Source organism: Aeribacillus sp. JST-2 (assembly GCF_056032925.1).
Genome location: NZ_JBVVUU010000005.1, coordinates 115014 through 167750, shown reverse-complemented (window position 1 = coordinate 167750; position 52737 = coordinate 115014). Strand labels below are relative to the sequence as shown.

The window sequence follows — 52737 nt, the reverse complement described above, 5'->3', positions numbered from 1 at the left end:
CTAATCAAGGAATCGGGTTCATGTCTCCTTTTTTGTTCGGATGTAAATTTATGTTAGTGAATTTGCTCATCTACAGTAAACAAAAAAGATTTTGTCTGGCAAGCTAAAAAATTTTACAGGAGGAGTTTATCCCTCCTTTTGTTTTTTATTAGGTTCTATTCCGATAGTTGGCGAATTTAGGAAGTAGCGAAGTTAAAGCGAATATGGAGAATTTTTTTGCGGGTCTGACGATTTAAGAAGCCGTTTTTTATGCGATTTTTTATGATATTTTATAAAATTTAAATGAACATCATTTTTTCGCTAATTGAAAGGATGTTACGGATGGACATTGTCCGAAAATACCCAAACTCGTTTTTAACGAAAACAAACGGTTTTTTGCAAGGATATTCATACAGCTTAAATCCTTATGTGGGCTGCTCATACGGCTGCCAATATTGTTATGTTCAAAAGCTTCCAGTTGCGATGTTTAAGAAAAAAGAGTGGGGAAAATGGGTTGAAATTAAGGAGGAAAAGCCAAACCAGTTCCTAGGCGAATTGAAGCGAGCCAAAAAAAAAGGCAAAGTGACCATTTTCATGTCATCTTCAACGGATCCATACCAGCCGCTGGAAGCAACAGAATTGAGAACAAGAAGGCTGCTGGAAGTGATGACAGAAATCCCTCCGGACTTTTTATTCATTCAGACGAGAAGCCCTCTTGTCATCAGAGATATAGACCTTTTTCAAAAATTGGGGGATCGGGTGCTTGTCAGCATGACCATTGAAACAGACAGGGAGGACGTTCGCAAAGCTTTTTCTCCGAAGGCGCCGCCCGTTCAAGGCCGAATCGCTTCTTTAAAAAAGCTTTATGAGAAAAACATTCCGACACAAGCAGCGGTTTCGCCTGTATTGCCTTTTTCCCCTCAATTCCCGATGACGTTAAAGGAAGCGACCAACCGTGTTTGTCTCGATGACTTGTTTCTTGGTGATGGTGCGGGAGGAAGGCGTTCAAAAATGCTGGGGCTGTCTTCAAAGTTTTCGCTAATAGGGGAAGAGGATTGGTTTCAACCAGAAACTTTGAAACATGTTAAAAATCAGTTTCGAACCGTTTTTCGAAACGATCAAATATACATCAGCAGGGAGGGTTTCCTCCCTTCTATCGGAGGAATAAAAGGATGATTGATTCCCACATTCATTTGCATCAATATGATCAAAGAACGATTGGAGACAACATTCAAAAATGGCGTGAAGAAGGAATTGATCATGTGGTCGCTGTGTCGACAGATTTAAGAACAACTTATATAACACTTGAACTGAAGCAAAAATACGGGGATTTCATTTTCGCTTGCGCCGGATTCCATCCTGAACAAGAGCCTCCTCAAGAATCGGAATTGATCGAGCTTTTTTCTATAATCAGAGAAAACCAAGATATTTGTGCAATCGGAGAAGTAGGTCTGCCTTATTATGAAAGGAAAAGATTATTGGAAAAATATTCAGAAGAAACGTTTATCGAAATTCTTTGTGAATTTTTAAAATTGTCATCTGATCTGTCGCTTCCCGTTGCATTACATGCTGTCTATGGGGAGGCGGAAAAAGTGCTTCATCTTTTAAGAAAATATCAAGTGAAAAAAGCACATTTTCACTGGTTGAAGGCGCCGTTTTCAACTGTCCGCCAAATTATAGAGAACGGCTATTATGTTTCCGTTACGCCGGAAGTATGCTACCGGCTGCGCGATCAGAAACTTGCTGAACAAATCCCTTTGAACCGGCTGCTTTTGGAAACAGACGGACCTTGGCCTTACAAAGGGCCATTCGAAAATATTAAAACCACTCCAATATTCATAAAGGAAATTGGCAGTCAAATGGCGAAATTAAAAAGAAGGCCGTGGAGTGAAGTGATGAAAGTGACCGCAGACAATGCGAAAAAACTATATTATGATAATGGGGGAAGAACATGAAGTTTGTGACAGCAGAAATTCATGATAGAAAGTTTATCGGGTTAGTTTATGAAAATGAGTATGTCATCGACATCCAAAAAGCGGAGCAAAAGCTTTATGACTCGCAAATCTCGCCATCATCGCTGCAATCATGCATTGAGATGGGAGAAAAGTTCGTCCGCCATGCGGAAGCGCTGTCGGAATGGATTGCGAAGGAACAAGAAAGAGATACGTTTGTTTACCCTCTTTCGTCCATCAAGCTGAAGGCGCCGATTCCAAGACCGAATAAAAACATTTTTTGCGTCGGTAAAAACTACCGTGATCATGCGGTGGAATTGGGTTCAGAGGCTGATATTCCGACCGACTTAATCATTTTTTCGAAAGCGCCGACGACTGTTATCGGCCATGAAGAAGATATTGATCCGCATCTGGATGTTACAAATGAGCTTGATTATGAAGGGGAACTGGCCGTTGTCATCGGAAAAAAAGGGAAAAAAATAAGCGAGGAAGAGGCTTTCGACTATGTTTTTGGTTACACGATTATCAATGATGTGACGGCAAGGGACTTGCAAACGCGCCACAAACAATATTTGCTCGGGAAAAGCTTGGACACTTCTTGTCCAATGGGGCCTTATATCGTACATAAATCAGCCGTTTCCAATCCTGAAGCCATCACAATTGAAACGAAAGTCAACGGGGAAACACGGCAAAAAGCGAGCACAAGCCAAATGATTTTTCCGATTGAGCGAATTATTTCCGTTATTTCCCAAGGAACGACTCTTGAACCGGGGGATATTATTGCAACGGGAACACCTGCTGGGGTAGGAAAAGGGTTCAACCCTCCGAAATTGCTCAAGCCCGGAGATGTTGTTGAGATTTCCATTGAAGGCATCGGAACGTTAAGGAATAAAGTAAGGGAAGCGGATTAATAAAATAGGAAAAAGATGTTAAGGTTTTGTCGATTTCGTGAAATCATTCTGTTTTGAAGTAATATCGCTATGTTTTTGAACCTTCATTTGATAAGATGAATGTGAATTCATAATCAGGAGAAGAGAAAACATTTAGGAGGAACATTCATGACGCATTTGCATATTACATCATGGGTCATCTTGCTCATTTTGTTTTTCATTGCTTTCGCAAAGCCTTCTAAAGGGCTGCAGATGGCAGTTCGCCTCTTTTATTTAATCGTGCTGGCAACGGGGCTCGATCTCATTTTTCGCTTCAAAGTTTTCGGCATAGCACATTACACGGGCGAATATATAGCGAAAATCGTCCTGGCGATCGTGCTGATCGGGCTAATGGAAATGGTCTTGAATAAGAGAAAGAAAAACGAACCGTACAAAGGCATCTGGATCGGTTTTTGGGTTGTGTTGATTCTCGTCATTCTTTTAGGGTTCCGGCTCCCGATCGGATTTTAAAAAACAGCTGTCCATCAGGGCAGCTGTTTTTGACTCAATTGGAACTATTAATCTTTTCCCCTGCTTCATATTTACCGGCTGTGCACAAACAATGATTTACGAAACAGAGCTTGCTACGCATCTTTCCCCGGTACTTAATAAAAATTCAAACCGGTCTTGATCGATCTTTCCCCGCTCAAACAGATGCTGTACGGTGCAAATCGAGGTGGTATGATCGAATATAAATACAGAGGCGCCTTTTATCGGTTTATTTTGCTGCCGGTATAATAATTGATTGTGGCCGAAAACAATATCATAGACCGAGAAGCCGAATACATTTAATTGTTGAACAAATATAAAAAAGCTGTCATCCCCTAGTTCCTCTATAAAGCATTCAAAAGAATACGGAAGCGCTTTGGGAAAACGAATTTTATCTCCTGCCTGTAAATTTAGCGGCACCTCTTCCAATCGATATCCTAGTGCAGAAAAATCCACCCAGTATGCATTTTTAAAGATTTCCAATTTTTGGTCTATCACTTCATCTGGAAAAATGAATTCACCATCTTCGTCATCAATTAAAACCGGTTTTTTTTGAAAATTTTTTACCGTAGCCGTCCGGTAGGATCTTTTCTGAGCTTCTAAAAGACGAAGTTTTTGTTCGGAAATCAATTTTCAACACCCCAACTTGTTTTTATTGAATGTTTTAGACAAAATTTTTTCTTTTTATTCAAAAGATCGGCGGGTAACATTGCACATTTTTCGCATACAATAGCTACATCAGATGTTGGGAGGGGATCTTATGTGTGGAATTGCCGGCTGGGTAAATTTTCAACAATCACTATTCCAAAAAACAGAAATAATGGAAGACATGATTGACACTTTAAGCAAAAGAGGGCCTGATGATACAAATATTTGGGGAAAAAGCCACGTGTTGTTCGGTCATAAAAGGCTTGTTGTCATTGATCCGGAAGGCGGAAGACAGCCGATGACAAAAATGAAGGAAGATAAGGCTTACACGATTTGTTATAACGGAGAACTTTACAATACTGAGGACATTCGCAAAGAATTATTGAAGAAAGGGTATACGTTTCGCGGTCATTCGGATACGGAAGTTCTTTTGACATCATACATGGAGTGGAAAGAGGAATGCGTCCATCATTTAAACGGGATCTACGCCTTTGCCGTTTGGGATTCAAACGAAGAAAAATTATTTTTAGCCCGTGACCGTCTTGGAGTCAAACCGCTCTTTTATTATGAGAAGGACGGTGATTTTCTGTTTGCTTCCGAAATAAAAGCACTTTTAGCCAATCCGGCAATTGATGCTTTGATCGATGAGGAAGGTCTGCAAGAAATTTTTGCATTAGGGCCGTCGACATCGCCCGGTTCAGGCGTTTTTAAAGGCATCAAAGAGCTCAGGCCAGCCCATGCCCTAAGTTTTCACCGAGAAGGCCTAAAAATATGGCGGTATTGGAATGTTGAAAGCAAACCGCATGAAGATTCGTTTGAAGAAACGGTCGAAAAAGTGCGTGTATTATTAACGGACGCCGTCACAAGACAGCTTGTAAGCGATGTCCCGTTATGCACGTTTTTATCAGGAGGATTGGATTCAAGCGCTATTGCGGCAATCGCTTCCAAGGCTTTTCAACAGGAAGGAAAGGGGCGGCTTCATACTTATTCGATTGATTACGAAGGAAATTCCGAATATTTTCAAAAAAATGACTTTCAACCAAATACCGATGCTTATTGGATTCATATAATGACGGATGCTTTTCAAACCGTTCATCATGAATGCATCATGTCTCAGGATGACCTTGTTGCTTATTTAGAGGAAGCGGTCGAAGTGCGTGACCTTCCGGGGATGGCCGATGTTGATTCTTCTTTGCTCTGGTTTTGCCGGCAAATCAAAAAAGATTTTGTCGTCAGTTTATCAGGAGAGTGTGCGGATGAAATTTTCGGCGGTTATCCGTGGTTTTACCGCCCTGACGAATTAGCGAGGGAAGGATTCCCATGGATCCGCTCATTGGAAGAACGCGTCAAGCTGTTAAATGATGCTTGGCGGGACAGATTAAATTTGCAACAATATGCGTTAGAACAATACGAAAAAACGGTTTCGGAAATGCCGCCGCTTGATGGTGAGGGGGAGACGGAGAAAAAACACCGTCAGCTTTTCTATTTAAACATGATTTGGTTCATGGCAACATTGCTTGATCGAAAAGACCGGATGAGCATGGGGGCATCGCTTGAAGTGCGCGTTCCGTTTGCAGACCACAGGCTTGTCGAGTACGTTTGGAATATTCCGTGGAAATGGAAACGATATGGTAATCGGGAAAAAGGCCTTTTGCGGAAAAGTTTAGAAGATATTTTGCCTGAGGAAGTGGTTTACAGGAAAAAAAGCCCTTATCCGAAAACACATCATCCGCAATATACGAAACTTGTGAAAGAAGGTTTGGAACAAGTCCTCGAAAGGAAAGACACGGTTTTATACGAACTGTTCGACAAACAGGCTCTGGTAGATTTAGTAGAAACATATGGCGCATCCTTTAAGCGGCCATGGTTCGGCCAGCTCATGACAGGTCCGCAGCTGTTGGCCTATCTTTGGCAGATCGATATGTGGTTTGAAAAATATCGCATTAATTTGATTTGATCATCTGTAAAACGTAAAACGAGGCATGCATGTGTGTTGCCATGCCTCGAATTTTCGTAAATGAAGACAGAACAAACAAGTTCGGGATGCTGGAAGCTGCGTGTTATAATGTGATTATAACGGAAATCAAATGAAAGGCCATGTAGAACAGAATATAAAAACATGAGGTGGTCATGTGGGAACAGTGGACAGGTACGGGTTGAAAAAAAGCGGATTTTTATAAAATCATTAACATTTTCAAAAATATTCTTCCAATGTCCGGAAAATTATTTTGTTTGGCTCAAGCGTCCGATATTGATCTTGCAGTTAAATTCCGTAAAGATGATGGTATATTATTTTTAATCCAAGCAGATCTTTCTGAAGCGAATCTAATTTACAAATGTGATATGATAAATTATGGAAAAATACATAGATCAAGAAGGAAGCGCTATTTTTTTAACGAACGAAAAAGGAGAGGCTTTCGTGAATATAAATAAAGTTATGGATAAATGGATTGATTTTTGAAAGAGCGCTGCAGAAACTGCTGGAAAGTGTGGAGCGCGATGCCAGCGGGGATGATCTTGTGCGGGACGGGGTGATTCAAAGATTTGAATTTACTTTTCGTAGAAATTAATGAAGGTTTATTTAGAATTTAACGGGGTCTTGCAAGCTACGAGTCCAAGAAGCGCTATTCGCGAGGCGTTTCAGGAAGGTCTCATCGGAAATGGCGACAAATGGATTTAAATGCTTGAGGATCGCAACCGAATATCACATATATATGATGAGGAAATTGCAAGCGCAATATATGATAAAAACATACGCAACACTGCTTGCCGATTTTGCGGAGGAGATGAAGAGCCGGATTTATAATGAAAAGGAATGATTGAACCATGGTCATAAGGAGGATTTTGCCTAGTGAAAAAAGGATTTGGATTTATTTTTGCTTTTTTATTGATTTCTTTTTTTTCAGTGGCCGTACATGCTGAAAACTTGCAGGATGATGCCATTTATCATGTAGCGGTTGACCGTTTTTACAATGGAACGACAGCCAATGACGGTGAAAATCAAAATGGCAATCTTGAACATTTTTTGGGCGGAGATTTGCAAGGAGTGTCGCAAAAGCTTGATTATATAAAAGGAATGGGTTTTACGGTCGTTTCGTTATCGCCGATCTTTCAAAATGAGGCCAACGGCTACCACGGAAGATGGGTGAAAGACTTTAAAAAAGTGGACGAGCATTTTGGAACAATGCAAGATTTAAAAATGCTGATAAAAGAAGCGCATAAGCGGGATTTAAAGGTCATGATCGATTTTGTTTTTGAAACAGGGCCGAATCATCCTTGGCTTTCCGACCCGGCAAAAAAGAATTGGTTTATAAAAGAGAGTACAATGTTCGACACATCACAACCTGATGTTCAAACATTTTTGCTGGATGTCGCAAAATGGTGGATAAAGGAAGCAGATATTGACGGTTTTCGGCTTATCAATGCTGAGCAAGCCCAGCCTGATTTTTGGAAGACGTTTTGTCAAGAAGTGAAAACAATGAAGGAAAATTTCTTTATTGTGGCGGATATTGGCGATGCAGATCCAAATACATATCAACAAACCGGTTTTGATGCCGTGATGAACGAATCATTTGCACTTAGAACCCAGCAGGCATTTTCCAAAAAGGATGCATCCCTTTCACAACTGCCCAATTTCACTTCCGCAAAAGTGCCTGTTGTTTCATTTATCGATGACGAGGATATTGTCCGCTTGACCCGAAAAGCTGCTGATAACAAGGAATATCCTCCTACAAGATTAAGGCTGGCGCTCCTGTATTTATATGCGACGCCGACTATTCCTTTTGTTAATTACGGGACAGAAATTGCCTTAAATGGGGGAAAAGGTGCAGAAAATGATTTGATGATGGATTTCCGAACAAGCACGGAATTAGTCGAATATATCACAAGTTTGGCAGAAATTCGCAAGCTGTTATCTCCGATAAGGGAAAGCGAATTCCGTGTGCTATATGACAAAAACGGAATGCTTGTTTACACATTGACGAATGACCATCAAACCGCTGTTGTGGCTATCAACAATACTTCCAAAACGCAAAAAGCAATGATCGGTTTTCAAGATTTGCCTGAAAATCAAGAACTGCGAGGCTTTTTAAAAGGCGGAAGCATTCCGAGCGAAGAAGAGGGCTACCCCATTATTTTGGAGCGGGAAACGGCTGAAATTTTTAAGCTTGATGAAAAACGGGGGGCAAGCATGCCTTTCATTGCAATGATCATCAGCATTCCTATATTATTTATCATTTTTTTATATGCGGCCAATAAAAGAGGGAAAAGAAAGCAGCCATCGTAATAGGTAGTTTACGGGCTTGCGCGGATTGGCGTAAAAAGGGAGATGCTCTATGCGGACGCCCCATTTTTTTTAGAGCGCCAATCCTTCTTTCTTCCTAAACGATAAAGGCTATGTTTTCTCATTATTTTTCCTAATCTGTAAATATGCCGATCCTTTTCCTCAATGTGCTGTTCTTCATCCTATTACGGGATGAAACAAATGATTGATTCTTCTCGCATTTCCACGATTTCACCTGCAAATTTTGCTTTTTAGAAATACATAATTTTTTCCAGATGATATGATTCTAATGCAATCATTCATGATTTTGAGAACGAAGAAAAATGGTTAGTAGCAAAATCCAAATGGCTTTTAGGGAAAAAAAGACAAGCGTTTGTTTTTTTCATTTATTTAATGAAGATTCTTTATAAGGAATTTTCTGTATATTCCATAGGCAAGTGGAATTTATTGTTTTTTAGCTGATTTTATATTATAAATGGTTAAGATTAATGTTAAAAGCCTGCAGATTAAGACAATGATGGGCATAGATTGAACCCTGTTTTTAAACAGTTTGTATACGCCGTATCCTATTAAAAAAATTGAATATACTTAATAGATTGCTTGTTCTCAAAAACGTTCCCCCAATATATATAATTAAAAAATGAAGTAGTTTTCTAAATTTTTTAAAAATAAGAAATTCTTCCATAAAATTATCATATTTCAATCAGAAAAGCAATTATGAAATTCATTCCCTTAAAAAAAGAATAATCATTTCGATCAACACAAATATGAAAGCGTTTTATTTGGCGATTTTTAATAATGAAACATTCGCAGTTGTTGTAGAGCCATCGGATCATATTGGAGAAGCAGAACGTATATAGAAACCAAATCTTACACGTTGTTTGATTTTTATCAAATTAACAAAAAATTGCGTTTCCTAAGTGATCTTCCTAAACCAAAAAAAGACTAAGTGCTAAATAATTACGAGTACTTTAGGCTGATATAGAAAGGAATTTTCATTATGCTCTCTCGTTTAAGCAAATGGAACACATTGAGAAACCAATTGTTGGCAGTGTACTTATTTGTAATGGTCATCGTGTTGCTGATTGTAGGCGTCCTGACGCTTAATCAAGTATCTACATTGATCCAAAATAATGCAAAACAGCAAATCCAGCAGGTTGCGCTAGAATCTAGCGGAAGATTTGAATCACTATATGAACAAATTAATATGAATTCAAAACTCGTAATTACGAATAATGATGTCCAAAATCTATTAACAATGGCAAATGAAGGGAAACAAGTATCATTTGGTGAAATGCAAAGATTAATGCGCATAGTAAACACGATTCAAGCGAATACAGATGGAATTTTTTCATTTGAAATTTACACAAAAAAAGAAAATCGGATCATACCGTTAGAAGATGCAAGTTTAAGAACACGGATTAATAACAAATGGATTAAATTAGCCGACGAAGCGAAAGGGGAGCTTGTATGGATAGGCAAAGACCCAAAGGATTCCAATTATTTTCTGGCCATTAGAAGAATGAATTTGATGCAGCGTTCTTATTCGAACGGCGGCTATTTGCTCATTAGAATTTATCAGGATTATTTTGAATTTCCGGAAAAAGAAAGCCCGAACCATACAAATCAATTTTCCATTCTTTTAGATAAACAATTGCAACCGATTATCACAGATTTTGGTGGAAATGTTCAGTCTATTCTAAATAAAAATAAATCTATTGTTCATTTTGCTGATAAGGATTGGCTGGTAACGAAGCAATCATCCACAATCACTGGTTGGACAGTTGTTATATTAAGTCCTGTCAGCGCTCTTACCAAAGGAATTACCGTTATACGAACGGGCATCGTTGTATCAGGGGTAATTGGATTCGTGATTTTCTTTGTTTGTTCATTATTTCTATCAACTGTAATTACAAAACCAATCGTCAATCTAACAGAAACGATGCAACGAGCCAGCAAAGGTTCACTAACAATGAACCCAGAAATCTTTTCCACGAAAGAAATCAAAGAATTAAATAGCACGTATAATAAACTAGTCAAGGAAACGAATCATTTGATAAAAATGGTATATGAAAAAGAATTGATCCGAAGCCGCAGTGAATTAAAGGCTCTGCAAGCGCAAATTAATCCGCATTTTCTATTTAATACATTGGATGCACTCTATTGGTCGCTAATGGAAAAAAATGAAGAGGAATTATCGGAACTTGTCTTAGCAATGTCAGACTTGTTTAGATACACGATTACAAAACATACTGATGATGAATGGGTGTTTATTAAAGATGAAATTAAACATATTGAAGATTATTTGGAAATTATGAAAATGCGGTTTGGCGACCGTTTGAACTGGCAAGTATCGCTCCCAAAAGAGTGGGAGAATGTCAAGATTCCTAAACTATTAATTCAACCACTGGTTGAAAACGCTGTTCTGCATGGTGCGGGGAATAAAATTGGTGAATGCACCATTTCCGTTTCCATTCAGTTGGCACAAGATCCAAAATATTTGCAAGTAATTGTGGAAGATGATGGTTCGGGGATTGATCAAGATAAGTTAAAATCAATTATTGACTCAATGGAAAAGGGCGGATTAATCTCTGACAATGGAGAAGGAATGGCCATTTCTAATGTCAATAAAAGACTGCAGCTCTTTTATCAGGAGAAATGGAGAAAAGGTCTCACGATTAAAAGCAAGTTGCATAAAGGAACATATATTTCATTTGAAATACCAATTGACAGGGGGAAAGTGGATGTATGAAAAAACAATTTTAATTGTCGATGATGAACCGAGAACAACCCACGGGATTAAAAAGACTTTGGAGGCTTGGGCAAACGGAAAGCTTCAAATTCTTACAGCTGAAAACGGAGAAGAAGCTATCAATGTCATTCAACAACAAAAGATCGACATTTTGATGACAGATATTCGAATGCCTGAAATTTCAGGGATTCAATTATTAAAAGCGATAAAAAAGAAAAATCATTTCCCAGTGGTTATTTTCATCTCTGCTTATCCAGAATTTGAGTATGCACAAGAAGCCCTTCGATTAGGTGTGGTGAACTATTTGCTCAAACCGATAAGCAAAGGAAAGGTAATTGAAGCCGTCAAAGAAGCTGTTACTCTGGCGGAGAAACAGGAGAGAGCGGAGATTATTGAAAGAATTGTTGACGATAAACTGATCGATGCTAATAAAAAAAGTCAATATACCCGGGAACCTGTTCGAGAGGCTATGTATTATATAGATAGCCATTTGCATAAAGAGTTAACATTAAAGGAAGTTGCAGACTATGTTCACTTGAATCCAAGCTATTTTAGCGTACTTTTCAAGGAACAAGTAAAGCTTACATTCAGTGAATACCTGACCAGAAGAAGAATTCAACATGCAAAAGAATTGCTCATTTCTACAAAATTGCCAATTGGAATTATAGCAGAAAAATCAGGCTACAAAACGACTAAGTATTTTATAAAGATATTTAAGAGATTAGAGGGAATGACGCCGAGCGCTTATCGTAAAAAGCAAAAATGAAAGGGTTTTCTAAAAAAAGGAGAATTTTTTCTAATCATTGTTGCCTTTCACCCACTTAGTTTATCAGATAAACTTATTATAAAATTATTAAGAGATTGAACTAAGGAGGTACTTTCATTGTTGAATAAGAAAGCGATTTCAACATTCATGACGATTGCATTGATTTTCGTTGTATTGTTGGCAGGATGTTCTTCATCATCGAGTTCGTCCAATAAGGATTCAGGTGAAGGCAAAACGGTCATCAAATTTATGCATCTGTGGCCGGAGGGCAGTTCAAATGCACAGTATAAAATTGTTGACAGCATCATTAAAGATTATGAGAAAGAACACTCTAATGTAAAAATAGAAACAGAAATTTTAGGGCCTGACCAATATCGGGATAAGATAAAAGTTCTGGCAGCTTCCAATGAATTGCCGGATGTTGGCATGACTTGGTCGGAAGGTTTTTTAAAACCGTATGTTGAAGGGAATATGTTTGCTCCGTTGGATGATGTGATTGAACGCAGCGGCCTTAAAGATTCTTTTATACCGGGTGTAAAAGAAGCATATGCGGTGGATGGCAAAACTTATGCATTACCGCTTGAAATGAATGTTTCATATGTGTTTTACAATAAAGAAATATTCAAAAAATATCATCTTGATGTACCAAATACATATGAAGATTTCAAAAAGATTGTCAAAACGCTTGTCGATCATAACGTTGTTCCTGTCACAGTCGGCAATAAAGAAGGCTGGCCTGGATCGTTATGGTGGATGTACCTCGTTGACCGTATCGGCGGCCCTGATGTTTTAACGAATGCTGTCGATCGCAAAGCCAGTTTTGAAGATCCGGCATTAGTGAAAGCAGCTGAAGAAATTCAAAAACTCGTTGATATGGGAGCGTTTGTCAAAGGCAATACAGGTTTATCCAATGATGAAGCAAAAGGTTACTTTATGAACGAGCAAGCGGCAATGTTTTTAACAGCAACTTGGGAATTGCCAAACTATACAACAAGTCCTGATGTTTCTCAAGAATTTAAAGATAAGGTAGGTTATTTCAAATTCCCTGTTTATGAAGGCGGAAAAAGTGACACAAGCAGTTACGTCGGCGGTCCGGGTGTAGGTTTATTTGTTGCTGAAGAATCTCCAGTTAAGGAGCAAGCGAAAGATTTTGTCAGCTATTTTGTGAAAAAATGGGGAGAAAAATCAGTTACGGAAGCTGGTGTTATTCCGGGAACAAAAGTTGATCCGTCAGGCAAGGATCTTCACCAGATGTACGTTGACGTTCTGAACGATTTAAACAATGCATCAAATGTAACCACGTATGTCGATGTTCAAATGAGCCCAAGTGTTTCAGATCTGCACCATAACATGATTACGGCTTTGTTTGGAAAACAAGTCACCCCGGAAAAATTCTGCCGCAAACAGGAACAGGCGCTGAAAGAGGAAGAAAAATAAATATTTATCGGGAAGGGTATATGGCTCATATGCCCTTCTTAATTATAAGGAAGGAGCATAAGTCATGAAAAACATGATGTCTAACAAGGTTGTCATAGCTTTTTATGTACTTCCTTCATTGATCCTTATCACGTTCCTCATTTTTATTCCAATTGTCATGACAGGGTACTATGGGTTGATGGAATGGGACGGCATTGGCAAAATGAAGTTTATCGGGTTGGAAAATTATATTCGGTTAATTCATGATGATTTGTTTTGGTCCAGCACTTACCACTCCTTTTTGTTGGGAATCTTTTCTACTGTTTGCTTAGTCTTTTATTTGATTATATCACTTATATTAGCCAGCAAAATAAAAGGTGCCGATTTACTGCGGAAAATTTACTTAATCCCAATGTTATTATCCTCTGTTGCGATTGCGCAACTTTGGTTGAAAATATTTGATCCAACGAATGGTATGATGAACAAGTTTCTTACAATATTTGGAGTTGACAATCCGCCTGCGTGGTTATCAGAACCTAAGATTGTGTTGTACGCCATATTTGTTCCAATTGTTTGGCAATATGCCGGTTTTTATATCATTATTTACTATGCAGCATTAAAAAATGTTCCCGAGGAGCTCATAGAAGCAGCTAGAATCGATGGTGCCAATCCGTTGCAAATTGCTTATAAAATAAAATGGCCTCTTATCTCCGGGGTATTCAAAGTGACAATAGTGCTGGCACTCGTAGGTTCATTAAAATATTTTGATTTAATTTATGTTATGACTGGCGGTGGTCCAAACGGGGCTAGTGAAGTGATGGCTTCCTATATGTACAATGAAGCATTCAAAAAGTATCATTTTGGATATGGAAGCGCCATTGGATTTGCCCTGTTGGTCATTTGCCTTGTTATGACGTGGTTCATCCGTAGGCTGACAGCATCTAATGACAATGTACATTATTAAAGGGAGGGAAAAAGATGAGTAAAGTTGAAACGGAAAAACATTCAACAGTCAATCTGCTATCCTTACGCCAAACCAACCATTCTTTTGCGAAACGGATAGGATTTGGCCTCTTATATCTAATATTAAGTATAATAGCGATTTTCCAGATATATCCATTAATATGGTTGTTTTTTTTCTCGCTGAAAACGAATCAAGAAGTTTTTGGAATGTCCCCATTTGCTTTGCCAAAAGATCCTCAATGGGGGAACTATCTGAAAGTTTGGACTCAAGGAAATATTAACGTTTACTTTTTTAATAGTGTTTGGTACACGCTGACAGCTGTTTTGCTTACAGTGATTTTAGCTAGCTTTGTAACTTTCGCAATTACACGTATGCATTGGAAACTGAACAAGCTTATTCTTGGATTATTCATGATCGGACTAATGATTCCTATTCATTCAACATTAATCCCATTATTTGGATTTTTCAAAAAGTTGAATTTAGTGGATAATCCCATATCCATTATTTTGACCTATACCGCCTTTAACTTGCCGCTCACGATCATGATTTTACTGGGATTTTATCAGACGCTTCCGCGTGAGATTGAAGAGGCAGCTGTTATGGATGGATGTTCCATTAACCGCATATTTTTTCAAATTACGCTTCCGATGACAACGCCAGTTTTAGCCACAACGATTATCATTAATATGATATACAATTGGAATGAATTTGTGTTTGTCAACACATTTATAAGTTCTGAAAAATGGAAAACGTTAACAGTTGGCATTAATAATTTTGTCGGCCAGTATTTGACGGATTGGGGTTCGATTGGCGCAAGCTTAATGATTAGTATCATTCCAATTTTAATCGCCTTTTTGCTTTTAAGCAATCGAATTGTTGAAGGAATTGCGGCTGGTTCCATAAAGGGATAAAAATTATTTAGGGGGAAAGTAAAAATGGTAGCTGCAGGTATTATTCATCACGTTAATACGTCCCATAAAGTTATCGCTATTACATTCGATGATGGACCTAATCCTCTTTATACTCCGAAAGTGTTAGAGATTTTTAGAGGAGTGTCCGGAAAAGCAACGTTTTTTATGATTGGTCAAAAAATGATTGAACACCCCGAAATTGTAAAAGCAGTTTCGAATGAGTTGCACGAAATAGGAAATCATACATATTCACACATTAAGTTAACTCAGTTAAGCACTACTGATTGTCTAAATGAAATGAGACGTACTGATCAAATTATTAAGGATTTGACTGGAATGAAGCCAACTGCCTTCCGCCCACCATATTTTGATTATAATGATAAAATTGTTTCTTTAACTGAACGTTTGGGTTATAAAATCATCGGTGCGCTCAATACGGATGCGTTGGATTGGGAACAGCCAGGAGTCGATTATATATTATCAAAAACACGCCAGCATATAAAAAATGGCAGCATCCTTATTTTTCATGATGGATACGGAGATCGTTCGCAAACGATAGAAGCTGTTAGAAAACTTGTCATTGAGTTGAAAACGGAAGGTTATCGACTCATTACTGTGAGCGAGTTATTAAGCCTGGCTGATCGTTGATAAATGCATTTCTTTCTAGATCATATCAGACAACCGCTTATTTAATGGGTTTTCAAATTGGCATTAAGGAGTTCATGCCTTCATTAACGAGGACAAAGGCTTTGGTGTAATGCGGGATTATTTTTTTCATAATGGTAGGGTTTCGTATGCACAATTTTTTCATCTATAAAACAATGAAGGCGATAGATGAGCTAACGTATGCATTAAAAAGTGCTGTACAAAACAGGTTCTTTTTCTCTTGCTCAAATTATTAATCTACATTATTGATTCATAAAACAGGATCACTTCTTTATACCTTGCAAAGAAGTGATCCTGTATTTTCCGGCATTTTAATTTTGATGAAGAAATTTCACGCAAACAGGATCAGGAACGGAAATTTCGGATGGCAAGCGTGTCAATTTGCCTGTTTCAGGATTGCGTTCAAATAAGACGGCGTTGCTTGATTCTTGGTTTGTGGTGATGACAAATTTTTCTGTCGGATCGAGGACAAAGTCTCTTGGCCAATGGCCGCCAGTGCTTGTCCATTCAACAAACTCAAGCTTCCCTCCGTCATTTTCCACCTTGAAAACAGCGATGCTGTCATGGCCGCGGTTAGCTGCATAAACGAACTTGCCGTCGGAAGAAATATGAATGGCGCTGCCTTGGCTGTTTGCTGTAAAATCTTCCGGAATGGTTGGGATGTATTGCAGCTCTTGAAAGCTTCCTTCTTCAGCATTATAAGAAAGAACGATCACTTCATTGCTTAATTCTGTCATCACGTAAGCGAATTTTCCGTTCGGATGAAAGACGATGTGGCGCGGGCCGCTTCCTGGTTTTACAGAAAGGCTGCTCACCTTCTTTAAAACTCCTTGATCGAATGAATAGGTAATAATCTGGTCAATTCCTAAATCAACAGCTACCACATATTTTTCATCTGGTGTAAACCCCGAATAGTGGGCGTGCGATTTTTCTTGCCTTTCAGGATGAGGGCCTGAACCTGTATGTTTGGCTTCGCTTGCCGCTGGATTTGCGCTTTTGTCTTCATTTAATAAGTAAGATTCGATTGTTCCGCGATGGTAATTGGCGGTGACGACGAGATTGTTAGCTTGATTGACGCTGACATGGCATGGAGACGGTCCTTCCGTCACTTGGCGGTTGATGCTTTGCAGATCGCCTGTTTGTCGGTCAATCGAAAATACAGCAAGACCCCCTGAATTTCCGTCTTTTACAACCGAATACAAATTTTGATTGTCGGCGGAGATGGCGACATATGTCGGATTGTCAAGTTCTGCCGCAGCTTGCGCCTCACCAAGCTGTTTGTTTTCAAGATCCAATGTAAATTTGTAAATGCCTTTGCTTTTGCCTTTCGTATATGTACCGATATAACCGATGATTGGATTTGCCACGAAACATGCTCCTTTCAAATATGCTTTTCCAAAATTATATCATAGAAATCCCTCTCTTTTTCCCTTTTAAAATGAATGGAAATTATACAAAAATTTACAAAAAATTTAAACTCCCTAAATATTTCGACATTAAAATGGTAACAGTTTAAAATTTTTAAGGAGGGAGTTTTGTTTGAAAAAAAGAAAGAGACGCTCTATGCTGGCAGGAGTCTCCGCTGTTTTGCTTGTTCTTGTTTCCGTGTTAACACCGATACATACGTATGCAACAGCAACAGTTGCAGGAGACTCCGAGCAGCAGATGGAGGAACAAGCGAAATCAACGGATAAACCAAATCAAGAACAACCGCTTCATCAAAAGGACAGCGAGCCAAATGTTGAAGAAAACAACTCTCAGCAAAACGACGTTCAACAGGATAAAAGGGATGAAGGACAGCTTGATGCAGCAAATGAAGAAGTGAAAGAACCTGCAAAGGAAGGGGAAAATCCAACTTCCCCGGCTAATGAAAGCGAACAAAAGCAGCAAGAAAATGCTGATACAGTTCCTGAAACTTCTAAACAAGAACCGGAAGCCAATTCATTAACTAACCCCCAGCTTGAACAACAATCGGTTCAGCCATTGGAAATCATCCATCAGCCGCCGGCAGCCATCCAAAAAGGCCAGCCGCTTAAAATTGATGCGGAAGGAAAAGATGTTGCGGAGTTGACACTGTTTTATCGTACAGCACCGGGTATGCTTGTGAAAAGCATGAAAATGGAGAAAATAAATGATACAACCTTTACGGCAACTGTACCAGAAAGCGATTTATGGTCTTATGCTTTTACTTATTGGTTTGAAGGGAAAAATGAGACAGAAACGGCAAGACTTCCAAAAAATCCGTCTGAAACCTTTTCAGTAGCCATTCAACAAAATGAGGAACCGGATTATCAAAAAATCCCGAAAATCTTAATCACCGAACTTGCTCCTGATACGTCAAATGTCGGAAGTGCTGACGGATATGAATTTATTGAGCTTTACAACAATTCCAACAAGCCGATTGAATTGCGAAATTATGAACTGCATTATCAATATCCGGGCACAACAAAAGCCGATCAAGTTTTTCAATTTTCGGGCAATCATGTGATAGCTCCGCAAAAAACTTTCATTCTCTGGGTGAAAAACAGTTTTAATCAATCTTTAGGATTGGATGATTTTAATCAATTTTACGAAACGGATTTGAAAGAAAATGAAGTCCAAGCCTTGTCATTTGATGGAATGGCCAACAGCGGAGTCCGGGCATTAGCTGTTTATTCCAAGGACGGTTCATTAGTATCTGCAGCAGCATATAATGACGGAGCAGATGATGTAGAAAGAGATAAAGGAATTATTTACCAATTTACGGAAGGGACGGCAATGAAAAAAATTGGCTTAAGTGAAAAAGCCAATCCGGGTGCATTGATCGAAGGGCAAGTGCCGAAGACACCTGTCATCATTGAAGAACCTGATGACAAGGAAGCTCCTGTCATTACGCATCAGCCGATTTCAGAATGGAAAAGCGAAGAACCATTAACCGTAAAAGCTTCAGTTACAGATAATAAACAAGTCCGTTATGTCACATTATTTTATAAATTGACGGAAAATGAAGCATACAAATCGGTTCAAATGGCTGAAAACGGAAATCAAAATGAATATGCGGCGGCGATTCCCAGTGCAGACATGTGGGGAAGCGAACTCCTCTATTACATAGAGGCATCAGATGGAACAAACACGGTTAAAACCGAGGAATACCATGTTCAACTTAAAGCTCCCAATGTTGATTATCAAAAAGTGCCAAAACTTCTCATCACTGAAGTAGTTCCGGACAGCGCCAATATAAACGGATTGGACGGTTATGAATTTATTGAAATTTATAATAATACTAATCAAACCATTGACTTTAAAGATTATAAGATTCGCTATCGCTATCCACAGGAAGGAGCAGAATCCGATCTCATTTGGGGACCTCCTAATGATGATCAATCACTGCAAATTCCTTCAGGTGGGACGCTTGTATTTTGGATTATCAATCAAGGGAATGCCTCGTTGGCAGTTGAAGATTTTAACAAACATTACGGTGTTTCGTTAGAAGAGAACAAAAACATTGTGAAAATTTATAATAACGGGATGGCCAACAGCAGTGCGAGATCATTGGTAATTGCCACAAACAGCGGAAAAGAAATTTCTGTTGCTCATTACAACGATCAAGTAAATGTTGATGATACAAAAGCGGACAAAGGGATTTTATACAAATATCCTGCAGATGGAAGCAATATAATGCAAAAAATTAGTGCCGGCGTGGAGGCGGCAACACCCGGATCGGTAATAGACGGACAGACTCCGAAAGGGAAAGTAACGGTTCCGGCCGATTCAATGGCGCCAACTATTGAAAATTTAACAAATGCTGAAAAAGCCATGGAAACGGATAATATTTTCATCAAAGCGGAAGTAAAAGATAATATCGAAATCAAAACCGTTTCTTTATACTATCGGACAAAACCGCAAGAACCATTTAAGAAAGTGAATTTAGAAGAGAACTATAATTCGAGATTATATGAACATACGATTTATTCGCCTGAATTAATTGGGAAAAATATAGTTGAGTATTATTTTGTCGCTGGCGATGGGACGAATATCCAAGAGTCTCCTCATTTTACGGTTCAAATTGAAAGTGCAAATAAGAAGCAGGGCTTGCGGTTAAACGTAGAAAACGGGCAAATTGTTTCTAAAGAAACCGTTGTGAAGGCAACAGGCGATCTTACACCTGAGGAGCTTTCCTTATACATTGACGGAACAAAACAAACAAACACATTCCGTACAATTGAATCCGACGTTTATTTTGCCTTTGATGTTCGGAAAACGAATCTTTATTTTCAAAACGGTGTGACGATCGGTAATGACATTTTGCGGATTTTCGATGACACCATTAATCAATATACAACAATTACGGTTCCGGTTTCGCCGGAAAGGCTGAAAATCGGGGAAGATTTATCAATTGCGATCAGGGCAGGCACAAAGGTCAGTCCGTTTGATGAAACATCTGAAGAAAATCGAGATGATTTTTATGTGAAAAATGTGCGCTTAGTTTTATCTGACGGCACGACGCTATACAGCAGCGAGCATCAAGATCCCGAACAGGAGATTTCCGTCGGCGACAGTGCCGGATTAAGCCCGGTTGTCGAATTTACGTTCGATATTCCGGATGAAAAATTTACATCCCTCGGCTACTTGTGGAACAGCGTAAATGAAGAAGACGGCGAGCATGAAGTGAAAGCAGTAGATCAAAAAGGGAATGAAGTGAAATCGACCGTTATTGTCGATAACTCAAAGCCAATCATCAAACCAACGATTGAAGAAGGAAAAAAATATAAAGGATCTTTCGTGATTGATGCTGAAATCCAAGATAAATGGAGTAAAATTAGGTCGATCACGGCCAAATTAGATGATCAATATATCGATCTTCCATTTGCCGCTTCATCAGCACAGCTCGCACCCGGCAAACATCAACTTGTCATTACAGCTATTGATGAGGCAGGCAATGAAGGAAAAAGCGAAGTCACTTTCTATACAGTGGATGAACATCCGCTCTTACCTGATTTTTCCGATACAGATGAGGACGCTTTAAATGCTAAATTGTCCGTGAGAGTGATGGATCCGACAAAGGACGATCTTGATGTATCTTTCTTCCAAGCTTTTCAGTATAAAGCATCAGATGAAGAACATGTAGATATTTTGCAAAATGCCTCTGATACAGAACCGCCTGCAGGATTTCAAGTTGAAGGCGAAAAAGTTCTTTCGAAAGATGAACGCGGGAAGTTGGAAAATGCAGATGGCGAGGCGCTTGCCACAACATCGACTGAGCAGTTTCCGTATCATCGATTCAACGTTACCGTTGATCAAAAAGTTGATGAAAATGATGAAATAGAACTTATTTGGAACGGTTCTTCATTGCCGGGACGAAAAGTGACGATGTATGCCTGGAACGTTGCGGAAAATAAATGGGCGGAAGTTGCTACACAAATTGCCGGTGAAGAAAGCTTTCAATTAAAAGGCAGCGTAATTGCGAAAGACTATGTGAAAGACCAAAAGGTGAGCGTGATCGTTCAAGACCAAATTGCGCAAACAGCAGATTATGATTATACGTTTGTATGGATGAGCGACACGCAATATTATTCGGAAAGCTATCCCCACATTTATCAAAAACAAGTCGAATGGATTCGAGATCAAAAAGACAATCTTAATATCGAGTATGTATTTCATACGGGTGATCTAGTCGATGAAGCTGATGATCATAAACAATGGGCTGTAGCTGATCAAGCCATGAAAGTGCTTGATGATGCAGGAGTCAGATACGGAGTTCTAGCCGGCAATCACGATGTCGGCCATAAAGACGGAAACTACAACAATTATTATCAATATTTCGGCGAAAATCGGTTTGCAGGTCGTGACTATTATGGAGGGTCTTATCAAAACAACCGCGGCCACTATGATTTAATTTCGGCGAACGGAAATGATTACATCATGGTGTATATGGGCTGGGGCATTACAGATGAAGATTTGGACTGGATGAATTCGGTTCTTGAAAAGTATCCGGATCGGAAAGCAATTTTAGCATTCCATGAATATTTGCTTGTCAGCGGAAACCGCAGCCCGATTGGGAATCAAATTTTTGAAAAAGTGGTGAAACCGAACAAAAATGTGATGGCGGTATTATGCGGACATTATCATGACAGCGAGACATTAGTCGATGAGATTGACGATGACGGGGATGGAGCGCCTGATCGAAAAGTTTATCAAATACTTGCGGATTATCAAGGCGGTCCAGAGGGCGGCCAAGGCTACATCCGTTTGCTGCATTTCAATACAGATACGAACCAAATTTATGTGAAAACATATTCGCCTTATTTAGACGACTACAATTTTTACGAACCGGATCAGTATCCAGGAAAAGATGAGTTTATCATTGAAACCGATTTAGAGCCGCAAGAGAAAAAAGTAGCGACTGATTCTTTTGTTGTCAACGTCTATACCGACAACTTGATCGGCAAAGTCGAAAACGTTCCGAGCGGCGAAGTGGCCTCTGTCATGTGGCATGATTTAGAGCCAAACCAAGTTTACTATTGGTACACGGAAGCGGAAGATCAATTTGGCGGCAAAACGCGCTCACCGATCTGGTCTTTCCAAACAAAAGAAGGAGAAATTATTCCTAATCCTTCTGATCCGGGAGCAGGCGGACAAGATCCGGAAAGAGACAATGGGGACAACGGCGGCAAAGACAATAAAACACCTTCCGAGAGCGGAGGCAAAGAAGAGGATCAAGATCATTCGGGTAACGAAGAAGAGAATGGCAGCGAAAACAATATCGGCGGATCAGGCGGCACAAATAATCCTTCTGGTACGGATGGAACGAATTTTGAACAGGTGAGTGAGAATCAAGCTTCGGCATCACTTCCGGATACAGCAGCAAACATGTATCGCTGGCTGTTGTTGGGCATGCTGCTAATAGCAATGGGGATGATGTTAAAGATTCGTCAGCGGCAAGCTATTTACAAATAAAATAGCCAAACCCCCAAAGCCCACATGTTTTGGATGTTTCTTTCTGAATTTTATCCATTGAAATATTATAAAAGAGAAGGGAAAAAAATAGCCCTTCTCTTTTTTTCCGCAATTTACCCACGTAATTAAAAATCTTTCTCATTCTGATAATTATTATGTAAAATCACACTTCCAGCTCAGCGAACTTAGACTCCGGCCAATCAAACCGCTTCCTTTTTACAAAAAATTCAGGACTAAATCCTGATAATAAGAAAAATGCTGAAATATCAACGTTCAACTTTTTAAAATTTCCATACAAAGAATCAATATCATCCGTTTACAATCGTGCCGCCGTTTACGTGAAGAATTTGCCCTGTCATATAAGTAGAATCGCCGCTAGCTAAATACACATAAGCAGGTGCAACTTCAACCGGCTGCCCCGGGCGCTTCAGCTTTGTATCGGCACCGAATGAAGCGACTTCTTGGCTGTCAAATGTAGAGGGAATTAGCGGTGTCCAAATGGGTCCCGGAGCGACGCCGTTGACACGAATGCCTTTAGGAGCCAATGATAAAGCAAGAGAACGGGTAAATGACACAATGGCGCCTTTTGTTGCCGAATAATCAATGAGCTGCTCATTGCCTTGATAAGCTGTGACAGACGTCGTATTAATGATGACGCTTCCTTGCTGCATATAGGGAAGAACTGCTTTTGTCATGAAAAAGAACGAAAAAATATTGGTTCGAAACGTTCGTTCCAGCTGTTCTGCTGTAATGAATTCAATTCCTTTCTGCGGATGCTGCTCGGCTGCATTGTTCACCAAAATATCCACTTTTCCAAATTGATCTTTTGCTTTCTTCACCGCTTGCTGGCAAAATGCTTCGTCGCCGAGATCGCCGGCTATTAAATGACATTTGCGCCCGAGTTGTTCAACATAGCCTTTCGTTTCCTTTGCGTCTTCATGCTCATTTAAGTAAATGATGGCCACATCGGCACCTTCTTTGGCAAACAGCACCGCAACCGCCCTCCCGATGCCGCTGTCGCCGCCGGTAATGATCGCTGTCTTTCCTTTAAGCTTTCCGCTGCCTTGATAAGAAGGATCATCGAAGATCGGTCTTGGATTCATAAACGATTCAATCCCCGGCTGCACATTTTGCTGCTGAGGCGGCAAAGAGTGTATCAAATTTTGCGGTTGAACCATAGAAACTCCTCCTAAAACAAGTAAGTATATAGTTAGTATGGGAAGTTGCCGGGATAATAAACAGAAATTGATTAACAGTATATTTTTAGAAAAAAATGATTTTTCAAAAAAACATTGATACAATAATCTTTTTTAAGGTTATATTTAGGTATAATAACAGTATTTGGTTATAAAATAAAATGGAGATTATTTGATATGACAATTGGAAAAGCGAACCGGTAATAACAAAATGGCTTTTGGGTGATGAAATGTTAATAATAAAGCGGCTTAAATGGAAATTAATGATAAGATGGAGAAATAAATCGGAGAATATAAAACTGATTCCTGATAAATATTTAGAAGGAAAGACATTATTTTTATTGAGTATCTTAAAAGATATACTTATTTTTTCGATGAATCTCATCATTTTATATATTCTTTTTCAACTAATATCGCGAGATTATATCGAATAAAGATCATCGCAAATGGATTCAAAAAGGAATATTTTTTTAATAAGCCCATTTGACGGGGACGGAAATGTGACGGCTTGTATGGATGTTTCAGAAGATCAAAAAGAAGCGCTTGTAGGTTACTATCTAGTGATGGCAAAAACAAATCACGGATATTCCCGCATTCTGTTAAAAGGGTTAAATGGCAATTTTGAATATGAAAGAAAAGGAGTCGAAAACACATTTTTCGGCGATGAACTGATGAACGTCGGCACTCAGCTGACGAACGATATCTTTGATGCCCGCTTCGGGGTCAATGAATCGGGCGATTTTTCTTCAAAACTCTTTAAGCTCAAAGCAAAAGAATGATAGAAACCGGGGCGCCTGCCTCGGTTTTTTCATCAGAGCCTCAAATACTTCCCCTTACACCCAGAAGGAGTGATGGATTTTTCCCGCAGGCTGGGGCATGGATCGGGGAAGAGTTAAATTACCCAAAGTGGACAAAATCCGGGCAATTTGCAAAATGCGAACGGTATTTACGGATTTTAGGTTGAAGTCATGAGTTTTGCTAATTGGCAACGATTGTTGCTTCGCCTTGTGGATGATCATGTAAGTGAATGATTTTGTTGCATACTGTGTCAAAATCATTGCTATGGTCTATAATGATAAAAATGGAATTTGATGAGCTGCTTTCAATTAATTTCTTTATCTTTTCTTTACCGCTAAAATCCATATGAGAAATTGCTTCATCAAACATAATTATGTTTGCCCCTTTTAAAAGGGCTCTGGCAATAGCAATTCTTTGAATTTGGCCTCCTGATAAATTTTTTCCGTTTTCCCCAACTAATGTATTTTCTTTATCAGGCAATTTTTCTATAATATCATCTAAACCAGTCGTTCTCAGCACTTCCATATAAGTATTCGAATCAACGTTTTCTACACCATATTTAATATTGTTTTCAATTGTATCGTTAAATAAATATATTTTTTGCGATACGATGCCAATGTTTTTCCGAAGCGATTTTTTATCTATGTCATCAATCGGTATTCCATTTATTAGAACTTGTCCTTTTCCTTTTTGCACGTTATATAATCCCATTAATATTCTAAGTATTGTTGTTTTGCCGGTTCCATTTTTCCCCTTTATTAAAAGCTTATCAGCAGGGGCTAGCGAAAAACTTACATTATTCAAGATATATGGCTGGTCTTCTTTATACCTAAAAGATACACCTTTAAACTCAATGCTCTTAATATCATTTATTTTGACTTTATTCTGTTCCTCGTCTTCTCCTATTTGTTCAATAAATATATGGAGCCTTTTTAAACTTACTAATGCCGGCTGGATCGTTAGAACAGTAGCCGATATATTTTGAATTGGTGAATACAGTCTGGGAAGATAGTTCATAAATACCATATATCCGCCTATTGTCATACTATTTATTATGACATCTTTTCCACCCATAACGATTAATAAAACAGAAGACAGTGAACCAACCAAAACAATTAATTCCATACCAATTGAATAAAAGATTGATTGTTTAATATTGGCATCCACTAGATCTTTAGCTGCTAAATTGATTTTTTCTGTTTCCTTATCCTCTACCGAGAGATTTTTGACTTCTTCGATACCCTGTACTGACTGCTGTATTTTGTTGTTTAAAACGGCACTTTTTTCAGCTGTTTCAGTAGATATACGAAATATTGAAGACAAGAATTTGTTTGAAATGATGTAATATGCAGGCATTAGCAGACATAAAATTAATGTTAATTGGAAATTGATTGCTGCCAGAATAATAAGGGTAGCAAACAGTTCAAAAAAACTTAGCAAAATTTTAAATGTGTTGGCAGAAAACAATCCCCCTATATTATTTACCTCATTTAATCTTGATGTAATATATCCGCTGGGGTAAAAATTGAAAAACTCCATAGGCAGTTTCAGCAGTCTTGTTGATATATTTTGCCGAAGATTCAATACTATATTCTGGCTTACTTTTGTAAAAACTACATTGGAAAAATAGTTGATCATACTCTTAATTACATATATTAATGCAAGTATTGCACTGAATAAAAGAACATAGTGATAATCTTTTTTTGCTATTCCAAAATCAAAAATATTCTTAATGATTAATCCTGGAAGTACAGTGATTGCAGAAAGAACAACTAATAAAAGAAAAGCTATGGACAAACTCTTTTTAAATTCTCTTAAATAGCTAAACAATAATTTTACGCTGTTGTTCATATATATCGCCCCGGTTTAGTTAGTAGAGGTAACCGTTGATTTTTCTATTTTATTGCAATAGACCATTCCATCAATCCTTTTGGAATTAAAATAATCTAGCGCACGACAATCAAAGCAAAATAAATTTCTCTCACAATTTGAACAATGTTGAATTTTCGTTTTAGACATCTCCCAAAAAATTTTGTATTCTTTTCTGCGGAAAGCTTCCCAAAGTTTCTCTTTTTTTAAATCTCCCAACTCATAATCCCTTATCATCATGCAAGGATAAATTTTGCCGTCAGAGGATATAAAGATTTGGCCGTATAAACAGTTGTTATATTTTTTTAAATAGGGAACTGAATTCAAATTGATAGGAATTTCTCTATTTTCAGGGTTCATCATTTCAGCTATTCTGCTAATAGAGTAATATTTATTTGTAGGATATATATAGATATTTTGGTAATTTCTCTTTCCAAATTTTGATTGAATCTCTTCAAAAGAAGAATCATCTAAAGAAGAGACTATTATTGAAACAGTATGTGGTATTTTGTGTGTATCAATTATTCTAAAAGTTTCCTGAATACGTTCAAAAGAGCCGTCAACTTGGGTGATTTTTTCATATTGTTTATTTTTGGAACTGAAAATTTGCAAAGCTAATGAAACATTTTGATCTTTTAAGAACAGGCCAATATCGTTATTTATTAAAGTGCCATTTGTAAAAATGGTAACGTTGATTTTGTGTTTAAAAAGATAATTTAGCAGTTCTTTTAATAAATGCCATTTTAAAAATGGTTCTCCTCCTGTTATAAAGCATTCCTGTATCCCTAGTTTTATGCTTTGATCAATTATATGCTTCCACTCATTGAAATTCATCTCTTCTTTGGCCGGCCATTTTTTACATCCGCATGATCTGTAGATTACATTTTCTTCGGTACAAAATAAACACTTTAAATTACACGTCCCGGTTAACTCAATTACCAATCGATTTAGTCTAAAAGGGATTAATTTATCGTATTTTAATGTAGCAATTCTACTTGTTTTTATTTTTTCCAAGTATACACCATCACGATAATAAGCACCTAAATCATGTTCCAATAAATAATCTATTAATTTATCAGGAATGTTTTCTTTATCCTGTTCGTTATTATTTAATGATTCTATAGCTTCGGCATCAGTTTTATTAAATTGAAATTTCTTTCCGCTTATTAAGTGATAAAGTACCGCCCCTTCATTTCCCTTCAAAAATATGACTTCCGGATGAAGTTTAAAGTTCATACGTTTCCTCTCCTTATTCTCTAATCTCTTGAAATATTCCCGGATTATTTTCTAAAATAGAGTAGTATGTAGAGAAAGAATTTATAATTCCTTCTCTAAAGTTTTTGCAAAAAGTGTCTTTTAATTGAAATCCTTGTCCGTCAGTTTCAGTTATTACATAGCAAATGTTGCAAATATTATTTAAATTACAATTTTTGCATCCTGCTAAAGCAGAGAAAAAATTATTCATGTAATTAGCTTGCTTAGTTGGATCCAAGCCGGTTTCTATATTTCCAACAGGATAATGAGGATTAATTTTTTCGCACATATGAAAATTTCCATCACTATCTACAGCCAATTTATGGATTCCAGGCAGGCAAGTACCTCTTAACTCATTATTGCTATAAGCAGTATTCATCATAGGATCGAAGATGATGCTTTTAAGAATTGTTTTGGAAAAGTTAGTTGCTTTCTTTTCAAACTGTTTATCTTTCGCTCTTTCAATGAGTCCTTTGATAAAATCTTTTCTTCTTTCTAAATAGGATTGCTCCAACTGGACACCTTTATAGTACTCAGTATTTATATTACTTACCCTGTTTACTCGCTGAATCCGCTTATCCAGTTCAGGATGCTCCATAAAGTATTTATCTAATTTACTAAAATTTGTTAAATTATCATAAGTTATTAATATTCCATAAGGTAGTACCGGTTTATTTAGTCTCACTTTTTCCCGATATATATCATCCATTAAAGCCAGATTTTTAAAAACTCTGTCAAACGTTCCCTTTTCATTGATTGTAACCCGGTTTCTATCATGATTTTCCTTATCACCGTCTAAACTTACAGAAATAGAAAAATTTTTATCAAACATATAATTGATTTTGTCTTCAGTTAATAAATATGCATTGGTTGTTATTGAAAAGAAAATATTGTCAAATACCTTTTTGTAATTATCGTTGGTGTACTCAACAACCTGTTTTATAAGTTTCCAGTTTATTAAAGGCTCTCCCCCATAAAATCCAATGGATATACTTAAATTGGGGTTGTATTGGATACTTTTAATATTTACATTCATATAGTAATCAATAGCGGATTTTGCGGTTTGAAAATCCATACGTTTATTTGAAAAATTCTTTGAGTAAAAATAATGATCAGAGTAAATACAATATTTGCATCTGAAATTGCAAGCATCGGTAACAATTAAGCATAGATGCGATATTCCCTCTGTCAGTAATTTTTCTTTAATAAATTGTTCAGTGATTTTTGGCAATTGAAAATCTGATTGAAAGAGGTTATATTTTACAATTTTATGAAGCAATTCATTTAGATTATTTTTTTTGAAGTCTTCTTCATGAATGGTGTCACCTATCTTAATTTCCGACAAAAAGTTTTTTTCTGATTTATTTACTGGAATAACTATTCTCGTACTGTTGTCATAGCAATAATTACCTTTTTCGGTATCAAATAATAATGGTTCAGTTAAAAATTTAATCATTTCACTTCCTCCTCACTTATTTAAAAGTACCAAGAGCCACAAAATGCGTCATGGCTCTTGGCCTATTAAGATATTAAGCTTTAAAGAAGCGTGCTTCCCCTGCTGCAAACCCTAATACGTCTGCGATCGGTGAGACTGTGTCAGCTGCACATGCAGCACCGCATGTTGCGATGCATTTCACCTGACAGAATAAGGTTGCCATTGTCATCCTCCTTTCTATTTTAACGTTAACCCTGTTGCAACCATCTTAGGGAAGAAAGTGAAGAGGCCTCTCTACAAAAAATTATAAATGATGAACTCCATTAATTTACAAAAAAAATTTTACATATTTTTGAATTTTCTAACTATATGGGAGGCTATTAAAAAGGTCAATCTGACAGGGCATGAAAACAAGAAAATGATGGAATTATCCGGCGGAATGAGAAAACTGGTGGGAATCGCACAGCTGTTAATGAGAAAGCCGTCGATCTTAATTTTTGATGAACCGACAGCGGGATTGGACATTGAAGAGCGGATTCGCTTCCGCAATTTGCTAAAAAACCTTGGTTTGGAGCATATCGTCATCATTTCGTCGCATATTGTTGAAGATATTGAGTTTTTATGGACAAAGATCGGTGGTTATAAAAAGTGGAAACGTCCTATTTGAAGGAACGCCAGCCGAGCTGAAAGCCCATGCGGAAAGATATGTATGGGAATATCGTGTCTCGCCGAATGAATTGGATACCATCATGGCGGAAAATGAAGTGATTCAGCTTCTCGAAGAGGGAGACGGCGTGAATGTACGGGTGTTTGCGAAAAAAGAGGAAGAAGGGGCCGCGACGTTCCGAAAACGACAAATCGAAAACGAGCCGGTGTTTGGGCAAATCAAGCACAACCAGCAATTTCAGCGCTTTTTGTTAAGAGGGCTCCCAAAAATTACATTGGAATGGGGGCTTATTTGTGCTGCCACAATTTGAGAAAGTGGGCGGCCACAACCGATCCAACAAAGAAAAAACGGGAGAAAATTCAGAAATAAGGAGAAATTCTCGTTTTAAAAAAGGAATAAATAACCAAATAGTAAAGAAAAGAAACAGGCTGTCCCCAAAAGGTCGGTTTGACGACCTTTTGAGACAGCCCCATATGCATCCGAAAATAGCTTGCCCTTAACGGCGAGACGAAATATTAAAGGACATTAAAATATCGTGCTTCAGGGTGTGAGACGACGAAGGCAGAGACGGATGCTTCCGGCTCCATCATAAAGCCTTCCGTCAGCTGGATGCCGATTTTTTCAGGCTTTAACAGCTTAAACAGCTTCGCTTGATCTTCTAAGTCTGGACAAGCCGGATAGCCAAACGAATAGCGCTGACCTTGATATTTTGCCGCAAACCGTTCCTGCATTGTGAAGTCAAGCGGATCAGGAAAGCCCCATCGGTCGCGGATCAGCTGGTGCGTTCGCTCGGCAAGACCTTCTGCCAGCTCCAGCGCCAATGCTTGAATTGCATGGCTCCGGAAAAATTGACCGCTTTTTTTAAACTGCATGGCGATGTTGCGAATGTCTTTTCCGGCAGTTACGGCAAATAGGGCAATATAATCGTGCGGTGTTTCACTTGACCGTTCGCTCACATAGTCGGCAATGCATAAAAACGGCGGCTTTTCCTGCCGAGGAAATGTAAACGTTTCGATGACTTTATCTTTTGCAGCCGGATCTAAAATGTGAATGGAGTTTCCTTCCCGATAGGCCGGGAAAAATTGATAAATCGCAGAAGGATGGAACCAGCCCTTTTCTTTTCCTAAACGCAGCAATTCATCTATTTCATTTTTGAGTTCGACTGCTTTTTCCTGTTTTTCCTGAAGCATCCGCTTGACATTGCCTTTTAAACCGAGATGGTGCCCCAAAAGCATTTGCATGTTCACATACGGGACGATTTGGGCAATGTCAATGTTTTGAAGAATGTGCGGATTGCAGTCAGCTGGATGATATACGGTCGGTTTGGACACAGATGATTTTTTTTCAATGATCATAACAGGTTTGGCGCTTTTCTTTCTTTCCTGTTTTTCCTCGACAGCAACCGCTTTTTTCTTAAGGAAAGCATCCGGATTTTCCCTCAATTTATTGGCAAGCGACAACCCCTCCATCGCATCTTTCGCATATAACACAGGGCCGTCATATTCCGGTGATATTTTTTGATCGGTAAATTTGCGTGATAAGGCAGCACCGCCGACTAAAATCGGAATCGAAATATTGGCTGTCTTTAAGTCTTGTGCTGTTAACACCATTTGCTGGGCTGATTTGACGAGCAGTCCGGAAAGACCGATAATATCAGGCTTTTCATCATTGACCGCTTCAATCAGCTGCTGTGGTGCCACTTTAATGCCTAAATCCACAACGCGGTAGCCGTTGTTGGAAAGAATAATGTCAACTAAATTTTTGCCGATGTCATGGACATCGCCTTTTACTGTCGCTAAAATGACTTTCCCTTTGCCGCTGTCATCTTTTTTTTCCATATACGGCTCTAAAAAGGCGACAGATGCTTTCATCACTTCCGCACTTTGAAGCACTTCAGCAACAATCAGCTGGTTGTCGTTAAACAGTTCGCCGACAATTTCCATTCCTTTCATTAACGGCCCGTTGATGATATCGAGCGGATCATCATATTTTTCCAATGCCAGCTGCAAGTCTTCGATCAACCCTTGCTTTGTTCCTTCCACAACGTATTGTGCGAGCCGTTCTTCCAAGGTTAATTCTGTTTTCGGTTTTTTTTCTTCTTTCTTTTTGTCGCGGTAAAAGTTCGTAAATTCTGCGAGTGTTTGATCATTTGTTTCAAATAATAAGTTTTCAGCCAGCTTGCGCTCTTCTTCAGGGATCGAAGCGTACCGCTCTAATTTTTCCGTATTGACGATCGCATAATCAAGCCCTGCTTGTGTGCAATGGTATAAAAAAACGGCGTTTAATATTTCCCTGCCGACCGGCGGAAGCCCAAAGGAAACATTGCTGATCCCGAGAATGGTTAAACAGCCGGGAAGATGTTCTTTAATTAAACGGATCCCTTCGATCGTTTCTTGGGCAGATCCGATATATTGCTCATCTCCTGTGCCGACAGGGAAGACGAGCGGGTCAAAAATAATGTCGCTTGGACTTATACCGTGTTGATTAACTAAAATGTCATGAGACCGCTTGGCAATCTCCAATTTTCGCTCCGCAGTCAGAGCCATTCCGTCTTCATCGATTGTTCCGACGACAACAGCGGCACCGAATTGTTTCACAAGCGGGAGCACTTCTTCAAACCGTTCTAAGCCGTCCTCTAAATTGATCGAGTTGATGATCGCTTTCCCTTGTGAGTATTCGAGCGCTTTTCTGATGACATTGACGTCGGTCGAGTCAATGACAAGCGGTGCTTTTACTTTTTTCACCACTTCGCGGATGAAGTTTTCCATGTCTTCGAGTTCGTTGCGATCCGGATCGGCGAGACAGACATCGATAACGTGGGCGCCGTTTTTCACTTGGGCGCGGGCGATTTCCGCCGCCTCTTCAAATTTTCCTTCCGCAATGAGGCGCTTAAATTTGCGCGAACCGATGACGTTTGTGCGTTCACCGACAAACAGCGGGCGCATTGATTCATCGTAGCGAAGCGGTTCGATCCCGGAAACAGTATGTTGGTTTTGTTTTTTTATAATCGTTCTCGGTTTCAAGCCTTTCATTTCTTCCTTTATTGCGCGAATATGGTCGGGTGTCGTTCCGCAGCAGCCGCCGACCATATTAAGCCAGCCTCTTTCCGCAAACCCTCTTATTTTTTTGGCTAAAGATTTCGGTGATTCATGGTAGCGACCTTCTTCATCAGGCAGTCCGGCATTCGGATAACAGCTGACAGCGGTATTGGCGATTTCTGACAATGTGCGGATGTGGTCAGTCATGAATTCCGGCCCTGTCGCACAATTTAAGCCGACTGCAATTGGATTCATATGTTCAGCTGAAATGTAAAAAGCTTCAATATCTTGACCGGCAAGAGTTGTTCCCATCGGTTCTATCGTTCCGGACAGCATGATCGGCACTTCTTTCTTGAGCTTTTGAAAAGCTCGTTGAATTCCTAAATAACCTGCTTTAACATTGAGCATATCTTGGCTTGTTTCAAGGAGAAGTACATCAACGCCCCCCTCTAACAACGCTTCCGCTTGGACTTGATAAGCTTCTGCCAATTGTTGAAATGTGACGCCGCCTGTAACGGAGAGCGTTTTAGTCGTTGGCCCCATTGATCCTGCCACAAAACGAGGCCAATCCGGTGTTGAATATTTTTCTGCCGCACGTTTTGCAAGCTCCGCTGCTTTTTTGTTTATCTCAAAAGCGAGGTGCCCTAAGTTGTATTCGTCGAGGACAATGCTTGTGCCGCCGAACGTATTTGTTTCGATAATGTCGGCGCCAGCTTCAAGGTACGCTTCATGGATGCCGACAATTGTTTCAGGGGAAGTAATGTTTAAATATTCGTTGCATCCTTCATACTCTTCGCCGCCAAAATCTTCGGCCGATAAACCGGCAGCCTGAATCATTGTTCCCATGGCCCCATCAAGGATGAGGATTTTTTTCTCCAGTTGTTCTTTCAAGTTATACATGGGAAATCTTCCTTTCACGTTTCGCCTTTTCTTTTTCGTGGATGTATTCGATCAGTTCAACCGTCATTTCATAGTGTAAAAATGGCGTGATTAAATAAATGCCGTTAAACAGATCGAAAGCTGTGTCAATGAGCGATTTTGCGATTGACAGCCCTTCCTGTTTCGCTTTTTCTTGATCATCCCCGGCCTTTTTCATCGTTTCGCGAATCGAATCAGACAGTTTGATGCCGGGCACCTCGTTATGGATAAATTCGGCGTTGCGGCTGCTTGTGAGCGGCATAATGCCTAGATAAATCGGTACATTTAAATGTTTTGTCGCCTCAAAAATGTCTTCAATCAGTTTTTCGGAGTAGACAGGCTGTGTAATGAAATAATCGGCCCCGCAGCTGATTTTTTTCTCAAGTCTCGAAACGGCGCGTTCAAGATGGCGTACATTCGGATTAAAAGCGGCGGCGACGGTAAAGTTCGTCTTTTCCCCAAGAGACTTTCCGGAATAGGACAGTCCCTCATTAAATTGTTTAATTAAACTGATTAAATCGAACGATGATAAATCAAAAACAGAGGTTGCACCAGGAAAATCGCCGATTTTGGACGGATCGCCGGTAACCGCTAAAATATCATGCAAACCGAGTGTGTGCAAGCCCATCAGATGAGATTGCAGGCCGATCAGGTTTCTGTCTCGGCAAGTCAAATGAACGAGCGGTCTGATTCGATAACGGCTTTTTAAAATTTGGGCGCATGCCAGATTGCTGATTCTTGGCGTGGCAAGGGAATTATCTGCCAGCGTAATCGCGTCAATACCGGCTTTTTTCAAAGCTTTTGCTCCCATTAAAAATTTATCAATGCCGAGCGTTTTGGGCGGATCTAATTCAACAATAACAGATCGTCTTTCTTTTACAATCTCCGGAAGTTTTGTTTCCGCAAGCGGTTTTGCAGGGGAAAGAATAATATCGACATCAGGTTGTTTTACTTTTTTTTCCGCCACCGGAGAAAGGTGCGACACCGCTTCAGCCATTGCCCGAATATGTTTTGGCGCTGTGCCGCAGCAACCGCCAAGCAGCCGGACGCCTTGCTCTCGGAATTGCAGAGCTGCTTCAAAGAAATAGTGTTCATCCGATTCATAAACTAATCTTCCATTTTCATAACTCGGCAAGCTGCCGTTTGGAAAAGCGGATAAAAAAGCTTTTTCCGGAATCGGTACTTCTTCCAACGATTTCAGCATATGATAAGGGCCTAACCGGCAATTGAGCCCGACTATATCAGCTCCAAGTTCTTCAAGCATTTTTAAGCCGTCTGCTAGTCTTGTCCCGTTTTGAAAAACCCCCTCTTCGTGCAATGAAACGTTTGTAATGATCGGCAAATCCGTCTCTTTTCTCGCTATTTGCAAAACGGTTTTCAGTTCTTCCAGATCGTAATAAGTTTCCAAAATAAGGCCGTCTATCTCTTCAGATAAAAGGACATAAAGTTGATCTTGAAAGCTCTTTGTAATATCCGGTAAAGAATAGGCGCTTTTTTGAAAAGAGCGGATGCCGCCGATTGTTCCAATGACATAAGTTTTGTCAGTTGCATTTTTTGCCGCTTCTTTCGCAAGTTCGACACCTTTTTGATTGATCTGCTGCATTTCATCTTCCAAACCGTATCTTGAAAGCTTTAATAGATTGGCGCTGTATGTATTTGTTTGAATGACACGCGCGCCAGCTTCAATATAAGTTGTATGAATTTGTTTAATTTCGTCCGGTTTGGAGAGATTCAGTTCATCAAAACATCGGTCAATACCATAAGAATACAGAAGAGTCCCCATTGCTCCATCAGCAATTAATATATGATGTTTTAAATCTTGCAAAAGCCCCATAAAAAAGTTCCTCCAATCATGAAATCAATCGCAGAAGGAGGTGTTGCTCTAATAAAAAGAAAAAGCCTTCTAAGAAGAAGACTTTTTGAGCAATTTCCCCTTCTTCTTATCTTTCGAGCGCACTTTGCGCATCGCTGGATTTAGCACCTTGGTACCCAATGTTTTCTACTGGGTAATCCGGTTGCTGAAGGTTCATCGGGCCAGTCCCTCCGCTTCTCTTGATAAGAATCATTTACATATTCAATTAGTTATATAGGATTAATCATAATGTAACGGATTCTATCAGAATAATCAATATAATTTTTTTATTTTTTCAAAAAAACTTCTGTTTTACGGGCAGGATCATTTAACGAAAATTGATGAATTGAACGTCAATCGGCAAGTCGGCGCTTTTTACCGCTGCGATCACTTTTTGCAAATCGTCTTTGTTTTTGCCGCTTACCCGGATTTGGTCGTCCTGGATTTGGCTTTTTACTTTTAGTCCGGTCTTTTTGATAAGAGCGTTTATTTTCTTGCCGTTTTCTTTGTCAATTCCGTTGACAAGTTTTGCTCTTTGTCTGACAGTGCCTCCGGCGGCCTTTTCGATTTTTCCGTACTGAATGTTTTTGGTGGCCACACCGCGCTTAATCATTTTCCCGATTAGAACATCTTTTAACTGATTCAGTTTAAACTCGTCATCGGAAATGAGGACAAGTTCATCTTTTTCCAGGGAAATATCGCTTTTCGATCCTTTAAAATCATACCTGTTAGCAATTTCTTTTTGCGCCATTTGAATGGAATTCGTCACTTCCGCAATATCCACTTTAGATACAATGTCAAATGAATTTTCCTTTGCCAACGTTTTACCTCCAAGCTATGTGATTTATATCAATTATAGTGAATCGGAGGCAGCTGAACAACATTTTTTAAGCTTTTCTGGCAGACGGTAAACCAATTTTCAACCAAGCTGACGAGGGCGGCGGCTGCCTCCTGTTCATCGGCGCCTTTTGCACATATCGAAAGTTTTTCGCCTTTTTTCAAGTTAAGGGTGAGCAGCCCTAGGAGGCTTTTGCCATCAACTGTTGTATCGTCCTTTTTCACGGTAATCGTTGATTCAAATCGGTTCGCTTGTTTGACAAAAACATTGGCGTAGCACTTGTTGAACGCTATATCATTTTGGAAAATGGACGTTTTCTCAATCATTTTTTCACCTCATCATGATTGATATGTTGTTAGGAGGCAAATGTTGCCGACAGTTTCCATCATTTTAAAATTGAATGGATTTTTGCTGCGGAAGTTGTTTCAGAACATTTTGGGGAGAGAAAGGCTTGCAAATTTTTTATTGCTTCCAATGAATCGTCGCCTTCAGCAACAATGCGCACTCGACCTTCTAAAAAAGCGGCAAAACCGAGCATGCTTAGAATGCTTTTGGCATTTAACTGAAATTTTTTTGTGCGGAACAGAATGTAGCTGTTATACTTGACGGCTTCGTGGACAAGGGAAATAACATATTCCGGATCCATTTCTTCCGTAAGATATATGGAAATTTCATGTTTCTCCATTTTTGACACCTCTTACATTTACGTTTTTACAGATATCTTACATAGAGGCAAATGAGAATTCCATTTGTTCGTCATTTCTTCTTCCAAACAAAGAATAGGTTTGAAATTTTGACTGTTGCAAAGACTATGAAGTTTATGAAAGGTTATTTGGACAAAATGTTTTAAAGACTTTAAAAAAATCGGTTGTCTATGTAAGCACTTTTTGGGTTTTATGCGGCTCTCTTCCGCCAACCAGCTAAAAATAGACTGTCCGCTAAACGGACAGCCTATCCCCTTCCGTTACTCGGAATCTCCGATCGGACGGACAATTCGAATTTCGGCCGTAACAAGACGGTGTTCTGTCTGTGGAACACCACCCGGATTTTTTCCCCATACAGAAGGCAATACAAAAGATGTGATTTGTTCGTTTGTAGCGCCGTTTAGGGAATCCACCCTGATTTGAAATTCAACTTCAGCTTCGTCTTTTACATCGAAGGAAAAAAAGTCGGAAGACAACGGAGGAATATAAAATGTTGGATTGGCTATACGGCTTTTTCCGCCGTTCAAGGAAAAGACTCTAACTTTGCCGGTTGCGGTATCCTTTGGACTGTTGTTTAATATTTTGACAATAAATTGTCTTGTGTTGGATCCATCTAATTCAATAGGTCCTGTTGAATATAAAACTGCTATGTTCATCACCCCCTTATTTTGAATTACTAACACTATATGAAAGCTTGTTTGCATTGGAAGGGTATATAAACGAAGGAAAAGACACATTTTCATTCGATGATCAAGAGAAGATAAATGTGTGATCGGTTGAGCTGAAAAATCGGATTACCTGTTGTGAGAAAATAACTAACGAATTTGTAATGGAGAATTTTCTTCTTTTCCGAAGACGACAAAACGTACAAACTTTTGTTAAGGAAAATGTTTTATAAATGTTATAATGGACGTAAAAAAAAGGAGGGACCATCATGCTGAAAAAAATGAATGTGGAAAGCTTTAACCTTGACCACACGAAAGTGAAAGCGCCTTATGTCCGTTTGGCAAGCGTTATTCAAGGTGAAAAAGGCGATGTCATTCATAAATACGACATCCGGGTGAAACAGCCCAACAAGGAACATATGGAAATGCCTGCTCTTCATTCCCTTGAGCATTTAATGGCCGAAAACATCCGCAACCATTTAGGTCATGTCGTTGATTTAAGCCCAATGGGCTGTCAAACGGGTTTCTATTTATCCGTATTAAATCATGAAGATTACGAAAGCATTTTGGAAGCGATTGAAAAAACATTGAAAGATGTGTTGGCGGCAGATGAAGTTCCGGCCTGCAATGAAGTGCAATGCGGCTGGGCGGCAAGCCACAGCCTTGAAGGGGCAAAGGAACTTGCTTCGGAAATGCTGGCAAAACGAAGTGAATGGAAGGAAGTTTTTGCAAAATAACGTCGTCTTTTTTTTAAATTGAAGCAGTAAGAAATCGGCCAATAAGCCGATTTCTTTTATTTAGAATTGAAAAATGCGAAGGGTTTTGGCTTTATGTGCGAATATTCGTTTCTTGCTTTGCTAACGCTTCCGCTTCGGCAAACGTCATGCGGTATGGAAACTTTTCAGCGTGTCGTGCGACCGTTTCTTTTCCTTGCTGAATAAAACGTTTCGATTTATTCCGTTTGCCCAAAGTTTAAAGCCCCCTTAATCGTTTTGACGCCACATAGCGTCCATGTTATGTTTCCCTCGCATTCCTGATCGTATTCTTGGAAATTTGCTTTACAGTGTCAACGCTTCTTTTAAAAATTTTGCCACCCCGTCTTCCTCATTTGTTAATGTTATTTCATCGGCAATTTCCTTAAGCGGTTCGATGGCGTTTCCCATGGCAACCCCTATTCCGGCATATTCAATCATTTCCACATCATTGTCTTCGTCTCCAAATGCAATGATTCGTTCTTTTGGGATGTTGTAATATTTTGCAATTTTCTCCAAGCCGACGGCTTTATTAATGCCATAACGGATGATTTCAATAACGTGCCAAGGGGCGGCCCAACTTCTATGGTCCACGACTTCAGCGTGGACGTCATTTAAATATTGGCGAATTTGCTGAATGTTGTGTTCATCGGAATGAATTAGAATGCTCGTTACATCTTGATTTAAAGTGGTTTTCAAGTTGCCGATTTCAATTGTTGGATTCCCCAAACTGAAAATATCAAGCCATTGTTCATCATGATAATGCAAAAAGACGTGATCAAGCACTTCGGCTAAAATGTTATGAACATGGAATGTTTCTGCAATTTCGACAATATCTTTCACAACATTGACATCCAGTGTTGTATGATATACTCCCCAGCCATCATCAAGAGGATGGTGGACAAAAGCGCCGTTAAAATTGACGATCGGGGTAGTTAAGTTTAATTCGTCATAGTACATTTTACTTGTTCGGAACGGTCTTCCCGTTGATATGCAAACGATATGGCCTTCATTTTGCGCATTTCTGAGAACTTCTTTCGTAAAAGGAGAAATGGTTTTATCATCTTTTAACAAAGTTCCGTCGAGATCCAGTGCGATTAAATGTTGTTTTGTCATAGCCACTCCTCATTTTTTTATTTATTATTAGTGTATCTTTTTTCCATCTTTGTTGTCTACATGTTAAACTAATTTTAGCGGAAATTAATGAAAGGAGCCCCGTTATGAAGGTTGTGGTAGAACACATGCAAACAGCCAATATTCCTGCCCTGCACGTTTACAGGGAAGAATTGGCGCAAAGGAGACTTCCCTTTGTTATATTTATCCACGGTTTTACAAATGCAAAGGAAGATAATTTGCATATTGCCTATCTTTTGGCAGAAAAAGGTTTTCGTGTCGTTTTGCCGGATGCGATCTACCATGGCGAACGTGATGAAAACCTTTCTGAGATGGAATTAGCCGTACGCTTTTGGCAAATTGTTTTGAATGTGATAAAAGAGCTTGAATGGCTGAAAAATGATTTTGCAGGAAAAGGATTAATTGATGAAAATAAAATTGGCGTCTTCGGAACTTCAATGGGCGGAATCGCCACGCTCGGGGCGCTCACTCAATATCCGTGGATTCAAGCTGCCGCCAGCCTGATGGGCAGTCCTAATTTTCAAGAATTTTTTCAATATTTGATCGACACTTATCGACAAGAAGGACACAATGTTCCTGTCACGGAGGAAGAAATCGAGGAACAGTTTAAAGCATTGTATGATTTTGATCTTTCACAGCATAAAGAAGCGCTGAACAACCGTCCGCTTTTCTTTTGGCATGGGATGAAAGATCAAGTAGTTCCTTTTCAGCCTACATACCGGTTTTATGAGGAAATTAAGCCGTTGTATGCAAAAAATCCAGAAAATCTGAAATTTTTTGTCGAAGAACAAGCAGGGCATAAAGTATCCCGAAAAGGGGTGTTGCTGGCCGTCAACTGGTTTGTAAAGCATTTAAAGTAGGAAATTTTTAAAATGACATGTAGTTCGTTATAATAAAAGTAATCATAAAAAAAGGAGTGTTTCCATATGGATGAAGCGCTAAAGGAAAATATTATGGGAGCTCTTGAACAGGTGATTGATCCGGAGCTTGGCTTGGACATTGTCAATTTAGGGTTAATATATGACTTGGAATTGGATGAAGAAGGGGTTCTGAAAGTAACGATGACTTTGACGGCAATGGGCTGTCCGCTTGCAGGTACGATTGTCCAACAAGTTAAAGCAGCGCTTGATGGCATTCCGGAAATAAAAGATGTCGATGTCAACATTGTTTGGAACCCGCCTTGGACAAAAGACCGCATGTCGCGATATGCCAAAATTGCATTGGGCATCCAATAAGGCAAGAGGCATTTGATAAGATAAGGAAAAGAACTGGCGAAAAAGCGCCAGTTCTTTTTTTTGACGGTGAAGCAGCTAATTGCATTTATGCATCAATCGCTGCATTAAAATCTCCCGCTGCTGTTTTTTGAATGTCGCTCAAAGCAGTAAATAGGCAAGAATACAGGTTTCATGGGATTTTTTATATCTTTTAAAATCAACGTGAAGTTTTGGCGGACGCAACGTGTATTGGCATGAAAGGCACTTTAAGCGTGATTTTTTTATAAAAATTATAAATATACAATTGATTTTATTTTTATACAGTATTATAATGGTAACTAATTTAACGCAGCGAATTGAAGGTGATGGACAATGAATATAGGCATTATTGGAGCAACGGGGTATGGCGGCGTTGAGCTTTACCGCATTTTAGCCAATCATCGATATGTTGAGAACATTCATTTATATACATCTTCGCAAGAAAAAAAGAGTTACATTGAAGAATATCCCCATTTGAATCATATAGACGGGGGAGAATTAAAACCGCTCATTCCGGAACAAGTGAAAGAAGAAAACGATGTTGTTTTTTTGGCGACGCCGTCAGGTATTTCGGCTTCCTTAACACCGAAGCTTATCAGCGATCATGTAAAGATCATTGATTTGTCCGGAGATTTAAGGTTGAAAAACGCAGCTGATTATGAACAGTGGTACAAAAAAGCGCCTGCACCGGATGAACTTTTGCAGGAAGCTGTTTACGGATTGACGGAGCTTAACCATGAAAAAATTAAAGGGGCAAAAGTTCTTGCAAATCCCGGCTGTTATCCGACGGCTACGCTGCTTGGGTTGGCTCCTCTTGCAAAAGAACGGATTGTCAAGCCCAATTCCATTATTGTTGATGCCAAATCAGGAGTATCAGGGGCGGGGCGAAGTGCTTCGCTTGCCACAAGCTTTGTGGAAATCCAAGACAACTTTAAAATTTATAAAGTGCACAAACATCAACATATTCCCGAAATTGAGCAAGAACTTCATCACTTGGATGAAAAAATTGGCTGTATTTCGTTCAGTACGCATTTGGTGCCAATGACAAGAGGGATCATGGCAACAATGTATATCGAATTATTGGAAGAATGGAATACTTCCAAATTGATAGATTTATATGAAACATTTTATGCCCATTCGCCATTTGTAAGAATTCGCAAAAATGGATCGTTCCCAAGCACGAAGGAAGTGTATGGCTCGAATTATTGCGACATCGGGCTCGATTTTGATAAACGAACCAATCGGTTGACGGTCGTTTCTGTCATTGACAATTTAATGAAAGGTGCTGCTGGCCAAGCGGTGCAAAACTTTAATGTAATGTCAGATTTTGCGGAAAATGAAGGATTAACTCTATTGCCTGTATATCCATAATCGTTTTTGAGGGGGACACCAAGTTGACGAAAACAGTGGATGCTTACGTGAAGAAAGTTGACAACGGATCGATTACGACGCCAAAAGGATTTTATGCAGGAGGATATGCAGCAGGCATCCGATATACCCATAAAAAAGATGTCGGCATCATTTACAGTTCGACTAAAGCGAATGCGGCAGCTGTATATACTCAAAACGCTTTTCAAGCAGCACCTATCCAAGCGACAAAAGACAGCATAGCAAAAGAAAGCAAAATACAAGCGGTCATTGTCAATAGCGGAAACGCCAATGCTTGCACGGGTGAAACAGGTTTGCAAGATGCGTTTATGATGCGTAAATTAACGGCCGAGAAACTGGGAGTTGCGGAACATCTCATTGCCGTAGCTTCAACAGGTGTCATCGGTGAATACTTGAATATGGAAAAAGTGGCTTTCGGCATTAAAAATATTGGCTACATAGCCTCAAAAGAGGGGGCAGATGACTTTCAAGAGGCGATCTTAACAACAGACACGTTTCCGAAGTCATCCTGTTATGAACTTGTGATTGATGGTAAGAAAGTCATCATTGCAGGAGCGGGGAAAGGATCCGGCATGATTCATCCGAACATGGCGACGATGCTTGGTTTTATCACAACGGATGCCAATGTGGAAGCGAAGGCCCTGCAAAATGTTTTGCGCGAGGTTATTGATGTGACGTTTAATCAAATAACGGTTGATGGAGATACATCAACAAATGATATGGTTCTCGTCATGGCGAATGGTGAGGCGGGGCATTCACCGCTTTCAGAAGACCATCCAGAATGGAAGGTGTTCAAAGAAGGCTTGAAAAAAGTTTGCGAAGATTTGGCAAAACAAATTGCCAAAGACGGTGAAGGGGCAACGAAACTCATCGAAGTGACAGTAAAAGGGGCCAAAACGAAAAAAGAAGCAAACATTATTGCCAAAACGATTGTCGGTTCGTCCCTTGTCAAAACGGCGGTTTATGGAAAAGATGCCAACTGGGGAAGAATTGTGTGTGCTGCTGGATACAGCGGGGCTGATATCGATCCGGATCGGATAACTGTTTATCTAGGACAGTTGCTTTTATTTCATAACGGATTGCCAGTTCCTTTTTCGGAGGAAGAGGCGAAAGAGTATTTATCCGGGGACGAAATTGCTATTACCGTTATTTTAAACAGCGGCGAAGCAGAAGGAAAAGCATGGGGATGTGATTTAACTTATGACTACGTCAAAATCAATGCCAGCTATCGAACTTGAGAAACCGATTGTTGTCATGAAACTCGGCGGAAGCATGCTTGAACAGTTATCGGACGATTTTATTGACAGTTTGAAGGAGCTTTTAGAAACAAAACATGTCATCATTGTACACGGCGGAGGCCCAGATATTAACGATATGCTGAACAAACTGAACATCAAAAGCGAATTTTACAACGGCATGCGTAAAACAACAAAAGAAGTGCTCGAAGTTGTCGAAATGATTCTTTCAGGAAAAGTTAATAAAACACTGACCACACGTTTACTGCAACGCCATTTGAACGCGCTCGGCCTTTCCGGTTGCGACGGCGCATTAATCACCGCCTCTTTTGTTGATAAAGAAAACCTTGGGTATGTCGGCAAAGCGGAGCATATCAATGACAAACTTTTAAAATCGATTTTAAACATAGGGTTTGTTCCGGTCATTTCACCGATCGGAATGACGGCAGACGGGAAAAAATTAAACATTAATGCCGATCTCGCCGCAGGTGCCATTGCTGAACAAGTAAAAGCTGAACAGCTCGTATTTGTGACGAATGTTCCCGGCATTTTGCATGAAGGTCAGCTTGTGGAAGAAGCAACGGAAACGATGATTAAGGAATGGATTGCTAGAGGTGTCATTTATGGCGGCATGATCCCGAAAGTGGAAGCAGCTTTATCCGCACTTTCTGATCAGCTTGAACATGTGATGATCGTAAACGGGCATGCCCGGATCTTACAGAACGGAAAAATGATTGGGACAAAATTGATAAAAAACCGAGAGGTCGTGGTCGAATGAGTTATTTATTTCCGACTTATGCGAAATGGAATGTGGAAATTGAAAAAGCGGAAGGCAGCTTCGTCTTTGATGCAGAAGGAAAAAAATATTTAGACTTTGTTACCGGTATTGCTGTTTGCAATTTAGGCCATTGTCCAAAGCAAGTAGCGGATGCCGTTAAAGAACAACTTGAAAAAGTTTGGCATGTTTCTAATTTATTCTATATTCCGCTGCAAGAAGAAGTTGCCAAACAATTGGTGGAGCATTCATGCGGCGATGCAGTGTTTTTCGCCAACAGCGGCGCAGAAGCGAACGAAGCGGCGATTAAACTTGCGAGAAAACATACAGGCAAACATAAAATCGTCACCTTTTACAAATCATTTCACGGCAGAACATTTGCAACCATGACGGCCACAGCGCAAGAAAAAGTCCATAATGGCTTTGGACCTCTTGTGCCGACATTTGAATATTTGCCTTACAATGACCCGGATGCGGTCGCAAAGCTTCAAGGGGATGACATCGCCGCCATCATGCTTGAAGTCGTGCAAGGAGAAGGTGGAGTGATTCCGGCGAAGTTAGAATTTTTACAAGCGGTGGAAGCAAAATGCAAAGAACTTGAAGCCCTTTTCATTATCGATGAGGTGCAAACAGGCATCGGCCGCACTGGTAAAGCATTTGCCTATCAACATTACGGCCTTTCCCCGGACATCATTACAGTCGCAAAAGGATTAGGAAGCGGTTTTCCAGTCGGCGCCATGATCGGGAAAAAAGAGCTGATCAACAGCTTTTCGGCGGGCAGCCACGGATCAACGTTTGGCGGCAATTATTTAGCGATGGCAGCTGCAAAAGCAACGCTCGACACAATATTTGATCCAAGCTTTTTAAAAGGCGTCGAAGAAAAAGGAAACAGGCTGTTTTATGGGTTAACGGAATGTTTGCGGGATGCGCCGATTGTCAAATCGATCCGCGGCTTAGGGTTGCTGCTGGGAGTTGAATTAAATACAAATGTCAATGACGTACTGGCTCCATTGCGGCAAAATGGTTTTTTAGCGCTGCCGGCAGGATCTAACGTTTTAAGGCTGCTGCCGCCGCTTACGGTGGCAAACGATGAAATCGACTTGGCTCTTGACATTTTGTCATCGGTCATGAAAAAGGATACAGCCTACTCTTTGTAAAAGAGAAAGAGCATGCATTGTTTGCGCCATTCATTGTATTAGAAAATTCTGGATTGTACATTGTTGTTTAATATACATCAAAGAGGTGTTTGTTTATGCAAGGTTATCTCGTGTTACCGGATGGGGTGGTTTTTGAAGGAACACTAGGTGAGACCATTTCTCCTATTAAGGGCGAACTTGTTTTTTATACAGGAATGACCGGTTATCAGGAAGTATTGACGGATCCCTCCTATAAAGACCAAATCGTTGTTTTTACTTATCCTTTAATTGGAAATTACGGCATCAATGATCAAGATTTTGAAAGCAAAAAACCGCAAGTAAAAGGGGTGATCCTTTTCCAACTAACTGAACATTACTCGCATTACAAAGCGAAGCATTCATTGAAAGAATATTTGGAAAAATGGAACATCCCATATTTAACCAATATTGATACGAGGGCGGTTGTGAAGCAGATCCGTTCAAAAGGCTCGCAATATGCGGTTATTTCAGCAAAACCCGTATACAGCGAGGAAGAACTGTCCGATTTTCCGATCCGCGAAGTGTCCGGAAGCGAAATTGAAACATATGGCGATGGCGGTCCGCATATCGCACTAATTGATTTCGGTTTTAAAAAATCGATTTTATCTTCATTGCTAAAAAGAGAATGTAAAGTTTCTGTCGTTCCGTTTCATCAAATGGAAAAGGTGTTTGATTTAAACCCTAACGGCATCGTTCTCTCGAACGGACCGGGCGATCCGAAGCAAATGAACGATTATTTTCCATTATTAAAAAAATTAATGATGAAGTATCCGACCCTCGGCATTTGTTTAGGAAATCAATTGATCGCTCTTTCCTTTGGAGGAAACACAACAAAACTCCGATTCGGTCACCGCGGCGCCAATCATCCAGTTGTTGATCAAAAGACGGGAAAAGTATTTATGACATCGCAAAACCATAGCTATGTCGTTGACAGCGAAAGCTTGACTGGAACTTCGCTTAAACTGCGCTATACAAATGTCAATGACGGTTCTGTTGAAGGGCTTGAGCATGAAACGTTAAAAGTTTTATCGGTGCAATTTCATCCTGAAGCCCATCCGGGACCTGAAGATGCCGATTTTATTTTTGATGAGTTTTTAGAATCATACGTAGCAACGGGGAGAGAAAAAGTCTATGCCTAAGGACACGTCATTAAACAAAATTCTTGTCATCGGTTCAGGGCCGATCATCATCGGCCAAGCGGCTGAATTTGATTATTCCGGAACTCAAGGGTGCCTTGCATTAAAAGAAGAAGGCTTTGAGGTTGTGCTAGTCAACAACAACCCGGCAACGATTATGACAGACACGAAATTTGCCGATGCGGTTTATTCAGAACCGCTGACTATTCAAAGCATTGAAAAAATTATTGCGAAGGAACGTCCTCAAGGCCTATTGGCGACGCTTGGGGGACAAACAGCGTTAAACTTGGCAGTGCAGCTTGATCAGGCGGGAATTTTGGCAAAATACGGCGTTAAATTACTTGGGACATCCGTTGAGTCCATTCAAAAAGGGGAAGATCGGGAGCTTTTTCGGAAGCTGATGATGGAATTAGAAGAACCGATTCCTGAAAGTAAAATTGTTGAGGATGTTCAATCCGCACTGCAATTTGCTGAAGAAATCGGCTTTCCAATCATCATTCGCCCTGCCTATACACTCGGCGGAAAAGGCGGAGGAATTGCTTATAATCAGGAAGAATTTGTCTCGATCGTAACAAATGGTTTAAAAATGAGCCCCATCCATCAAGTGCTTGTGGAAAAAAGTATTGCCGGTTTTAAAGAAATCGAATATGAAGTGATGCGTGATTCACAAGGAACGTGCATTACTGTCTGCAACATGGAAAACATTGACCCGGTAGGAATTCATACGGGAGATTCGATTGTTGTTGCCCCTTCACAAACATTAACAGATGAAGAATATCAAATGCTGCGCAAAGCCGCTCTCAAAATTATCGATGCGCTAAAGGTAATCGGAGGTTGCAATATCCAGTTTGCGCTTGATCCATATAGCAAACAATACTATGTCATTGAAGTTAACCCAAGGGTCAGCCGGTCATCCGCCCTCGCTTCAAAGGCAACGGGCTATCCGATTGCCAGAATGGCTGCAAAGCTTGCGGTCGGGTATCAATTGGCCGAATTGAAAAATCCGTTGACGATGTCAACATATGCCAGCTTTGAACCTGCGCTGGATTATGTTGTCGTTAAGTTTCCTCGCTGGCCGTTTGATAAATTTCAAAAAGCGGATCGAAAGCTTGGAACCAAAATGAAAGCAACCGGCGAAGTGATGGCGATCGAACGGACGATGGAGGCTGCTTTGCAAAAAGCGGTGGAATCTTTGGAATTATCCAATATTGGCCTTTACTTGCCGAAGCTGGCGAAAGAAGACAAGTCCGCGCTTCTCAAGCGGCTTTCAAATGCGGACGATGAACGGTTTTTCATATTGCTGGAATTGATAAGAAGAGGAATCTCGTTAGACCGTCTGCATAAAGAAACAAAAATGGACTATTATTTTTTGCATGTGTTTCACCATCTCATTGAATTGGAACAAAAAATAAAAACAGAACCACTTTCGCGGGAATTTTTAAAACAATTAAAGCATTTCGGGTTTTCCGATCGGTCGATCGCCTATTGGCTAAAGAAAGAGGAAAAAGAGATCCGCAAGCTTCGCAAAGATTGGGGGATTCATGCGATCTTCAAAATGGTCGATACGTGTGCGGCCGAATTTTCAGCCCGAACGAACTATTTTTATTCCACCTATCTAGGTGAAAATGAAGCTGTTCCGACAAAAGGCGAGAAAAAGGCGCTTGTGATCGGTTCAGGGCCAATCCGCATCGGTCAAGGTGTTGAGTTTGACTACAGTGCTGTCCATTGCATTCATACATTGCAAAAACTTGGATATGATGCCATCATGATCAATAACAATCCTGAAACAGTCAGCACCGATTATGAAACAGCTGACAGATTGTATTTCGAACCGCTGACGGTGGAACATATTTTAAATGTGATTGAAAATGAAGGAATTGATGTTACGATTGTTCAATTTGGCGGACAAACGGCCATCAACTTGGCGGAAAAGCTTGAACATGCAGGTGTCAAGCTGCTTGGTACAACATCAGAGCTGCTCGACATTTTAGAAGACAGGGAAAAATTTTATTTACTGTTGGATCAGACAGACATACCGCATATTAAAGGCGCGGTGGCGCATACAAAAGAGGAGGCGCTGACGGAGGCTAAAAAGCTTCAATTTCCGATTTTATTGCGGCCTTCCTATGTCATCGGCGGAAGAGGAATGGTAAAGGTGGAAAGCGAAGAGGAGCTTGCACAGTTGGTGGAACAAGCAGAAGAAAACCACTTCCCGCTCCTTTTGGATGAGTTTTTGCATGGGAAGGAGGCTGAAGTCGATTTAGTTGCGGATGGTGAAAACGTCTATATTCCAGGTTTCATGGAACATATTGAACCGGCCGGCGTTCACTCCGGCGACAGCTTCGCCATTTTTCCATCTGTTTATTTGTCTGAAGAGACGAAAGCGAAAATGGCCGATTATGCCGAAAGAATGGTTAAACATTTACGATATAAAGGGATCATGAACATTCAATTTTTAATTGATAAAGAAAAAGTCTATGTGCTTGAAGTCAACCCAAGAGCGAGCCGGACTGTTCCAATTGTAAGCAAAATTGCCGGTATATCTCTCGTTGAGTTGGCAGCAACGGTTTTAGACGGAAAATCGCTGCCGGATTTATCAATTCAACAAGCAGATCATCATTTTGTCGCTGTGAAATACCCTGTCTTTTCAACGCATGCCCATTCAGACGTTGATATGAAGCTGGGGCCTGAAATGAAATCGACAGGCGAAGGGATGTGCATCGGAAAAACTGTGGAAGAAGCGATGCGAAAAGTATTTGACCACTTGTTCCCAATTGAAGAAAACGGCATTTTTATCGATGGTGTCCTGAATGCAGCAGTTCCTCGTGATCTCAAGCTGGCAAATGACGATTTTGCAAGCTGGATTGAACGAAAAGAAGCCGCGCTTTATTACAACCCGGATAATAGCGCCCAAGCAAAAGAAAGACGGCAGAAAGTGTTGGAGCGGGGAATTGCTGTGTTGACGGAAGAAGCTTCATTTCTTGAGTTTTTAAAAGCGTGTTCGGTTTCGGATTACACGCCTGTTTCATTACACGAATTGACAAATAAAGGAGTAGAAATAAGTTGATGAGTCAGTCAACCATTGAAATATCAAAAGGATTAACGGGAAGAAACGTATTAAAACTGATGGACTTTACGTTGGAAGAAATTCAATATTTGCTTAAAGTGGCATTGAACTTGAAACAAAACCCGATTTCCGACGCTCTGAGCGGGAAGACGTTGGCCATGATTTTTGAAAAATCCTCTACGCGCACCCGCGTTTCTTTCGAGGTGGGAATGCTGCAATTAGGGGGGCATGCGCTATCTCTTTCGCCAAAAGACTTGCAACTCGGCCGTGGCGAGACAATCGCCGATACAGCGAGAGTGTTGTCTTCTTATGTCGACGGCATTCTTCTCCGGACGACTGATCATAATCGGGTTAAAGAGCTTGCCGAATATTCAAAAGTCCCTGTTATCAACGGTTTATGCGACTTATATCACCCGTGCCAAGCATTGGCGGATTTAATGACGATTTATGAATTGAAGGGAACATTTTCCGGAGTAAAAGTAGTCTATGTAGGGGACGGCAACAATGTTGCCCATTCCCTCATGATCGGATGTGCGAAAGTCGGCGCGGATTTTGTCATTGCCACCCCTAAAGGATATGAACCGAATGAAAATATTTTTAATCAAGCGAAAGAAATCGCACAAGCAACCGGAGGAACAATTGCTTTAAGTCACAATCCAGATGATGCGGTAAAAGATGCCGACATCATTTATACGGACGTTTGGGTCAGCATGGGACAAGAGGAAGAAACAGAAGCCCGAATGCAGGCTTTTCAACCTTTCCAAGTCAATGAAGCTTTATTGGCAAAGGCAAAGCCTGATGCCAACTTCCTTCACTGTTTGCCTGCCGTTCGCGGCCTGGAAGTGACAGATGAAGTGATGGAAGGAAGCCAATCCGCAGTCTTTATACAGGCAGAAAACCGTCTTCATGCGCAAAAAGCGATTTTAAAAGAAATATTAAAATAAGGAGAAAGAGTCAGCCGCCTTCTGGACTGACTCTTTTATTTTTGGAAAGTTATCGGGGAAAAACAGAAAAATTTGCAGCAGAAAGGAGAGAATGGGCAATTTAAAGCAATAATTAGAGCCTTTTATTTGATTGTTTTGAGTCGTTTAGCTTGGAAACATGTTTTTCAACTATCAGAGTTGCGACGCCCAGAAAAAAATGGAGAAACGGAGAAGGAGGGCCAAGTACTATTGATTGTGTAAACTCTCACTTCCAGTTCAACGAACCAGGACTCCCCGGAAAATCAAACTGCTTTCTTTTTCACAAAGTTCCTCAATTTATCCGAAGGAGTGTCAGAGTTTCCTTTACATAAAATACTTTTTTGCGGCAACAATAGGCTTGAGGAGGGATGATTCATGGGTCAAAATCGCCAGTTCAAGCCTGGACAAAAAGCGCCTAACAATGGAATTTATATCGAAGTCGGCGAGACCGGATCGATGGTGGTGAATCCCAAAAAGATCGAACTGAAAGCAGGAGATCCATTCCCTGAAACATCCAACCACAATCGGGTTTGGACGTATAAGCGTAAACCATAACATTTTCAAACAACGATAAGCCATTCGGATAGCGGATGGCTTTACTTCATGTAGAAAGAAGCTATAATAAAATTAAAAGGTCAAAAAAAGTCAAAACAGGGGAGACCGATGTATGGATGTGAACAAATTTACGGAGAAATTGCAAGTCGGTGTCTTTGAGGCACAGGAAATTGCCAAACAAAATGAGAATCAAGAAGTTGATGAGTTCCACGTTTTGCTGGCCTTTCTCCGCCAGACAGACGGCATTTTTCCAAGGATATTGGAAAAATTGCAATGTTCTCGTGAACAAATGGAGGACAAAATTAAAGAACAATTGCGTAAAAAGCCGAAAGTGTCCGGAAATACCAACATCTATTTGTCCCGCTCCCTTTCAGAAGCTTTTGCAAAAGCGGATGACATACGAAAGAACTTTCAGGATGACTACTTGTCCGTTGAACACATGATCTTGGCGTTTTCGCAATCAAATTTAAAAGAAGTGAAAGAACTTTTTCAGCAATTTGGTTTGACAAAAGATGCGCTGCTAAAAGTGTTAAAGGAAATAAGGGGGAATTCGCGAGTGACTTCACCTAATCCGGAAAGCACATATGAAGTGTTGGCAAAATACGGACGCGACTTAGTGAAAGAAGTGAAAGAAGGAAAAATAGACCCTGTTATTGGAAGGGATCAAGAAATTCGCCGTGTGATCCGAATTTTGTCGCGGAAAACAAAAAATAACCCGGTGTTGATCGGTGAACCAGGTGTCGGAAAAACGGCCATTGTGGAAGGGCTTGCCCACAGAATTGTTCGGAAAGATGTTCCGGAAGGATTGAAGGATAAAACGATTTTTGCCCTTGATATGAGCTCGCTCGTTGCGGGAGCGAAATTCCGCGGCGAGTTTGAAGAGCGGTTAAAAGCTGTTTTGCAGGAAATCAAAAAAAGCGATGGCAAAATTATTTTATTTATTGATGAGCTGCATACGATTGTCGGTGCCGGCAAAACGGAAGGTGCGATGGATGCCGGAAACATGTTAAAGCCGATGCTTGCTAGAGGCGAGCTGCACTGCATCGGGGCGACAACGCTGGATGAACATCGCAAATATATTGAAAAAGATCCGGCATTGGAACGCCGCTTTCAGCAAGTGCTGGTAAGTGAACCGACAGTGGAAGACACCGTTTCCATTTTAAGAGGGTTGAAAGAACGTTTTGAAGTCCATCACGGCGTAAGAATCCATGATTCAGCGCTTGTGGCGGCAGCCGAGCTTTCCAACCGCTACATTACCGAACGATTCCTTCCTGACAAGGCAATTGACTTAGTGGATGAGGCATGCGCAATGATCCGGACTGAATTGGATTCGATGCCCGCCGAACTTGATGAAGTGACGAGAAGAATGATGCAGCTTGA

Annotated in this window: 42 protein-coding genes, 2 pseudogenes and 1 riboswitch (1 of these 45 cut by a window edge); of the genes and pseudogenes, 29 read left to right on the top strand and 15 right to left on the bottom strand. The window is 39.9% G+C overall.

The annotated features are described in order from the left end of the window. Positions 1 to 312 precede the first annotated feature (312 nt). From AC0KTX_RS04855 to AC0KTX_RS04840, 4 genes are all read left to right on the top strand, one after another. On the top strand, positions 313 to 1155 hold the full coding sequence (locus AC0KTX_RS04855) for an SPL family radical SAM protein (RefSeq protein ID WP_474251108.1): 843 nt from the start codon (positions 313 to 315) through the stop codon (positions 1153 to 1155). Next, entirely contained in the window at positions 1152 to 1934 is a 783-nt protein-coding gene (locus tag AC0KTX_RS04850) for a TatD family hydrolase (RefSeq protein ID WP_474251107.1), read from the top strand. The genes AC0KTX_RS04855 and AC0KTX_RS04850 overlap by 4 nt, the downstream gene beginning before the upstream one ends. Beyond that, entirely contained in the window at positions 1931 to 2842 is a 912-nt protein-coding gene (locus AC0KTX_RS04845; protein WP_474251106.1) for a fumarylacetoacetate hydrolase family protein, read from the top strand. Before AC0KTX_RS04850 ends, AC0KTX_RS04845 begins: the two co-directional genes overlap by 4 nt. 147 nt (positions 2843 to 2989) lie before the next feature. Next, positions 2990 to 3331 (top strand): YisL family protein, encoded by a 342-nt coding sequence (locus tag AC0KTX_RS04840; RefSeq protein ID WP_474251105.1) that lies wholly within the window; start codon positions 2990 to 2992, stop codon positions 3329 to 3331. Between the two features lie 96 nt (positions 3332 to 3427). On the opposite strand, the gene AC0KTX_RS04835 is transcribed toward AC0KTX_RS04840, so the two are convergent. After that, the gene (locus tag AC0KTX_RS04835) at positions 3428 to 3979 is read right to left on the bottom strand and encodes a DUF2777 family protein (protein WP_474251104.1); all 552 of its coding nucleotides are present in this window, start codon (positions 3977 to 3979) and stop codon (positions 3428 to 3430) included. A 130-nt stretch (positions 3980 to 4109) separates the two neighbouring features. Between AC0KTX_RS04835 and asnB the strand changes: the two genes are divergently transcribed. From asnB to AC0KTX_RS04790, 9 genes are all read left to right on the top strand, one after another. After that, the gene (asnB, locus tag AC0KTX_RS04830; protein ID WP_474251103.1) at positions 4110 to 5954 is read left to right on the top strand and encodes an asparagine synthase (glutamine-hydrolyzing); all 1845 of its coding nucleotides are present in this window, start codon (positions 4110 to 4112) and stop codon (positions 5952 to 5954) included. 612 nt (positions 5955 to 6566) lie between these two features. Beyond that, a complete protein-coding gene (locus tag AC0KTX_RS04825) occupies positions 6567 to 6677 on the top strand; it encodes a hypothetical protein (RefSeq protein WP_474251102.1) in 111 nt (36 codons plus the stop codon). 171 nt (positions 6678 to 6848) lie between these two features. Next, the gene (locus AC0KTX_RS04820) at positions 6849 to 8282 is read left to right on the top strand and encodes an alpha-amylase family glycosyl hydrolase (RefSeq protein WP_474251101.1); all 1434 of its coding nucleotides are present in this window, start codon (positions 6849 to 6851) and stop codon (positions 8280 to 8282) included. 997 nt (positions 8283 to 9279) lie between these two features. Beyond that, a complete protein-coding gene (locus AC0KTX_RS04815) occupies positions 9280 to 11031 on the top strand; it encodes a sensor histidine kinase (protein ID WP_474251100.1) in 1752 nt (583 codons plus the stop codon). Beyond that, on the top strand, positions 11024 to 11797 hold the full coding sequence (locus AC0KTX_RS04810; protein WP_474251099.1) for a response regulator transcription factor: 774 nt from the start codon (positions 11024 to 11026) through the stop codon (positions 11795 to 11797). Before AC0KTX_RS04815 ends, AC0KTX_RS04810 begins: the two co-directional genes overlap by 8 nt. Before the next feature lie 120 nt (positions 11798 to 11917). Next, the gene (locus AC0KTX_RS04805) at positions 11918 to 13234 is read left to right on the top strand and encodes an ABC transporter substrate-binding protein (protein ID WP_474251115.1); all 1317 of its coding nucleotides are present in this window, start codon (positions 11918 to 11920) and stop codon (positions 13232 to 13234) included. 64 nt (positions 13235 to 13298) lie between these two features. Next, positions 13299 to 14177: a carbohydrate ABC transporter permease gene (locus AC0KTX_RS04800; RefSeq protein ID WP_474251098.1), complete on the top strand. Its 879-nt coding sequence runs from the start codon at positions 13299 to 13301 to the stop codon at positions 14175 to 14177. Between the two features lie 14 nt (positions 14178 to 14191). Then, positions 14192 to 15088: a carbohydrate ABC transporter permease gene (locus AC0KTX_RS04795; RefSeq protein WP_474251097.1), complete on the top strand. Its 897-nt coding sequence runs from the start codon at positions 14192 to 14194 to the stop codon at positions 15086 to 15088. 24 nt (positions 15089 to 15112) lie between these two features. Continuing rightward, the gene (locus AC0KTX_RS04790) at positions 15113 to 15736 is read left to right on the top strand and encodes a polysaccharide deacetylase family protein (RefSeq protein ID WP_474251096.1); all 624 of its coding nucleotides are present in this window, start codon (positions 15113 to 15115) and stop codon (positions 15734 to 15736) included. 329 nt (positions 15737 to 16065) lie between these two features. Here the strand turns inward: AC0KTX_RS04790 and AC0KTX_RS04785 are convergent, their stop codons facing one another. Then, positions 16066 to 17121, bottom strand: a complete 1056-nt coding sequence (locus AC0KTX_RS04785) for a lactonase family protein (protein WP_474251095.1) — start codon at positions 17119 to 17121, stop codon at positions 16066 to 16068. 172 nt (positions 17122 to 17293) lie between these two features. On the opposite strand from AC0KTX_RS04785, the gene AC0KTX_RS04780 reads away from it, so the two are divergent. Next, positions 17294 to 22690, top strand: a complete 5397-nt coding sequence (locus tag AC0KTX_RS04780; protein WP_474251094.1) for a lamin tail domain-containing metallophosphoesterase family protein — start codon at positions 17294 to 17296, stop codon at positions 22688 to 22690. Positions 22691 to 22998: 308 nt separating this feature from the next. On the opposite strand, the gene AC0KTX_RS04775 is transcribed toward AC0KTX_RS04780, so the two are convergent. Then, positions 22999 to 23868 (bottom strand): SDR family oxidoreductase, encoded by an 870-nt coding sequence (locus AC0KTX_RS04775; RefSeq protein ID WP_474251093.1) that lies wholly within the window; start codon positions 23866 to 23868, stop codon positions 22999 to 23001. A 464-nt stretch (positions 23869 to 24332) separates the two neighbouring features. Between AC0KTX_RS04775 and AC0KTX_RS04770 the strand changes: the two genes are divergently transcribed. Then, positions 24333 to 24665, top strand: coding sequence for a GH36 C-terminal domain-containing protein (locus AC0KTX_RS04770; RefSeq protein ID WP_474251092.1), 333 nt, complete (start codon positions 24333 to 24335; stop codon positions 24663 to 24665). A 199-nt stretch (positions 24666 to 24864) separates the two neighbouring features. Here the strand turns inward: AC0KTX_RS04770 and AC0KTX_RS04765 are convergent, their stop codons facing one another. The 4 genes from AC0KTX_RS04765 to AC0KTX_RS04750 form a co-directional block, all read right to left on the bottom strand. Beyond that, entirely contained in the window at positions 24865 to 26535 is a 1671-nt protein-coding gene (locus AC0KTX_RS04765; protein WP_474251091.1) for an ABC transporter ATP-binding protein, read from the bottom strand. 15 nt (positions 26536 to 26550) lie between these two features. Beyond that, positions 26551 to 27789: a radical SAM protein gene (locus tag AC0KTX_RS04760; protein WP_474251090.1), complete on the bottom strand. Its 1239-nt coding sequence runs from the start codon at positions 27787 to 27789 to the stop codon at positions 26551 to 26553. Positions 27790 to 27802: 13 nt separating this feature from the next. Continuing rightward, the gene (locus AC0KTX_RS04755) at positions 27803 to 29263 is read right to left on the bottom strand and encodes a radical SAM protein (RefSeq protein WP_474251089.1); all 1461 of its coding nucleotides are present in this window, start codon (positions 29261 to 29263) and stop codon (positions 27803 to 27805) included. Between the two features lie 73 nt (positions 29264 to 29336). Next, positions 29337 to 29465 carry a huazacin family RiPP peptide gene (locus tag AC0KTX_RS04750; RefSeq protein ID WP_158640141.1) on the bottom strand — a complete coding sequence of 43 codons (129 nt, stop codon included), beginning with the start codon at positions 29463 to 29465 and terminating at the stop codon, positions 29337 to 29339. Positions 29466 to 29609: 144 nt separating this feature from the next. Between AC0KTX_RS04750 and AC0KTX_RS04745 the strand changes: the two are divergent. Both AC0KTX_RS04745 and AC0KTX_RS04740 read left to right on the top strand, forming a co-directional pair. Continuing rightward, a pseudogene (locus AC0KTX_RS04745) lies at positions 29610 to 30063 on the top strand (ATP-binding cassette domain-containing protein); the annotation flags it as partial. Positions 30064 to 30066: 3 nt separating this feature from the next. Next, a pseudogene (locus tag AC0KTX_RS04740) lies at positions 30067 to 30278 on the top strand (transposase); the annotation flags it as partial. Positions 30279 to 30424: 146 nt separating this feature from the next. On the opposite strand, the gene metH reads toward AC0KTX_RS04740, so the two are convergent. The 6 genes from metH to AC0KTX_RS04710 form a co-directional block, all read right to left on the bottom strand. Then, entirely contained in the window at positions 30425 to 33847 is a 3423-nt protein-coding gene (gene metH / locus AC0KTX_RS04735) for a methionine synthase (RefSeq protein WP_474251088.1), read from the bottom strand. Beyond that, positions 33840 to 35699 (bottom strand): bifunctional homocysteine S-methyltransferase/methylenetetrahydrofolate reductase, encoded by a 1860-nt coding sequence (locus AC0KTX_RS04730; protein WP_474251087.1) that lies wholly within the window; start codon positions 35697 to 35699, stop codon positions 33840 to 33842. The genes metH and AC0KTX_RS04730 overlap by 8 nt, the downstream gene beginning before the upstream one ends. A 103-nt stretch (positions 35700 to 35802) precedes the next feature. After that, positions 35803 to 35927: riboswitch (SAM riboswitch) on the bottom strand. A 118-nt stretch (positions 35928 to 36045) separates the two neighbouring features. Beyond that, complete coding sequence (locus AC0KTX_RS04725) at positions 36046 to 36537, bottom strand: YajQ family cyclic di-GMP-binding protein (RefSeq protein ID WP_474251086.1); 492 nt, start codon at positions 36535 to 36537, stop codon at positions 36046 to 36048. A 29-nt stretch (positions 36538 to 36566) separates the two neighbouring features. Further along, positions 36567 to 36881: an HPr family phosphocarrier protein gene (locus tag AC0KTX_RS04720; protein WP_474251085.1), complete on the bottom strand. Its 315-nt coding sequence runs from the start codon at positions 36879 to 36881 to the stop codon at positions 36567 to 36569. Positions 36882 to 36940: 59 nt separating this feature from the next. Further along, on the bottom strand, positions 36941 to 37240 hold the full coding sequence (locus AC0KTX_RS04715) for an HPr family phosphocarrier protein (protein ID WP_474251084.1): 300 nt from the start codon (positions 37238 to 37240) through the stop codon (positions 36941 to 36943). Between the two features lie 279 nt (positions 37241 to 37519). Continuing rightward, a complete protein-coding gene (locus AC0KTX_RS04710; protein WP_474251083.1) occupies positions 37520 to 37915 on the bottom strand; it encodes a hypothetical protein in 396 nt (131 codons plus the stop codon). Positions 37916 to 38193: 278 nt separating this feature from the next. On the opposite strand from AC0KTX_RS04710, the gene AC0KTX_RS04705 reads away from it, so the two are divergent. Then, complete coding sequence (locus AC0KTX_RS04705) at positions 38194 to 38661, top strand: S-ribosylhomocysteine lyase (RefSeq protein ID WP_474251082.1); 468 nt, start codon at positions 38194 to 38196, stop codon at positions 38659 to 38661. Between the two features lie 91 nt (positions 38662 to 38752). Here AC0KTX_RS04705 and AC0KTX_RS04700 read toward each other — a convergent pair whose 3' ends face one another. Together AC0KTX_RS04700 and AC0KTX_RS04695 are read right to left on the bottom strand one after the other, a co-directional pair. Beyond that, entirely contained in the window at positions 38753 to 38893 is a 141-nt protein-coding gene (locus AC0KTX_RS04700) for a hypothetical protein (protein WP_474251081.1), read from the bottom strand. A gap of 89 nt (positions 38894 to 38982) precedes the next feature. Beyond that, positions 38983 to 39792 carry a Cof-type HAD-IIB family hydrolase gene (locus AC0KTX_RS04695; RefSeq protein WP_474251080.1) on the bottom strand — a complete coding sequence of 270 codons (810 nt, stop codon included), beginning with the start codon at positions 39790 to 39792 and terminating at the stop codon, positions 38983 to 38985. Between the two features lie 104 nt (positions 39793 to 39896). Between AC0KTX_RS04695 and AC0KTX_RS04690 the strand changes: the two genes are divergently transcribed. From AC0KTX_RS04690 to clpB, 11 genes are all read left to right on the top strand, one after another. After that, positions 39897 to 40670, top strand: a complete 774-nt coding sequence (locus AC0KTX_RS04690) for an alpha/beta fold hydrolase (RefSeq protein ID WP_474251079.1) — start codon at positions 39897 to 39899, stop codon at positions 40668 to 40670. Positions 40671 to 40736: 66 nt separating this feature from the next. Next, entirely contained in the window at positions 40737 to 41045 is a 309-nt protein-coding gene (locus AC0KTX_RS04685) for a metal-sulfur cluster assembly factor (RefSeq protein ID WP_474251078.1), read from the top strand. Positions 41046 to 41396: 351 nt separating this feature from the next. Continuing rightward, a complete protein-coding gene (gene argC / locus AC0KTX_RS04680) occupies positions 41397 to 42434 on the top strand; it encodes an N-acetyl-gamma-glutamyl-phosphate reductase (RefSeq protein WP_474251077.1) in 1038 nt (345 codons plus the stop codon). Between the two features lie 23 nt (positions 42435 to 42457). Continuing rightward, positions 42458 to 43690 (top strand): bifunctional ornithine acetyltransferase/N-acetylglutamate synthase, encoded by a 1233-nt coding sequence (gene argJ / locus AC0KTX_RS04675; protein ID WP_474251076.1) that lies wholly within the window; start codon positions 42458 to 42460, stop codon positions 43688 to 43690. Beyond that, entirely contained in the window at positions 43653 to 44465 is an 813-nt protein-coding gene (gene argB, locus AC0KTX_RS04670; RefSeq protein WP_474251075.1) for an acetylglutamate kinase, read from the top strand. The genes argJ and argB overlap by 38 nt, the downstream gene beginning before the upstream one ends. Next, positions 44462 to 45619 (top strand): acetylornithine transaminase, encoded by a 1158-nt coding sequence (locus AC0KTX_RS04665; RefSeq protein WP_474251074.1) that lies wholly within the window; start codon positions 44462 to 44464, stop codon positions 45617 to 45619. Before argB ends, AC0KTX_RS04665 begins: the two co-directional genes overlap by 4 nt. 95 nt (positions 45620 to 45714) lie before the next feature. Beyond that, a complete protein-coding gene (locus AC0KTX_RS04660; protein WP_474251073.1) occupies positions 45715 to 46776 on the top strand; it encodes a carbamoyl phosphate synthase small subunit in 1062 nt (353 codons plus the stop codon). After that, positions 46769 to 49840: a carbamoyl phosphate synthase large subunit gene (locus AC0KTX_RS04655; RefSeq protein WP_474251072.1), complete on the top strand. Its 3072-nt coding sequence runs from the start codon at positions 46769 to 46771 to the stop codon at positions 49838 to 49840. Before AC0KTX_RS04660 ends, AC0KTX_RS04655 begins: the two co-directional genes overlap by 8 nt. Continuing rightward, a complete protein-coding gene (gene argF / locus AC0KTX_RS04650) occupies positions 49840 to 50784 on the top strand; it encodes an ornithine carbamoyltransferase (RefSeq protein WP_474251114.1) in 945 nt (314 codons plus the stop codon). The genes AC0KTX_RS04655 and argF overlap by 1 nt, the downstream gene beginning before the upstream one ends. 393 nt (positions 50785 to 51177) lie before the next feature. After that, positions 51178 to 51357 (top strand): YjzC family protein, encoded by a 180-nt coding sequence (locus AC0KTX_RS04645; RefSeq protein WP_474251071.1) that lies wholly within the window; start codon positions 51178 to 51180, stop codon positions 51355 to 51357. A 112-nt stretch (positions 51358 to 51469) separates the two neighbouring features. After that, on the top strand, positions 51470 to 52737 hold the 5' portion of the coding sequence (gene clpB / locus AC0KTX_RS04640) for an ATP-dependent chaperone ClpB (protein WP_474251070.1). Its footprint extends 1321 nt past the window's final position; 1268 of the gene's 2589 nt are visible here — the first part of the coding sequence; it begins with the start codon at positions 51470 to 51472; its stop codon lies beyond the right edge, outside the window.

Coding starts and splice junctions, on each gene's coding strand:
- AC0KTX_RS04710 (WP_474251083.1), bottom strand. CDS start 37,915: ATGAACATAGCAGTTTTATATTCAACAGGACCTATTGAATTAGATGGA.
- argC (WP_474251077.1), top strand. CDS start 41,397: ATGAATATAGGCATTATTGGAGCAACGGGGTATGGCGGCGTTGAGCTT.
- AC0KTX_RS04750 (WP_158640141.1), bottom strand. CDS start 29,465: ATGGCAACCTTATTCTGTCAGGTGAAATGCATCGCAACATGCGGTGCT.
- AC0KTX_RS04645 (WP_474251071.1), top strand. CDS start 51,178: ATGGGTCAAAATCGCCAGTTCAAGCCTGGACAAAAAGCGCCTAACAAT.
- AC0KTX_RS04730 (WP_474251087.1), bottom strand. CDS start 35,699: ATGGGGCTTTTGCAAGATTTAAAACATCATATATTAATTGCTGATGGA.
- AC0KTX_RS04855 (WP_474251108.1), top strand. CDS start 313: ATGTTACGGATGGACATTGTCCGAAAATACCCAAACTCGTTTTTAACG.
- AC0KTX_RS04655 (WP_474251072.1), top strand. CDS start 46,769: ATGCCTAAGGACACGTCATTAAACAAAATTCTTGTCATCGGTTCAGGG.
- AC0KTX_RS04765 (WP_474251091.1), bottom strand. CDS start 26,535: ATGAACAACAGCGTAAAATTATTGTTTAGCTATTTAAGAGAATTTAAA.
- AC0KTX_RS04775 (WP_474251093.1), bottom strand. CDS start 23,868: ATGGTTCAACCGCAAAATTTGATACACTCTTTGCCGCCTCAGCAGCAA.
- AC0KTX_RS04690 (WP_474251079.1), top strand. CDS start 39,897: ATGAAGGTTGTGGTAGAACACATGCAAACAGCCAATATTCCTGCCCTG.
- AC0KTX_RS04810 (WP_474251099.1), top strand. CDS start 11,024: ATGTATGAAAAAACAATTTTAATTGTCGATGATGAACCGAGAACAACC.
- AC0KTX_RS04845 (WP_474251106.1), top strand. CDS start 1,931: ATGAAGTTTGTGACAGCAGAAATTCATGATAGAAAGTTTATCGGGTTA.
- AC0KTX_RS04720 (WP_474251085.1), bottom strand. CDS start 36,881: ATGATTGAGAAAACGTCCATTTTCCAAAATGATATAGCGTTCAACAAG.
- AC0KTX_RS04795 (WP_474251097.1), top strand. CDS start 14,192: ATGAGTAAAGTTGAAACGGAAAAACATTCAACAGTCAATCTGCTATCC.
- AC0KTX_RS04715 (WP_474251084.1), bottom strand. CDS start 37,240: ATGGAGAAACATGAAATTTCCATATATCTTACGGAAGAAATGGATCCG.
- AC0KTX_RS04815 (WP_474251100.1), top strand. CDS start 9,280: ATGCTCTCTCGTTTAAGCAAATGGAACACATTGAGAAACCAATTGTTG.
- AC0KTX_RS04790 (WP_474251096.1), top strand. CDS start 15,113: ATGGTAGCTGCAGGTATTATTCATCACGTTAATACGTCCCATAAAGTT.
- AC0KTX_RS04800 (WP_474251098.1), top strand. CDS start 13,299: ATGAAAAACATGATGTCTAACAAGGTTGTCATAGCTTTTTATGTACTT.
- argF (WP_474251114.1), top strand. CDS start 49,840: ATGAGTCAGTCAACCATTGAAATATCAAAAGGATTAACGGGAAGAAAC.
- AC0KTX_RS04755 (WP_474251089.1), bottom strand. CDS start 29,263: ATGATTAAATTTTTAACTGAACCATTATTATTTGATACCGAAAAAGGT.
- AC0KTX_RS04760 (WP_474251090.1), bottom strand. CDS start 27,789: ATGAACTTTAAACTTCATCCGGAAGTCATATTTTTGAAGGGAAATGAA.
- argB (WP_474251075.1), top strand. CDS start 43,653: ATGACTACGTCAAAATCAATGCCAGCTATCGAACTTGAGAAACCGATT.
- AC0KTX_RS04705 (WP_474251082.1), top strand. CDS start 38,194: ATGCTGAAAAAAATGAATGTGGAAAGCTTTAACCTTGACCACACGAAA.
- AC0KTX_RS04665 (WP_474251074.1), top strand. CDS start 44,462: ATGAGTTATTTATTTCCGACTTATGCGAAATGGAATGTGGAAATTGAA.
- AC0KTX_RS04695 (WP_474251080.1), bottom strand. CDS start 39,792: ATGACAAAACAACATTTAATCGCACTGGATCTCGACGGAACTTTGTTA.
- metH (WP_474251088.1), bottom strand. CDS start 33,847: ATGTATAACTTGAAAGAACAACTGGAGAAAAAAATCCTCATCCTTGAT.
- AC0KTX_RS04825 (WP_474251102.1), top strand. CDS start 6,567: ATGAAGGTTTATTTAGAATTTAACGGGGTCTTGCAAGCTACGAGTCCA.
- AC0KTX_RS04840 (WP_474251105.1), top strand. CDS start 2,990: ATGACGCATTTGCATATTACATCATGGGTCATCTTGCTCATTTTGTTT.
- AC0KTX_RS04685 (WP_474251078.1), top strand. CDS start 40,737: ATGGATGAAGCGCTAAAGGAAAATATTATGGGAGCTCTTGAACAGGTG.
- AC0KTX_RS04770 (WP_474251092.1), top strand. CDS start 24,333: ATGGATTCAAAAAGGAATATTTTTTTAATAAGCCCATTTGACGGGGAC.
- AC0KTX_RS04850 (WP_474251107.1), top strand. CDS start 1,152: ATGATTGATTCCCACATTCATTTGCATCAATATGATCAAAGAACGATT.
- asnB (WP_474251103.1), top strand. CDS start 4,110: ATGTGTGGAATTGCCGGCTGGGTAAATTTTCAACAATCACTATTCCAA.
- AC0KTX_RS04660 (WP_474251073.1), top strand. CDS start 45,715: ATGCAAGGTTATCTCGTGTTACCGGATGGGGTGGTTTTTGAAGGAACA.